This is a genomic window from Halomonas sp. SCS19 (genome assembly GCF_040147015.1).
Lineage (GTDB): Bacteria > Pseudomonadota > Gammaproteobacteria > Pseudomonadales > Halomonadaceae > Halomonas > Halomonas litopenaei.
Window position 1 is genome coordinate 460,168 of sequence record NZ_JAMSHN010000001.1, and the last position, 57,671, is coordinate 517,838.

Below are 57,671 nucleotides of genomic sequence, written 5' to 3' on the forward strand. Positions count from 1 at the left end.
TGCTGATGGCGCTGGGAGTACTGGCATTCCTGCTGGCTATGGCAGAGTTTCTGACCCTGACCTATCCCCAGGGAATCCTCGACCCGCTGTTGTTCTACTGACCCCCGCAGCGACCCGCAGCAGCCCTGCAAGTACGAAAGCCACCGCTGTACCACGAGGCCCCGCCAATTGAACTTCACCCCGAAAGTTGGGGGCCAGTTCATGGCAGGGGCCTACCTGATTGAGGTCTACTCCCGATACCTGCTCGCCGCCTCCGCACTCAGCGGATAACTTCACAATGTGGCGGACGCCGTCGATACACCAACTCTCCATTCCGATCGCTCATCTTGCCAGCCGACTGTCCCGCACCGCCGGTCAACACCCAAAAGCTAGAAAGACTGGCACGTAGCGCATTCACATGTAGACACAAGTCGTCTAGAAAAAGCGCGCTGACATAACCCTCGAAGCACCTAAGAACTCAAAAAAATCGGAAGCGGATTCTAACTACCACATTAGCAACCTGGTGCGATGTTGAAAAAATTCACAAAGTATTGAGCCAGGTTAGTATAACGTGCCTACGACACCACGGCGGCATGCATGTTTTTCAGCACAGTTTCTAGTAAAATTTCGGTTAGTCACCACGATTAAAGGTAGTCACGTAGCCATATAACGCATACCTTGTGCAGAATATTATGATGCGTATTGTTAAGATTTTCGAGCATGGGGTAACCGCGAGACATCTTAAGAATGCCAACAAGATTTAAAAGAACAGAAAAACTCATGCAGAGATAATTCTGCGCATAATAATTAGAATCTTCTAATTACGCAAGGAATATACAATGGAATGCCCACATTGCGAAATTAGCATTGGCTTTTTTTCAAAGGCGATAAATGGCTTCGAAAAAAAACGATGTCCTCATTGCAAAAAAAAGGTAAAAACCAGGATCAGCTTGAAAATGGTCGCCATACTGCTGCCTCTAGCATACCTATTCCATTTTTTCATATTGAAACCCATGGCAATTATTTCTGGATTTAGCGGTCCGGAAATACTATGGATATCGGGGACGTTAGCAATGGCGCTTTCATTAAGGCTTTACAGCGATGAATCGGCATAAACGTTACATAACAATCGAAGACTAGGCGATGTGTAACGCTCGCTTTATTGAAGCGTTAAGAGAATCAGGCCAACTGTAGTCTATTTGCAAAAGGAGTCATCTATGAAAAACGTGTTAACACGGGTCGGCATTTCGTTTATTGGTATTACTGTCCTTGCAGTCGCACCTGCATGGGCGCAAGAACTAACGAACCCACAAAAAAATGCTGTCCGGTCAGCGAATCAATACCTCAGCATGCAAGGTTTTTCTCGACAAGGACTTATAGACCAACTTTCATCGGATTTTGGGGATGGTTATGAGGTTTCCGATGCAACCGTAGCAGTTGATAGCCTAGAAGTTGATTGGAACAAGGAGGCGCTGGATTCAGCGAAGCTGTATCTCAGCATGCAGGGGTTTTCATGCAAAGGTCTAATTGATCAACTTTCATCGGAGAGCGGAGACAACTTTACCGAGAGCCAAGCCACCTATGGGGCACAACAGGCAGGCGCTTGTTAACTTGACACTACCTGCTTTTCTTACGCAGGTAGTGTCAACAGTAATTTATGTAATAGCGTCGGCGAACCCAACAAGGAAAAGCAGTACAGAAAAATTCTGCTTCGCACAAGCTTGCTTTTTCATCAGCGTTATACCTTACGGTAAGTCGGAAAGAAACCAATTGGAAGTGAGAAAACCATGAAGTTCATATACGCAGGGGCAGTCATTGTTGCGGCCACAATTCTTGGCGGATGTTCTCAGTCGGCACCCAAGTGCTCTGATAACGAGACCGTCGCCTTGGTTAAAGAAATCACCAGAGACGGACTGGTTTCTCAATTCGGACAAGAAGTCTCGGACAGTATCCAGTTGGAAGTTGACGCCATACGCACCACTGATTTCAACGATAAAACCGGTTCACAGCAGTGCGCGGCTCAGCTTACGATAAAAAGTCAGGGGGATACCGAGACGGCAGATATCACATACACGAGCGAGCTGGCAGATAATGGAGAGAAATTCTACGTCACCGTCTATGGGCTGTGATACTTAACAAAGGAATGGATAGGGAGGTTTTCTTCGCCATGCGCTCCACACCGCCTCCCCTAATGCACGGCGTCGTATGTCAATTTAAAACACACCCTGACACGCCATAAATCTGCGGTTACCAACATTGGCAAGATTGATACAAATCACGACATTGACATAAAAGTTCAATATCATAGTAAATCGTTACGTTAAGAAACTTAAAATGGAGATGATAAATGTTTTGTAGTGGTTGCGGAAATGAAATTCACGAAACAGCCAGAGCGTGCCCTAACTGTGGAGCTCAACAAAAAAGTATTCGAGGAGAGAAAAGTAGAGTCGCAACAGCGATTTTAGCTTTTTTTCTTGGTGGATTTGGCGCACACAAGTTCTATCTAGGAAAAATAGGACAAGGCATCATTTACTTGATTTTTTGTTGGACCCTAATTCCTGCGATCATCGCTTTTATTGAGTTCATCATTTATCTTTGTGAATCAGATGAAAGATTCGAAACAAGATATCAAAATCAATAAAATGCTTTGTCGACCGCACTCCATCATCAAACTATAGCCTACAACACATTTATTTTTACAATAACGCTAGATAGCAAGTTCTTTAGGTATGGTTCGCAACGCGTGAAACCTTTTCCATGCGTTGCGTTTCCCACTCCATGGGAGTGCGTTATGGTGGCAGCCGCTTATGCCACCCTCTGATCCTTAACTGGAGCGACCGCCATGACGTCGATTACATCATCGCATCGCCGCGAACAAGCGTCTTGATTTTACCCAGCAATCGTGGATACCGATCTAAGAGATCATTCGGGCATTGAAGGCCTCGGACTGGACATACCAACCGCACTGTGCCGGCTCTGCCGATCGTAATCCGGCTCAACGTACTCGAAGACCTGCGTTCATATCGCCCCCTAGGCGCTGTCCGAAAAGTCGACGAGCGAAGGTTAGACAAGGCAAAAATCGGTGAGAAAGCGCAGTTTACGGGGTGTAAATGAGCATTTTGATCCGATTTTTAACGCCGTATTACCGAGCGCAGGCACTTTTCAGACAAGCCCTAGTCTCGAAACACTCTCCGTGGATAGCCTCGATCTTGTGTTGCGGGTACGTTGTTTCTTCTTTGGAATCGCTAGCTCTGTCATGAGCCACCTCATTCAGATTAGTTCCTCAACCGGGTCTCCACTGCTACTGGGCAAGATCACATCTGACCACCCCGGTGCAGCTTTTGAGCTAGCCATCGAGTTAACTCGGACTGCCCACAGGAGTTGCACTGAGAGCCATGGGACTAAAACCACCTAATAACCTGGAGCACCGCCCCCCCTCAGTGGCTCCCCTCGAACATGCGATGACGGGCGTTGTCGATATGGGCGCGCATGGCGGCTTCGGCGCGCTCGCCATCCTTGTCGCTGATCGCCTCGACGATCGCCAGGTGCTCATCCTGGACCAGCTTCAAGCGCTCCTGAGAGGCCATCAATGACAGCCCCCGGGTCAGGTTCATGCCTTCCTTGATGCTCTCGTTGAGCGACTTCAGCACGGTGATGTAGTAGTGGTTGCTGGCCGCCTCGGTGATCGCCAGGTGGAAGCGATAGTCCTCGTCGGTGGCCAGATCGTGGCGGGCGTTGGCCTCATCGATGATGTCGTAGCAGCGACGGATCTGGTCGAGCTGGTCCTGGGTGCGTCGCAACGCCGCCAGGTGCGCCGCCCGCGCCTCGACATTGGTACGAAACTCGAAGCAGCGCTGGATATCGGCGATGCTCGAGATCGGCGCGAACTTGAGCACCGCACTGTCGGGCTGACGGATCACGAAACTGCCGGAGCCCCGCCGGGACACCACCAGTTCGTCTTCTTTGAGCCGGGCCAGGGCATCACGCAGCACCGGCCGGGACACTTCGTAGCGCTGGCACAGTTGCGCTTCGGTCGGCAGCTTCTTGTTGACCGGATACTGGCCCTCGATGATCGCTTCCAGAATCTTCTCGTAGACCGCCGAAGCCAGTGAAAATTTTTCGTCTTGTGCCATCTTGCCCTGCTCCGGTTCTCTGTTCCCTGGAAGCCGCCTGGCTTGCACCATCAGGCGCCACCTCCCTTTTACCACTGCAAAAGGCGCCCCGCATTGGGCCTTTAGGCCACACAGGGCGCCTCTCGCCTCTTCCTGCCCTATCCGGGCGGATCACCACCGCCCGCGGACCAGGACGCCTCGGTCGTGACTCCGCCGCCCTTGCCGGCCTTGCGGCCCTTCCACACCCCGTTGGCGATGATCAGGGTCCAGGTCAGGATCGCCAGCCCCGCCAGCACCATGGCGATGGGCCGGTCGACGAAGGCCATCAGGTCGCCGTCTGACTTGAGGATCGAGCGCATGAAATTGCTCTCGATGATCGGGCCGAGAATAAAGGCCAGAATCAGCGGGCCTAGCGGGAAATCGTTCTCCATCAGGAATACGCCGACCAGCCCCAGGCCGAGCATCACCCAGACATCGAACATGCTGTTGTTGGCGGAGAAGGCCCCCACGATACAAAACATCAGGATCAATGGGTAGAGAACGCCAGTGGGCACGGTCAGCAGCCTGCCGGCGCCCTTGATCGCCATCAGCCCCAGCGGCAGCAGCAACAGGTTGGCCAGCACGAACACCATGAAGATGGCGTTGACCAGAGCCCCCTGCTCGGTGAAGACGTCGGGGCCCGGGGTGATGCCCTTTGTGGTCAGCACACCGATGATGATGGCGGTGACGGTATCACCCGGGATGCCGAACACCAGGGCCGGGATATAGGCGCCGGACAGGGCCGCGTTGTTGGCGGCGCTGGCCGAGACCAGCCCTTCCGGATGGCCGGTGCCGTACTTCTGCGGCTCCCGCGACAGCTTGCGACTGATGGCGTAGCTGATCCAGGAGGCGATGTCGGCGCCGGCGCCCGGCAGTGCACCGATCATGGTGCCGAGCAGCCCGCCACGGGCGACGCCGCCCTTGTAGCGCCAGGTGGTACGGGCCACGCCGTCGAGCAGCTTGCCCTTGGGCGTTTCCACCCTTGAGGCGCGCTGCCCGGCGTTGGGCAGGCTGCGCAGCAGTTCGGTGATGGCGAAAAGGCCAATCAGCACCGGCAGCAACGAGATACCCGCGAGCAGGTCATAGCTGCCCATGGTGAAGCGCATCTGGCCGGACACACTGTCCATGCCGATCATCGCCAGCGACAGTCCGATCATCATCGAGATGGCGCCCTTGAGCGGATCACCGCCGGCGACCAGAATCGCGCAGGACAGCCCCAGCAGCGCCAGCCAGAAGTACTCGTCGCTGGTGAACTGCAACGCAAATTCGGCGATCCGCGGGGCAAACAGCGCCAGCACCGCGACCCCGATGATGCCACCGAGCATCGAGCAGGTGACGTTGATACCAAGCGCCAGGCCAAGCTTGCCCTTCTTGCCCATCAGGTAGGCTTCGTCGGCGTAGACCGCCGACGCGGGCGTCCCCGGCATGCGCAGCAAGGCACCGGGAATGTCACCGGCGACGATCGCCATGGCGGTGGCGGAGACGATGGCGGCGATGGCCGGCAGCGGCTCCATGAAAAAGGTCACCGGCACCAGCAAGGCGGTTGCCATGGTGGCGGTGAGACCAGGGATGGCCCCCATGAAGAGTCCGAACAACGAGGCGGCGACAATCACCAAAAGCACCTCGCCGTCGAGCACCATGGCAGCGGCTTGCATCAATTCATTCATCAGTAGAGCACCCGTTCAAGCAGTCCTGCCTCCAGCGGCACGTGCAGAAGCTGTGCGAACAGCATCCAGATCACGGTCGTGGCAATCACCGCGATCAACAGTGCACGCCCCCAACCACGACGGTGATAGGCGCGAAACAACAGCGTCAGAAGCGCCACCGCAACGATCGGAAATCCCAGCAGCGGCGTGAGCACCACGTAGGCGATGACACTGGCGACCACCGCCGCCAGCGCCAGTACAAACGCTCGGCCGGTTACCTTGGAGGTCCAGCGCGCCCAGGGCTGGCGTTGGCGCAGGCCCTTGAGCACCAATAGCCCTCCCATCAACAGCAGCAGGGCCCCCACCACCTTGGGGAAGGTGCCGGCGCCATAGACCTGGCGCGGCAGCGGACTCAAGTCCGCGGAAGCGACGATGAGGGCGGCCCCGAGGGCCGCCGCCATGGTTCCCGATACCGCGTCACTGGTACGCATGATGACGATCTCCCGGGCGTTACCGCACCTTTGTCAGTGCGCCGCCGATGCGGCGCTCAATCGGGTGTATTGCAGACTGTGCCAGCCGACCGCTCGGTGAGCTTTCTGTCACCGAGCGATCTGTCACTGGGCCCTCGGTTACTGGGCCTTCAGTTACTGGGCTCTCGGTTACTGGGCCTTCAGTTACTGGGCTAAGCCAAGCTTGTCGATGATGGAGGCGTTGTTGGCGTCCTGTTCGGCCATGAAGGCCTCGAAGCCTTCCGGTCCTTCCCACACGGCGCCGAAGCCGCGGCCTTCCATGAACGACTGGAAGTCCTCGGAGTTCCACACCGTCTCGGCTGCGCTCAACAGACGCTCGGAGACGTCTTCAGGCAGACCCTCGGGGCCGACCAGCCCACGCCAGGAACCGTGGGACCAGTCATCACCGGTCACCTCGCCGGCCGCCGGGATATCCGGGAAGGCTTCTTCGCGTTCACTGGACAGCACCGCCAGAGTGCGGACGCGGTCGGATTCACGCATGGACTCGGTCTCCGGCAGCGACGAGAAGACGATGTCGACACCGCCCGCCGCCAGCTCCTGCAGGCCCGGCGCGGCGCCTTCGCTGGGTACCAGATTGACGGTATTCGGATCGATGCCCTGCTGGTCGAGGAAGCCGGCGAACGACAGGTGGTAGGCAGCACCTGGCGCAGAACCCGATACGGTGTACTCGTTGGGTGACTCGGCCAGGTCGGACAGGGCGTCTTCCAGGTTCTGCCAGGGCGACTCGGCGTTGACAGTGAAGGCCGCATAATCGAGGTTGAGCAGCGCGATCGGGGTAAAGTCCTCGTAGGACAGGTCGGCGGTGCCGATATGGCGATAGGTCGCGATCTCGGCGGTGCCCAGGCCCAGGGTATAGCCATCGGGACGCGCCATCTTCATCGCCATGTGGCCGACCACACCCGAGCCACCGGTACGGTTGACCACGTTGACCGGCTGCCCCAGCTCTTCCTGCAGACCGGCGGCAAACTGACGACCGACGGCGTCGGTGCCGCCACCGGCGGACCAGGGCACGATCAGGGTGATCGGCTTGGAGGGATAGTCGTCACCGACGGCAACCGTGGAGGTGGCCACCAGCAGGGAGGCGCAAAGCAGGCGTGGGAGCGTTCGCATGAGTTATCTCTCTTGTCGTCGAGCGTCTGGGGATCCGGTCAAGGTCGTGGCGACCCGCCACCGGAAAGAACGCTTGCAAGAGTGCCGCCACGGCGCCAACTAGACAAGTTATTACAACTTATACTTTATGCTAACGGACCCCGTAGACGAGCCTTCCCCGCCACCTGCCGAGAGGAAAAATCGATCGCCGACACCCCACTAAAACCTTTTATTTACAATACTTTAACAAAACCATCAATCGTAAGCACTGCGCTTTCCAAAATTCTCTTTGACAGCAGCTCCCTGCCCACAAGACCAAAGTACCATGCCCACTTGTTAGTATTTGTTTGAAGTCCATCAGGCGCTAGGCTAAGGTTTATCCCACAATCCCAGGCTGGTCGCGCTGCGCCCTCCTTTCTCCTATCAACATCCATGATGCGGCCTGTTGCAGGCCCGATTCGTTCAGGAGCACTTCATGTTCGCCGATCTCAACGACAAGACCGTCCTTATCACTGGCTCCACCAAGGGCATCGGTCGTGCCGCCGCGGTGGCCTTCGCCCGCCAGGGTGCCATCGTCGGCATCAACAGCAGCCAGAAGGACAGCGCCGCCGAGGAGCTGATCGCCCAGCTGGAGTCCGAGGGTGCGCGCTTCGCCTACTATGAGCGCGACCTGACCAAGAGCGGCGAGTGCGAGACCCTGGTCAACGAATTTGTCGATCAGTTCGGCAGCCTTGACGTGCTGGTGAACAACGCCGGCGGCCTCGGCGTGCGCAAGGGCCTCGAGTCCCTCGAGGACGACGACTTCAACCTGGTGATGGACCTGAACCTGCGCTCGGTGATCATGACCACCCGCTTCGCCATGCCGCACCTGAAGGCCTCCGCCGAGAAGCGCGGCGAGACCGCCAGCGTCATCAGCACCGGTTCCATCGCCGGTCGCGAAGGCGGTGGCCTCGGCGCCTCTCTGTACGGCGGCTCCAAGGCCATGCTGCACAACCTGCATCGCAACTGGGTGAAGGAATTCACCAAGGACAACGTGCGCTTCAACATCGTCGCACCGGGCACCATCGACACCGCCTTCCACGCCGACAAGAGCGCTGAGGTGAAAGAGAAGATCGCCTCCACCATCGCCATGGGCCGCCTTGGCACCTCCGAGGAGGTTGCACCGTCCTTCCTGTTCCTGGCCTCCCACGCTGCCAGCGGCTACATCACCGGCCAGGTGATCGATGTCAACGGCGGCCAGATGTGCCCCTGAGGCATATCGCAGCATCCCGGGCCACCGGCGTGACGGCGCTGTCGACGCCAGCCCGCTAGAGCCCCGAGCGGCCGGACATGCTTCCGGCCGCTTCGCTATCCACTCCCCTACTCGGCGTTCGTGCGTACAGCGATCGCAGGTTTCGTGCGCGTCGACCCCGGTTTGGCAGCGGCCGCCCCTTGCCACCTTTCATCATCTTCACTGCGCAATAACAGGAGTCGCCATGACTATCGAAGGTCATCATCTGATCGGCTTTTCCTCGGTGGCCGGTGCCACCGACGGACGTACCATCTCGGCGGTCAACCCCGCCTCCGGCGAGACCCTTGCCCCGGCCTACCCCCTGGCGGGCCAGGCCGAGGTGGAGCGCGCCTGCCAGCTGGCCGAGGACGCCTTCCTGGCCTACCGCCGCCTGCCGCTTGCAGACCGCGCGGCCTTTCTCGAGGCGGCAGCCGACAATATCGATGCCCTCGGCGACACCCTGACCGAGCGCGCCATGGCCGAGACCGGCCTGCCCAGGGCACGCCTTGAAGGCGAGCGTGGCCGCACCTGCGGACAGCTCAGACTGTTCGCCGAGGTCCTGCGCAGCGGCGACTATCTCGACGTACGCATCGAGGACGCCCTGCCCGAGCGCGCGCCCATGCCGCGTCCCTCTCTCGCCCAGCAGCAGGTGCCGCTGGGTCCGGTGGCGGTGTTTGGTGCCAGCAACTTCCCGCTGGCGTTCTCGGTGGCCGGCGGCGATACCGCCGCCGCGCTGGCCGCAGGCTGCCCGGTGATCGTCAAGGCCCACTCCGCCCACCCGGGCACCTCGGAGCTGGTCGGACGCGCCCTGCAACAGGCCGCCAAGAGCAGCAACATGCCCGAAGGCGTGTTCTCGCTGCTCTACGGCAGCGGCAGCGAGCTCGGCCAGGCCCTGGTCAAGGACCCGCGCATCCAGGCGGTGGGCTTCACCGGCTCGCGCAACGGCGGCACCGCCCTGCTGCGCACCGCCCAGGCGCGCCCCCAGCCGATCCCGGTCTACGCCGAGATGAGCAGCATCAATCCGGTGCTGCTGCTGCCGCAGCAGCTGGAAGCCAACGCCGAGGCCCTGGGCGACGCCTTCGTCGCGTCGCTGACCATGGGCGCCGGCCAGTTCTGCACCAACCCGGGGCTGATTCTGGCACTGTCCGGCGCCGCGCTTGAGCGCTTCGTCGAGCAGGCCGGTGCCGCGGTACGCGAAGCCGCCCCACAGCTGATGCTGACCCCTGGCATCCACGCCGCCTACGAGCAGGGAGTCGCCCAACTCGTCGACCAACCGGGCGTCAGTCTGGTCGCCAAGGGCAAGGCCACCGGCCATCTTGCCTGCCCCTGCCAGCCGCACCTGCTGCGCACCAGCGCCAGTGACTTTATCGGCAACGCCGCTCTGCATGACGAGGTCTTCGGAGCCTGCGCGCTGATCGTCGAGTGCGACTCGGTGGCACAGATGCAGCAGGTGCTGACCGCGCTGGAAGGCCAGTTGACCGCCACGGTCCACCTCGAGGAAGCCGACTACGCGCTGGCCGACCAGTTGCTGCCGCTGCTTGAGCGTCGCGCCGGTCGCATCCTGTTCAACGGCTGGCCCACCGGCGTCGAGGTGTGCCACTCCATGGTCCATGGCGGCCCCTGGCCCTCGACCTCCGACTCGCGCACCACCTCGGTGGGCAGCGCCGCGATCCAGCGCTTCCTGCGCCCGGTGTGCTACCAGGCGATGCCCGAGGCCCTGGCCCCGGACAGCCTCAAGGCCGACAACCCTCTGGGGCTGACCCGCCAGGTGAACGGCAAGCGCTAGCCCAGCGTTCTTTCTTTTTCTCCTTCTCTCCTTCTCTCCTTCTCTACAACAGGCGACGCCAGCCCACCGACGTCCCTGGCGCACCATCAACGAGGCCCTCGCCACCGGCGAGGACCTTTTTTGATGATATCGATCTACGCTCCAGCGGGCCCCGGCTTGTCGCGTCTGCCCTGAACTGCCCCCAAGATGCCCCTGAGACACCCCGGAGATGCCCTTTAACGAGCGAGCTCGCCTAGGCTAGGCACATCCTTTACATAAAAGAGGCTCGCCACGATGAGTAAAGGCTACGTCTTTCCATCCAACCGTTCCCAGGCGGTACGCCTACCAGAGGCAGCCGCTCTTGCCGAGGACGTAAACAGGGCTGTTTTCGTCTCCACAGCTCAAAGAGGCGCTCTCACTCCTGCCGACAAGCCCTGGGACGAGTGGTTTGACGCGGAGGGAGCGAGCGAAGACTTCATGGAGGATCGTGGGCAACCAGGCCACTCGCCCGACCCTTCCGCTCGGCATCATGAACCAAAAAAAGCGCCTGCCCCGGGCGATATGCCGTCGGACAGGCGCTGAAGTTTCCTGCTCTGGAATCTGTACGGGCCTCAGGTCGTGTTCTGGCTACCCTTCAACTGCACCGGCTTACGGATCGCCAGGAAGTACACGAACACCCCGGTCAGCACGATGAAGAACAGACTGTCGGGCTGGGTCACGAAGACCGTCAGGTCACCGTTGGACAGGGTCAGGGAACGGCGCAGGTACTCCTCGAGGCCCGGGCCGAGGATAAAGCCGAGCAGCAGCGTTACCACCGGATAGCCGTGCTTTCTCAGGTAGAAGGCCAGCACCCCCATGACCAGCGTCATCATCATCTGGAAGGTCGAGTAGGTCGCCACGTAGCTGCCCACCACCGCCAGCATGGCGATCGAGCCAAACAGCACGTCACGGCGAATGCGCACGATGCGGATAAAGTAAGGCCCGAGCAGGTACATGGTCAGCGGAATCAGGATCAGCGCGCTGAAGATCAGTGCCGCCAGCATGGGCGCGATCAGCCCGGCCTGGGATTCCATCAACTGCGGCCCCGGCTGGATGCCGTTGATGACCAGCACGCCGAGCACGATGGCGGTGATCGGGTCGCCCGGGATACCGAAGGTCAACATGGGCACCAGGGCGCCGCCGCAGACCGCGTTGTTGGCGCTTTCCGCCGCCGCGATTCCCTGGGGATTGCCCTTGCCGAAGCTGTCCGGCTCGCGCGAGGTACGCACCGCTTCCACGTAGGCCAGAAAGCCACCCATGGAGCCCCCGGCCCCGGGCAACGTGCCTACCAGATAGCCGATGGTGGAAGACTTCAGATAGCAGGCCGCGCCGATACGACGGATCGCCGAGCGCGACGGGATAAAGTCGCGGCGACGAATCTTCGCCACTCCCTTGAGCTTATCGCGAATGGCCTGGGCCTTGTCGTTCTCGGCAAGCTGGGTCAACAGCTCACTGATGGCGAAGGTACCGATGATCACCGGCATCAGGTCGATTCCCGCCGCCAGGTCACCCATGCCGAAGCTGAACCGGGCCACCGGCACCATGGCGTCTAGCCCCACGGTGGCGAGCATCAGCCCCAGACAGGCGGCGATAGCCGCACGGCGGACATTGCCCCGCTGGGCGATGACGATGACGATCAGCGCAAACAGGATCAGCGCACACTTGCCGGTGGTCTGCACCAGCAGCGACAGGTCGGCGATCAAGGGCGCCAGCAGCACCAGCAGTACCGCCCCGAACACGCCGCCGATCATCGAGGCGAAGGAGGCATGGCCCAGCGCCAGAGGCCCTTCGCCGCGCTGCTGCATTGGGTAGCCTTCCAGCGCCGTCATCATCGACGAGGGAGCACCGGGAATATTGATGGTGGTGGCGGTGATGCTGCCACCGCACATGCCGGCCATATAGATGCTGGCACAGGCCATCAGCGCCGTGGTCACGTCCAGGCTGTAGGTCAGCGGCAGCAGCAGCGCCAGCGCCAGGGTCGCGGTCAGACCGGGAATCGCCGAGAACACGGTGCCGATCAGAAAACCGGCCACCACATAGAACAGCACCGTGGGATTGAGCAGCAAACCGAAGCTCGCCAGCACCTGGGTCAGGAAGTCCATGGGTCACCCCCGGCGTGTCGCCCGGCAGCGAGCGCCGAGCGGGTTGCATCAGTCATCATGGCTCACCCCCAGAGTGTCGGTAGACGGACGTTGAAGACCTGGTTGAACAGCACGAAGCCCACCGCGGTGATGGCCAGCGCGATCAGGGCCTTGCTCAACCACTTGTCGAGCCCCGAGAACAACAGCATCACTCCCAGTACATAGACCAGGGTGGACAGCACATAGCCGAGTGACTGAAACACCAGTACATAGACCAGAGTCGCCAGCATCAGGGTCAGCTCCGGCGAAAGACGACGGCCCCTCGGCCTATCGCCTTCATCGGCCGCGTTGTCCCGATCCAGGGCAGCGGCGCTGCGCACCGAGGACCACCACTGCAGCACGCACAGCACGGTGGCCAGCACACCGATCAGCAACGGAAAGAAGGATGGCGTCAGCTTGCCGGCCTCCAGCGGAGGCCCCATCGCAAGGCCACCGATCAGGTAGCCCAGGGCCAGCAGCGCCAGCACGCCGTGGAAACGGATCGCGCCAGCACTGGAGCCAGGGCCAAGGCCAAGCGCACGCGCCAGCAGAGATGAAGATGAACGAGACATGCGAAACCTCTCTCGGCCCCCAATGACGGGAGACCGACAACACAGTGTTCGTTGGAAGGGAAGTGAAGCGGGCCGGCAGAGGCAGGTGCTCTACCCGCCCGCTCCAGATGGAGGCAGGAAGCGGAAGGTCGCTGCGTGAAGCTCAGACATGTTTCACCGGACCTTCCTCCCCGGACCTTGCACCCCGGACTTACAGGTCCAGCTCATCCATGGCGGCGAAGGTCCGCTCCTGGTAGCTGCCGATCCAGTCGTTGACTTCCTCGCTGCCGAGCCAGCCCGGCGTGACACCGATACTGGTGACCCACTCTTGGAACTCGTCGCTCTGGTAAGCCTCGTGGTAGGTCGACTCCAGGGTCTCGATGGCGTCTTCCGGGGTATTGGCCGGCGCCGCCAGCACGATGAAGCTGCCGGTCTCGAGATCCACGTCGAATTCGGAGATCGGCGGCACCTCGGGATAGGCCGGGTTCTGCGAACCGGACAGCTCGACCACGCCAAGCGCATCACCCGAGGACAGGATTCCGGAGAAGTCCCCCAGGCTCGAGATGGCGGCGTCGATCTCGCCGGACAGCAGCGCCTCGGCCTCGGCGGTGGACGACCCCGGATAGGAGATCACGTTGAAGGTGACCCCGGTGGCCGCCTCCAGGCGACGTACCGCCAGGTAGGGACCAGAGCCCTGGGGCGCCACACCAATGCGCACCGTGCCGGGATTTTCCCTGGCCGCCTCGATCAGCTCCTCGTAGGAGGTGAAGCCCGACTGCTTGGATACCACGATGGCGTCGGCTTCCTGGGTCACACGGGCGAACGGCTCGAGCTTGTCCAGCGAGTAGCCGGGCACCATGTTGCCCCGCGGCAGGGTGACGACGCTGTCGTAGGTCAGCACACCGATGGTGTGGCCGTCGGGACGCGCCTTGGCCAACTGCATCAGGCCGGTGGCGGTCACCGCCCCGCCGATGTTCTCGACGTAGATCGAGGTCGGCAGCGACTGCTCGGCCAGGTTGCTGATCTTGCGCGAGATGGCATCCGCGCCGCCGCCGGCAGGCCAGGGTACGATCATGCGGATGTCACGCTGGGGGAAGTCGGCCTGGACCGTCGGCACGGCGACGACCGCGGCCAGCGCCACACCGGCCAGGGTAGCGCCGGTCGCGCCCTTGATCAGGCGCTTGCGCAGGGTCGTGCTGAGGGTGGCGTTGAGGGGAGTGAGAGCAAACATGGCGACTCCTGGAATTATTTTGTGATTGTGTGGGGATAGATGAAGCGGCGCTTGTCTGGCCGCGCGACTCCTGCTTCAGCCGCGAGACTTCTGCTCGCGCAGGTAGGCCTGGTACTCCTCCTGGGCCTGTTCGTTGGGCGGATAAAGACCGATGACCGCCGCGCCGTTGTTGACCTTGTCCAGCACGTAGGCTTCGAAGGCCTCCATGCCACTGGCTTCTTCGGCGATCTCGTCGGCCAGCTCGAGCGGCACCACCATGACGCCGTCGCCGTCGCCGACCAGCACGTCGCCGGGATAGACCGGCACGCCGCCACAGCCGATGGGCTGCTGGATATCCACCGCGTGGTGCTTGGTCAGGTTGGTCGGGGCGCTGGGCTTGGTGCAGAACACCGGCATCGACATGCTCTCGGCGTACTCCGAGTCACGCACACCGGCGTCTGACACAAAGCCCGCGCATTCGCGCACCTGCAGGCGGGTCAACAGGATGCTGCCGGCACTCGCGGCGCTGGCGTCCTGACGGCAGTCGGACACCAGTACGCGGCCAGGCGGCACACTTTCCACCGCCAGACGCTGGGGGTGCTCCGGATCACGGAAGGCGGCCACCACGTCCAGGTCTTCGCGGGCCGGGATATAGCGCAGGGTGTAGGCCTGCCCCACCATCTTGACCAGGCTCTTGTTCATGCGACCGACGTTCTGGATATAGGTGTTCTTCAGACCCCGCTTGTGCAGCAGGGTGTGCAGCGACGCCGTCGAAGCCCGCATCAGTCGCTCGCGGGTCAGGTTGGACAGCTCTGCGTGGGGGTAATCGTTGATGATGCTCATGGGCTCCGCCTATCGCTGGCAAACTGGGTTGTTCGTTGACGGAGTCACTATAGGAAGCGCCGGAAGGCTTTTCAAACAACTTTTTACAACTTGGCTTTCACCTTGACCTTAACACGGCACTCGAGACCACACCGAGAACCCGAAACATTCCATTTAAACGTTTTATTTCAATTATTTGAAAAACAACTTCCACTCAGGATCGATCAATATGCCTGCTCCTTAGACATAGGTCTAATAAGAAAGAATTTGTCTTTAAAAGGTACAAGATGTGGTCGAGACGGAGCACTGCCATCCGCACGATGCCCCTCCCCGGCCTTTCCCGCGCCCGGGATGCCCACTAGGCTGATACCCCCCGTTGCTATACATGCCTGTCCGATCACTCAGGAGATTTTCGATGGCTGTACTGACGACCTTTGCACTCGACGGCAAGACCGCCCTGGTGACAGGCGCGAGACGCGGCATCGGCGCGGCCATGGCGCTGGGCCTGGCCGAAGCCGGTGCCGACATCATCGCCGTCAGCACCAGCATGACCGCCGACGGCGGCGACCTGGGCGAGCGAGTTCGCGCCCTGGGGCGAGACTGCACAGGGATCGCCTGCGACCTGTCGGACCGCAGCGCGCTGATGGCGATGGTCGAGCAGCTTGCCGACCGGCGTATCGATATCCTGGTCAACAACGCCGGCACCATCGAACGCGCCCCCGCCACCGAGCACACCGATGCGCTGTGGGACAGGGTCATCGACGTCAATCTGAGCGCCCCCTTCGTGCTGACCCGGGAGATCGGCAGGCAGATGGTCGCGCGAGGCAGCGGCAAGGTGATCTTCACCGCCTCGCTGCTGTCGTTTCAGGGCGGCATCACCGTGCCCGGCTACGCCGCCAGCAAGGGCGGCATCGCCCAGTTGACCAAGGCCTTCGCCAACGAATGGGCCGCCCACGGGGTCAACGTCAACGCCGTCGCTCCTGGCTACATCGCCACCGACAACACCCAGGCACTGCGCGACGATCCCGAGCGTTCTCGCGATATCCTCGCGCGCATCCCCGCCGGTCGCTGGGGGGACGCCGCTGACTTCAAGGGACCGGTGGTGTTTCTGGCCTCCAGCGCCTCGGACTATATGCACGGCAGCGTGATGACCGTGGACGGCGGCTGGATGGGGCGATAGGCAGGAGGACGCACCATCGCGCCCCCCCTCAAGCAAACGCCCCCGACGAAGACGTCGGGGGCGTTGGTTGTCAGGGGCGCAACGTGTCCCCTTGCCTGCTCGATGCTAGGGCTTGTCTGAAAAGTGCCTGCGCTCGGTAATACGGCGTTAAAAATCGGATCAAAATGCTCATTTACACCCCGTAAACTGCGCTTTCTCACCGATTTTTGCCTTGTCTAACCTTCGCTCGTCGACTTTTCGGACAGCGCCTAGCGATAGATCAAGGTCGGCAGCCACAGCGAGATGGAGGGCACGAAGGTGACCAGCATCAACACGATCAACAGCGGGATCAGGAACGGCAGGGTCGCCGAGGCGCAGCGTTCGAAGGGCACCTTGGACACCTGCGAGAGCACGTAGAGCACCAGTCCCACCGGTGGCGTCAGCAGGCCAATCATCAGGTTCAGCACCATGACGATACCGAACTGCACCGGGTCGACGCCGAGGTTGACCGCGATCGGCAGCAGGATCGGCACCAGGATGGTGATCGCCGCGATGGTTTCCATGAAGCAGCCCACCACGAACAGGATCAACGTCATCAACAGCAGGATGATGGTGGGGTTGGAGGTGACCGCCAGCATCCAGTTGGCGAAGTTCTCGGCCACATGGTGACTGGTCAGCAGCCAGGAGAAGATCGACGAGGCGGCGATGATCATCATGATGATCCCGGTGGTCTCGATGGTCTCCATGGTGACCGCCAGCAGCCTCTTGAAGGTCAGGGTGCGATAGACCACCGCCCCCAGCAGCATGGCGTAGATCACCGCAGCGATGGCGGCCTCGGTCGCGGTGAAGATGCCAAGCACGATGCCGCCGACGATGATCACCGGGGTCAGCAGCGACAGAAAGGCACGACGGAAGGTCAAGGCGATCCAGCCCAGGGCGAAGCCGACGTCACGCGGATACTGATAACGCACCGCGTACCAGGCCACCATCAGCATCAGCGAAAGCGCCATCAACAGTCCCGGCACCAGGCCGGCGGCGAACAGCTGACCGATCGAGGCCGAGGCCATCACGCCGTAGATGACCAGCGGCAGGCTAGGCGGAATGATCGGCCCGATGGTGGACGAGGCAGCGGTGATACCCACCGAAAAGCCAGGGTCATAGCCCGCCCGGCGCATCGCCTTGATCTCGATCGCGCCGAGCCCACCGGCGTCGGCCACCGCGGCACCGGACATGCCGGCAAAGATGACCGAGGCGCCGACATTGACGTGGCCGAGCCCCCCGGGCATCCAGCCCACCAGGGCCCTGGCGAAGTCGAAGATGCGACTGGTGATGCCGGCCGAGTTCATCAGCGCACCGGCCAGGACAAAGAAGGGAATCGACAGCAGCGGAAAGCTGTCCATGCCACCGACCATACGGTGCAGCACGATAAAGTCGGGGACGCTGCCATCGACCAGGATCGCCGCCAGCGACGAGGCGCCAAGCGCCACCATCACCGGGAAGCCCATCACCAGCATCAGCAGCAGGCCGCCGAACAGGACCAGTAGCGTCATGATGCCTCCTCGCCGGTGGTCTCAGCTCGCTGCGCCGCCAGCCACTGCTTCGGGCCGCTCGCCCGCACCAGCTGCCAGGCCTGCCGCAGCGCCATGATGGCGATGCTCAACAGCACCACGCTGTAGAGTGTGTCCATGCCGACTGCCATCGAGGTCATCTTCTGGGCGCTCATCAGCGGCAGGATCTTCCAGGTGACCCACCCCAGCAGCACGAAATAGACGAGCTGGCCCAGGTCGACCAGCCAGATCATCGCCGCCGAGGCACGCAGGGGAAGGTAGCGATACAGCAGTTCGAGGCGGATGTGGCTGCGCTTGCGCACCCCCACGGTCGCCGCCAGAAAGCCGACGCAAATCAGTAGATAGCGGGCGACCTCCTCGGTCCAGCCCAGCGGCGAGCCAAGCACGTAGCGACTGAAGAACTGGGCGAACACCACCGCCGCCATGGTCCAGAAGACCACCAGGGTGAGCGCGTCCTCAAGCCCGATGTCGCGCCAGGCGAAGGTCGGGCCGTCGTCGTCAAAGTCGATATCCGGGCCTTGCGGCCCCTCACGGGCATCCTCCTCGGATGCCCGTGCGGAGCCCAGGGCCTCGCTGTCAGTGTGGTTCATAGCGTTATTCCCGAGGCGTTACAGCGCCTGCAAGCGATCGAATTGTTCCTGGGTCCAGGTCGCCTCGTCGCCGTTGAGCACCGGCAACGTCTTCTCGCGGAAGGCCTCACGCTCGACCTCCAGCACCTCCACGCCCTGCTCCTTGAACCAGTCGATGGAAGCCAGCTCCTGCTCGCGTACATCGTCGGAGACCTTCCTGGCCACCTCGCCGAGCACCTCGCGGAAGATCTGCTGATCCTCCTCGGACAGGCCGTTGAAGAAGGGACCGCCGGCAACGATCACATTGGAGCCGGTCACGTGGCCGGTCAGGTTGATGTAGTCCTGGACCTCGTAGAACTTCTTGGCGCGGATGGTCGGCAAGGGGTTCTCCTGGGCGTCCACCACCCCCTGCTGCAGGGCCAGATAGACCTCGGAGAAAGCCACCGGTGTCGGCTGGGCGCCGACCGCACGGGGGAACAGGCTGTAGATGGGCGCATTGGGCACCCGAATCTTGAGGCCATCCATGTCGGCGGGCTCGACGATCGGCGTATTGGAGGTCACGTGGCGCTGGCCGTAGTAGCAGTCACCCAGGATCACGTTACCGCCGGAGGCATCACGGTAGCCGTCGGCGAATTCCGCGAACAGCTCGCTGTCGGCGTAGACCTTCCAGTGTTCGTAGTCACGGAACACGAAGGGGGCGTCGGACAGCGCCAGCGGCCCGTAGGTCTGGGCGGCAAAGCTCTGGCCGGTGTAGATGATGTCGACGGTGCCGAGCACCAGCCCCTGGTTGATCTCGACCTCCTTGCCCAGGGTCGAGGCGGGAAAGACCTCCACTTCGTAGCGACCGTCGGTGCGCTCGGCGATCTGCTCGGCGCCCCACTCGGCCCAGTGATGGTAGGCCTCGGAGGGTTCGTACACATGGGCCCACTGGACGGTGTCGGCAGCCTGGGCAGCACTGGCTGCGGCGGCGAGACCTACGCTCAGGGTCAGCGGCAGAAGAGTAAGGCGTGTCATCGGATGCTCCTTTTTCATTGTTGCTATTGGTTGCTGTCGGTTGCTGTCGGTGCTTGAAAATCCGTTCAGTAAGTCAATGCATCGCCGCCCCGGTGGCCTTCGCCTCGGGCGCTGCAGCGTCGCGCCGGGCGTCCTGCCCCAGGCCCGCATCCTCGCCGATAAAGTCGGCGCAGCGGCTGCCCAGCATCATCGCCGGAGCGGTAGTGTTGCCGGCGGGTATATCGGGCACCGCGGACATGTCGCAAACCCTCAGCCCGCGCACCCCACGAACCCGCAGGCGCGCGTCGAGCACCGCCATGGGGTCGTCATCGGCACCCATGGCCGCAGTACCGGCCGGGTGGTAGTTGGTCTTGACGAAGCGCCGGCAGTGCTCGAGCAGTTCATCGTCGCTGGCGCCGCTTCCGGCGAAGGGCAAGGCCACACCGTGCAGGTTTTCCTTGAGCGGTGACTGTTCGAAGGCCCGCAGAAAGAACTTCTGTCCTTCCACCATCGCCTGCATGTCGTCGGGATGGCCGAGCAGGTTGGGCGACACCCGCGGCATGTCGCCGGGGTCGGCCGAGCGCAGGCAAACGCTGCCTCTGGCCTTGGGCTTGACCACCACGGTGGTCACCGTCAGGCCGTAGTCGTCCTTGAGCGCGTCCCGGGTATCCCGGTCCAGATAGACGATCGGTACGCAGAAGGCCTGGATGGTCGGTGCCGCCTGAGGATCGATGGGGTTGACGAAGGCGCCCGCCTCAACCCCGGCCGAGGTCACCGGGCCACTGCCGAACAGCTTGAACTGGAGCCCGTTGGCCAGCATCCGCCAGCCGACGCCCTGGCGATAGTAGCCACACGGGGTCCTGGCGTAGGCGGTGATCGGCACCTCGGGATGGTCGATCAGGTTCTGCCCCACGCCCGGCAGGTCCGCCTTCACCGCAATGTCGTGCTGCGCCAATTGCTCGGCCGGCCCGATACCCGAGAGCATCAGAAGCTTCGGGGTCACCAGCGCACCCGCCGCCAGGATCACCTCGCCCTGCGCGCGCACCCGGTGCACCTTGCCCTTGCGGTCGCGGTACTCGACGCCCACGGCGCGCCCGTCTTCGACTAGCACCTGCTGGACCTCGCAGTCGAGCGCGACCTCGAGCCCCGGGTGTGCGCGCAGCGGCACCACGTAGGCGTAGGCGGCAGAGCAGCGCTTGCCCGCCCGATTCATGAACTGATAGAAGCCGACCCCGGTCTGACGCTCGCCATTGAAGTCGCCGTTGTAGGGCAGCCCCGCCGCCTGGGCGGCCTGGATAAACCAGCGCGAGGCCACATCCACATGGCCGGGGTCGGAGACCTGGAGTGGCCCGCCGCGCCCGTGGCGATCATTGACCAGACGGTCGTTGTCCTCCATCCGGCGAAAGTGCTTAAGCACCCCTTGCCAGGACCAGTCGGCCCTCGCCGCGTTGCCGGCGAGTCGCCGATCCCAGTCGTCGTAGTCCTCGGGCCGCCCGCGCATGTAGACCTGGGCATTGACCGAGGTACCGCCGCCGAGCACGTGACCCTGGGGAATGTCATGGACCCGTCCCCCCAGATGAGCCTGCGGCTCGGTCTGGTGATAGCGCATGAACTTCGAGCCATTGATCATCTTGAAGATGCCCGGAGGCATGTCGAGCAGCGGGTGGTGGTGGGACGAGCCCGCCTCCAGCAGCAGCACCCTGGCACCCTGCTCGCGCACCAGGCGGGCGGCTACCACGCACCCGGCGGCCCCGCCCCCGACAACAATATGATCGACGTCGCTCACTCGTTCTCTCCTGCAAAGAAGGTGCTTCGCACAAACTCCCATGAGGCCTCGAGGTGATCGACCAGGGCGCGCTCCGCCGCGTCGGGATCACGCATCAGGATGGCCTCGTAGATCGCCTGGTGGGCCAGGAAGTTGTCGTGATTGCGCTGCTCGCTGCGTGGCATCCGGCTCCATTGGGGCGCCAGCCACTCGACAAAGCCGGCATGAATGGCCGGATAGGCCGGGTTGCCCGAGATGGTGTAGAGCACCCGGTGAAAGGCCACATCGGTGGCGTAGAAGCGCTCGGAATCGCAGATCGCCGCCTGGTTGTCGTCCAGTGCATCCTTCAGCCGCTTGAGGTCGTCCTTGCCCGCCCCGGTGGCGGCGTCCCGCACCAGCACCCGCTCGAACAACACCCGTACCTGGTAGAGGTCATGTACACCTCGAGAGTTATCGAGCAGGTGCTTGATCACCCCTCCCGCCGCCTGCATCGCCGAGCTCGCATCCGGGCGACAGACGATCGGGCGATAGCGCGGACGACTCTTCAAGAATCCCTTGGCGGTGAGCGCGGTGATCGCCTCGCGAATCACGGTGCGACTGGCGCCGTACTGCTCCATCAGCGCCCGCTCAGCGGGCAACGGACGTCCTTCCTCCAGCTCGCCGGCAACGATGGAGCGCTCAATATCCAGAGTGATCGAGTCCGCACTGCGTCCGCTCATACAACACCTCACTTATCGTCGTACCAAACTAATCATTAAATTCTCAACCAACAACTACAACCAATGGCTAATATCGCCAAAACAACCCATAAAATCTCTATATTTCATAATCTTGAAGCAAATATAGACAATGGTCGTAGCACCTTACGCTTGCCAGCCACCTCGACCATCAACAGTATATGGTCGTACCAAACGTCATTTCAGCGTTATCCAACAGACGTTCTGATCACCCCAACGTTGTTCTGGCGTTACCCAATAATCGTTCTGGCCTTACCCAACAGAGGACGCCCCATGGATTTCCAACAGTTCGGTGCCACCCCCCTGGAAGGCCGCATGTGGGTCGATGGTAGCTGGTTTGAGCATGCCGGCTCCCACGCCATCGAGGTGGACAACCCGGCCAGCGAGGCGCTGCTTGGCCAGGTCCCCGCCGGTGACGCCGCCGCCGTGGACGCCGCCGTCGCCGCGGCCACCAGAGCTCAGTCCGACTGGGCCAGGCGACCGGCCAACGAGCGTGGCAAGCTGCTGACCCGCTGGGCCGAGGAGATCGATCGCCATCTCGAACCCTTCGCCCGGCTGATTGCCCTGGAGCAGGGCAAACCCCTGTCCCAGGCTCGCGGCGAGGTCGGCGCCTGCAGCGAATTTCTGCGCTACAGCGCCCAGTGGGCCAGACGCATCGAAGGCGACATTCTGCCCTCGGACAATCGCCACGAGGAAATTCAGATTCGCTCGCTGCCGCTCGGGGTGGTCGCCGGACTGACCGCCTGGAACTATCCGGCGGCTCTGGCCACGCGCAAGGCTGGCCCCGCCCTGGTGGCGGGCAACACCTTTATCCTGCTGGGTCACGAGATCACCCCCTTCGCCGGACTTTACCTGGCGGCGCTGTCCGAGCGCGCCGGGTTTCCGCCCGGCGTCTTCAACGTGGTGACCGGCCAGGGACCGGTGGTGGGCCAGGCGCTGGTGGAGCACCCCGACACCGATCTGATCACCATGACCGGCAGTACCCGGGCGGGGCGCCAGATCTTTCGCAGCGCCGCCGAGGAACTCAAGATCGTGCGGCTGGAGCTCGGCGGCAAGGCGCCCTTCATCGTGATGGAAGACGCCGACGTCGACGCCGCGGTGAAGGCCGCCGTCACCGCGCGCTATACCAACTGCGGCCAGATCTGCACCTGCAGCGAGCGCATCTACCTGCATCGCCAGATCGCCGACGAGTTCATCGACAAGTTCATTGCCGCCTCGCGCGCACTGAGCATCGGCAATCCGCTGGATGACCCCGACATGGGCCCCAAGGTCAGCCGTGGCGAACGCGACAAGGTCGCCGCCATGGTCCAGCGCGGTATCGCCCAGGGCGACAGCGTGCTGCTCGAAGGCGGCCCGCTCGACTCAGGCGACTACGCCAAGGGCTACTGGATCGCCCCGACCATCGTCGAGACCCGGGACAATCGCTCGCCGCTGATCGACGACGAGGTGTTCGGACCGGTGGTGCCGATCCAGCGGGTCGACGACTTCGAGCAGGCCCTGGCCTTCGCCAACGACACCTCCTACGGCCTTTCGGCCTATGTCTTCACCCGCGACCTCAAGCGACTGATGCGGCTGCCCTCGGAGCTGCGCTTCGGCGAGATCTACTTCAATCGCGCCAACGGCGAGCAGGTCCACGCCTATCACTCGGGCTGGGGCCACTCCGGCGTCGGCGGCGAGGACGGCAAGTACGGTTTTTCCGCCTACTTCAAGAAGCAGACGATGTACGTCAACTGGGGCGATTGAACGCCCCCTCCCTGCAGCACGGAGCACTGCCGACGCGGTGCTCTTTTGACAACAAGCACAATAGCCCAGGAGAACACGATGCCTTCGACCCACCACTCCCCGACTGCCCGTCACCCCCGTGCCCGCCGCCTGGCGGGGCTTGCCACCGCCGCCCTGCTGGGACTTTCCGCCATGCCCGGCTGGGCCCAGCAGTTGCCGCCGCTGGAACAGAAGGACAGCTACCGGGTGGGCTTCGCCCAGATGGAAAGCAACAACCCCTGGCGCATCGCCGAGACCCAGTCGTTTCGGGATATTGCCCCCGAGTGCAACTGGCAGCTGACAGTGACCGACGCGGCCGGTTCCGCCGCCAAGCAGGTCGCCGACGTGGACAGCATGATCGCCCAGGGCGTCGATGCGATCTTCCTGCCCCCGCGCGAGGAAAAGGCGCTGATCCCGGCGGTGATGAAGGCCCGTGCGGCAGGCATCCCGGTGTTCCTGGTCGACCGTATCGTCGATGACGAGGTCGCCAAGGCCGGTGAGCACTATGTCAGCTTCCTCGGCTCCGACTTCATCGAGCAGGGGCGCATCGCCGCCCAGTGGCTGGTCGATAACTTCGAAGGCGATCAGGCCCACATCATCGAGCTCGAGGGCACCACCGGCGCCTCCTCGGCCAATGACCGCAAGGAAGGCTTCGATGCGGTCATCGCCGAACAGGACAACATGGAGATCATCGCCTCCCAGTCCGGCGACTTCGCCCGCGATACCGGTCGTCAGGTGATGGAGACGCTGCTCCAGGCCCATCCTGAGGTCAACGTGGTCTACGCCCACAACGACGAGATGATCATCGGTGCCATCCAGGCGCTGGAACTGGCCGGACGCACCCCAGGCGAGGACGTGCTGCTGGTCTCCATCGACGGCACTCGCGACGCCCTGCAGGCGATCCTCGACGGCAAGCTCGGGGTCAGCGTCGAGTCGTCGCCGCGCTTTGGTCCGATGGCCTGCGACGTGCTCAACCGCTACGCCGCCGGCGAGACCATCGAGCCCTGGGTGCGCGTCGAGGACCGTGTCTTCACCCAAGACAACGCCGCCGAGCATATCGACGACGCCTATTGAGCCACGCCGGTTGATCCCGACCTGACATTCCAACCAGGTACCACGTCATGACAGCGCTTATCGACATGCGCGACATCCACAAGCGGTTTGGAGGCACCGTCGCCCTCGACGGCGCCTCACTCACGATCGCGCAGGGTGAGGTGCACGCCCTGATCGGCCAGAACGGGGCGGGCAAGTCCACACTGATCAAGGTACTGACCGGGGTCTACACACCGACCAGCGGCCAGATCCTGCTCGACGGCAAGCCTGTGGCCTTCTCCGGCCCGCGCCGGGCGCAGCAGGCAGGCGTTGCCACCATCTACCAGGAGCTCAACCTGGTGCCGCTGCGCTCGGTCACCGAGAACATGATGATGGGCTTCGAGCCCCTTCACTGGTGGGGCGGGATCGACTGGCCCCAGGCCCATCGACGGGCCCGCACGGTGCTCGAGGAGCTGGGGCTGGACATCGACGTCCGCCGTCCGCTCAGCGAGTACTCCACCGCCATCCAGCAGCTGGTGGCCATCGGCCGAGCGGTGTCCCAGCAGGTCAGGCTGGTGATCATGGACGAGCCGACCAGTTCGCTGGACGAACGCGAGGTCCAGCGGCTGTTCGAGGTCATCCGACTGCTCAAGTCCCAGGGCACCTCGGTGCTGTTCGTCTCGCACTTCCTCGAGGAGCTCTACGCGGTGTGCGACTGCGCCACCATCATGCGCAACGGCGCCACGGTGGAGCAGCGTACCCTCAGCGAGACACCACGCCTGGAGCTGGTGGCCTCCATGCTTGGCCGCAAGGCCTCGGACATCCAGGCAAGCGGCACCACCAGCTTTCGTGAGATGGAACTCGACACCGACGAGACGCTGCTCGAGGTCGAATCCCTGGCCACCGACAAGGGCCTGCGAGGCGCCTCGCTGGAGGTGCATCAGGGCGAGATGGTGGGCCTCGGTGGTCTGCTCGGGGCCGGTCGCAGCGAGCTTGCCCGCGCCCTGTTCGGGCTCGATCGCAGCACCCGGGGCAGCATGCGACTTGCCGGCCAGCGCTACGCCCCCCGCCACAGCCGCGACGCCATCGCCGCGGGGGTGGCGCTGCTCAGCGAAGACCGCAAGGTCGAGGGCATCATCCCCGAGATGAGCGTGCGCGAGAACATGACCCTGCCCCTGCTCGGTACGCTGAGCCGTCGTGGCGTCATTCAAAGGCGGCGCGAGCGCGAACTCGCCGCACACTTTATCGAGGCGCTCAAGATCAAGACCGCCTCCATGGAACAACCCATCGGCCAGCTGTCCGGCGGCAACCAGCAGAAGGTACTGCTGGCGCGGTGGCTGGCGACCCAGCCGCGACTGCTGATCCTCGACGAGCCGACCCGTGGCGTCGATATCGGCGCCAAGCGCGAGATCCAGCGCATCGTCCAGGACTATCAGGCCCAGGGCGGCGCGGTGCTGATGATCAGCTCGGAATTCGAGGAACTCGCCGAGGGCGCCCAGCGGGTGGTGATCATGCACGAAGGCCACTCGACCCGGGTGCTCGACAACCCCGGGCTCAGCGAAGACGCCCTGGTCACCGCCATCGCCACCGCCCAGCACGACCGAGCCGACGGCGCGGCGCGTGACGACGAGAGATCCCCCGCTACCGCCACCGACCACCAGGAGACCGCACCATGACGTCGCTCCACTCCTCCCGTCAGGCGACGCCCCGGTCGGCCAGCCCGCGATGGCGCCAGGCCATGCCGGTGAATCCCCGCAGCCTGGCGCTGCTCGTCGCCCTGCTGGCACTGATCCTGTTCAATGTCGCGATCACCCCCAACTTTCTCGAGTGGCAGACGCTGTCGGTCAACGTCTCCCAGGTGTCGACCATCGCCATCGTCGCCATCGGCATGACCCTGGTCATCGCCACCGGTGGCATCGATCTGTCGGTGGGCGCGGTGATGGCCCTGGCCGGCGCCCTGGCGCCGCTGATCTTTCTGTCGGAGTTCGGCCAGCAGGCGCCGCTGGCGATGACCCTGGTGGCCATCGTCGTGGCCCTGGCGGTCGCCGTGGCCTGCGGGCTGTTCAACGGGGTGCTGGTCAGTCGCTTCGGCGTGCAGCCGATCATCGCCACCCTGGTGCTGTTCATTTCCGGTCGCGGTCTGGCCCAGATGCTGACCAACGGCAACCTGCAGACCTTCGACAATCCCGCCTTCGAGTTCCTCGGCGCCGGTCGGCTACTCGGCCTGCCCTTCCAGGGCTGGCTGGTGGTGGTCATCGCCCTGGTGGTGGCCTGGGTCATCGCCCGCACCCGCTACGGCCGCTACCTGCTGGCCACCGGCGGCAACCCCCAGGCAGCACGCATGGCCGGGGTCCCGGTGACCCGCGTCAAGCTCGCGGCCTACACCAGCTGTGCCCTGCTCGCTGGCCTCGCCGGGCTGATCACCGTGGCCATCAATTCCGCCTCGGACGCGGCCAAGAACGGCAACCTGATGGAACTCGATGCCATCGCCGCGGCGGTGGTCGGCGGCGCCCTGCTCAAGGGCGGCAAGGCCCCCATCGCCGGGGTCATCCTCGGCGCCGCGATCATTCAACTGGTGCGCTACACCCTGCTCGCCAACGGCGTCGCCGACGAGGTAGCGCTGGTGGTGAAGGCCGCCATCATCGTGCTGGCGGTGTATCTCCAGACGCCCAGAGGAGCCCACTGACATGACCACCGTCTCCTGGCGCCAGCGCCTTGCCGACAATGGCCAGGCCACCGGGGTCTGCGTGATCCTGCTGGCACTGATCTGCCTCGGCCTGATCCGCTACGACAATTTCGGCAGCGCCTACAATCTTTCATCCTTTCTCAACTACAACGCCATGTTCGTGCTGATCAGCCTGGGCATGTGCCTGGTGATCATCACCGGCGGCATCGACCTGTCGGTGGGCACGGTGGCGGCGCTGTCCTCGGTCACCGCCGCCTACGTCAGCCCCTACGGCCTGGTCCCGGCGCTCCTGGCCGGGCTCGCCACCGGACTGGCGGCGGGTCTGGTCAATGCGGTGATGATCACGCGCCTGCATATCCCTCCCTTTATCGCCACCCTGGCGAGCCTGCTGGCGGCCAAGGGCACCGCCCTGATCATCAGCGGCAACCAGACGGTGCCGGTGGACTGGGCCAGCGGCTTTACCCGACTGGGGATGGAGTCGATCGGCGGCCTGCTGCCCTGGAGCTTCGCCATCACCCTGGTGGTCGGCGCCGGTCTCTGGTGGCTGCTGGAACAACGCCCCATCGGCCGCACCATGCTCGCGGTGGGCGACAACGAGGAAGCCGCCCACCTGATGGGCCTGCCCGCACGCAAGGCCAAGACCCTGGCCTACCTGATCAGCGGTGGTTGTGCCGGGCTCGCCGGGGTCTTTCTGGCCTCGGGCTTTGGCGCCGGCCAGCCGCTGGAGGGACTAGGCTGGGAGTTGACCGCCATCGCCGCCGTCGTCGTCGGCGGCACCCTGCTGACCGGCGGCAAGGGGTCGCTGGTGGCGACGCTGATCGGCGCCTTGATGCTCGGTCTGATCTTCAACCTTTTGAACTTCGAAAACGGACTCGGCACCTTCAACCTCAGCGCCTACTGGCAGATGGTCATCCGCGGCGCCTTTCTCTTCGTCGTGATCGCGATCCAGGTGCAGATCACGCGCACACGCAACACAGGATAATCCTCCCATGTCGACGATCACCTCCATCGAGCTCGACCTCTACCGACTGCCGCTGAGCGAGCCCATGGGCGATGCCAAGCATGGCGTGCACACCGACTTCGAGGTCGTGACCGCCACCGTCACCACCGCGGATGGCCACAGCGGTACCGGCTACACCTACACCGGCGGGCGCGGCGGAAACGCCATTCTGGCACTGCTTGAGCACGACCTGGCGCCGATGCTGCTGGGGCGTGACGCCGGTGACATCGCCGGCTGCTACGACGACATGCTGTGGCACATCCACTACGTGGGCCGCGGCGGCATCGCCGCCTTCGCCATCTCGGCGCTGGATATCGCGCTGTGGGACCTCAAGGGCCGCCGCCTCGGCCAGCCGCTATGGCAGATGGCCGGCGGCCAGGGCCGCCAGTGCCAGGCCTACTTCGGCGGCATCGACCTCAACTTCTCCCTCGAGCGGCTGCTTGCCAACGTTCAGGGCTACCTCGACCAGGGCGCCGAGGCCATCAAGATCAAGGTCGGCCGCCCGACCCTTGCCGAGGATGTCGAGCGGGTGGCGCGGGTACGTGAGCTGATCGGCCCCGAGCGTCCCTTCATGGTGGACGCCAACTACGCGCTGAGCGTCGATGGCGCCATCGAGGCTGCCAGGGCCTTCGCGCCCTATGACATCACCTGGTTCGAGGAACCCACCCTTCCCGATGACTACCAGGGCTATGCCCAAATCGCCGAGGCGACCGGCATGCCCCTGGCCATGGGCGAGAACCTGCACACCTCTCACGAATTCGGCTACGCCTTCGAACAAGCGCGGCTATCCTTCATCCAGCCCGACGCCTCCAACTGCGGCGGTATCAGCGGCTGGCTCGATGTCGCCCGCCAGAGCCGCCACTACGGCCTGCCCATCTGCAGCCACGGCATGCAGGAGTTGCACGTAAGCCTGGTGTCGGCCCAGCCCAACGCCGGCTGGATGGAGATCCACTCCTTCCCCATCGATCACTACACCCGACGTCCGCTGGTCCTCGACCAGGGTCGCGCGGTGGCCCCGGACAGCCCCGGCATCGGGGTCGAGTTCGACCGCGACCGGATGGCCCCTCATCGCACCGGCGGTGCACGGCTCGGCAGCGACAGCGGCGCCGAGCGCCAGCAGCACAGCGCCTGAATTCTCCCTCTTCACAACGCCCCGACGACACGAGGAACCCCCATGGAAGCACTGGTCTATACCGGCCCCCGCCAGGTCGAGGTCACCGAGGTACCGGAGCCCGCCGAGCGGGCCGGCGCCGTCAAGGTTCGCATGCTCTACTGCGGTGTCTGCGGCACCGACATCGGTATCTACTCGGGCAAGCACCCGCGCGCCCAGGCGCCCCTGGTGCTGGGCCACGAATTCGTCGGACGCGTGGAGCAGACGCCGCCGGACTCGCGCTTCGCGGTGGGCGACCGAGTGGTGGCCTACCCGCTGATCTCCTGCGGCGACTGCCATCCCTGTCGCAACGGCACCCCGCATGTCTGCGCCAACCTGCGGCTGATCGGCATCGATCGTGACGGAGGCATGACCGACCATCAGTGGATCGACGAAAGCGTGCTGTTCAAGGTGCCGGACAGCCTGTCCGATGAGGTCGCGGCCCTGGTGGAGCCCCTGGCGGTGGTGGTCAGGACCCTGCACCAGGCGCGCTTTGCGCTGCTCGACAGCGCAGTGGTGATGGGCGCCGGCCCCATCGGCCTGTTGACCGCCATCGTGCTGCGCCACTCAGGTGCCTCCCGGGTGATCGTCTCCGACGTCGACGAAGGCCGCCTGGGGCTGTGTCACCAGCTCGGCTTCGATACCGTGGACGTGCGCAGCGAGAGCCTGGTCGAGCGGGTGGCCAGCGCCACCGGCGGCGACAGCGCCGACGCCGTGTTCGAGTGCTCCGGCGTCGAGAGCGCGGCGCTGGAGATGACCAAGGTAGTACGCGTCGGTGGCACCATCTGCCTGACCGCCACCCACAAGGCGGCCCACGCGGTCAATCTGATCGACGTGAACTTCAAGGAGCTGACCCTGATCGGTTCCCGGGTCTACACCCACAAGCAGTTCGGCGACGCCCTTGCTCTGGCCGACACCCTGGCCGATGAACTGCGCCAGACCATCACCCAGGTGGTGCCGCTGTCCGACGCGGCCGGTGTCTTCGAGATGATCGCCACGCCCTCCCTCAACACCGTCAAGGTTCTGGTGGACTGCCAATCATGAAGCTGTTCGATCTACACGGCCGCAAGGCCATCGTCACCGGCGGAACCCGGGGCCTCGGCCTCGGCATGGCCGAAGCCCTGCTCGAGGCAGGCGCCGAGGTCGTCATCCTGGGCTCGTCGGACAAGGTCCATGAGGTCGCCTCGGGCCTGTCCACGTCGACCAGCGCCTGTCATGGCGTGGTCGTCGATCTGGCTAGCCGCCAGCAGCGCAGCGAGGGCTTCGACGCTGCCCTTGCCAAGCTCGGCGGTCGCCTCGACATCCTGGTCAACGCCGCCGGCGTCCAGAGCCGCCACCCTTCCGAGCACTTCCCCGCCGATGACTGGGAGGCGGTGCTCGAGGTCAACCTGACGGCGGTGTTCGAGCTGTGTCAGCTCGCCGCCCGGCATATGCTCGAGCGCGACGTCGAAGGGCCCGACGGCCAGGGCAAGATCATCAATATCGCCTCGCTGCTGTCGTTCTTTGGTGGCATGACGGTGCCGGCCTACGCCGCCAGCAAGGGCGGCGTGATGCAGCTGACCAAGGCCCTGGCCAACGAATGGGCAGCCAAGGGCATCAACGTCAACGCCATCGCCCCGGGCTACATGGCCACCGACATGAATAGCGCTCTGCTGGCCGACGAGGGTCGCAACGCCGAGATCACCGCACGCATTCCCGCCGGGCGCTGGGGCAATGGCGACGACATGAAAGGACCGCTGCTGTTTCTGGCCTCCCCTGCCTCGGACTATGTCCACGGTGTCACCCTGCCCGTCGATGGCGGCTACCTCGGCCGCTGACAGGAGACTTGCATGAAGATCGTCTTTACCGACCTCGACCACGCCAACCACGACGTGGAAACCGAGATCTTCAAGCGCGTGGGCTTCGATGTCCCGCTGCTTGAATGCCAAAGCGAAGATGCGCTGATCGAACAGCTCCAGGGCGTCGATATCGCCCTGAACCAGTACGCCCCCTTCACCCGCCGGGTATTCGAGGCCCTGCCCGATCTCAAGCAGATCGTGCGCTACGGGGTCGGCGTCAACAACGTCGACCTCGAGGCCGCCAGCGCCGCCGGGGTCCAGGTCTGCAACGTCCCGGACTACGGCATGCACGAGGTATCCGATCACGCCCTGGCCCTGAGCCTGGCGCTGATTCGCAAGCTGGTGCCGATGAACGCCGGCTGCCAGGCCGGACGCTGGGAGTACGCCGATGCCATGCCGATCCGACGCCAGACCCGGATGACCGCCGGGGTGGTCGGCCTGGGTCGCATCGGCCGGCTCTACGCCCGCAAGATGGCGGCGCTGGGCTTCAATGTCATCGCCCACGACCGCTACCATCAGCCCAACGCCGAAGATGGCACCGACGAGATTCGCTGCCTGGAACTCGATGAGTTGTTCCAGGAGGCCGACGTGATCGGACTGTTCTGCCCCTTGACCGAGGAAACCCGCCATCTGGTGGACGCCGCGGCGCTGGAGCGGATGAAGGACTCGGCCTATCTGATCAACACTTCCCGTGGCGGCATCATCGACGAGACGGCCCTGGCCCAGGCCTTGAAGGAAGGCAGGCTTGCCGGCGCCGCCCTGGACACCACCGAGCAGGAACCGTTGCCCGCCGACAGCCCGCTCAGGGGCATCGACAACTGCCTGATCACGCCGCACATGGCCTGGTATTCAGAAGACGCCGCGCAAGAGCTCAAGCGCAAGGTGGCCGAGGAAGCGGTGCGCTTCGCCAGTGGCGAGAAGGTGCTGTGGCCAGTGAACCGACTGCCCACCTGAAGGCCTCGCCGGCCACCGAAAAGCCTGCCTGTAGAGAACGCGTGGAGAGAACACGTGGAGAGAACACGTGGAGTGAACGCCCGGACACCGCTCCGGGCGCCTTGGGCGTCGTCCGAAAAGTCGACGAGCGAAGGCCAGACAAGGCAACAATCGGTGAGAAAGCGCAGTTTACGGGGTATAAACGAGTATGTTTACCGGACTGACGCACCAGCCGATGTTTAACGCCGTGTTACCGAGCGCAGGCACTTTCTCAGACAAGCCCTAGTAGTCGACCCCGGTCATCACCCATACCACCCTCGTCTCGATATCGCCGGGGTTGCGGATAAGGTGGGGCTGATCGCCGGTGATGGAGAAGCTGTCGCCCGCCTCCAGCAGATGGCATTGATCACCGATGGTGAGTTCGAGCTGCCCGGCTTCGACGTAGCCGGCCTCTTCGCCCTTGCGCTGCCTGGGCACCTCACCGCCGCTGCCGCCTGGTTCCAGCCGCGTCATGATCAGAATCAACTGGCCGCTGAGACGCGGCGACAGCAGCTCTTCACGGACGCCGATGCCTGAAAATTCCATGGCCCGGCGGCCGGAGGCGCGCACGATCGCGTCCCGCTCGTGCTCGGGCACGTCATTGTCGGCCTCGAAGAACCAGCTCACCCGCACCCCCAGCGCCTCGCTGATCGCCTGCAGCACGCCGATGGGCAGCGACGACGCGCCCCGTTCGACCTGACTCAGATAGCCCACCGAGCGGTTGACCCGTTCGGCAAGCTCGGCCAACGTCATCTGACGCGCCTTGCGCAGATCGCGGATCTGCTGACCGAGCCGCAGGGCGTCCTGACCCTCGCGGGTATCCCGGGTGGCCTCCTTGCTGGCCTCCTTGCTGGCCTCCTTGCTGGCGTCCTTGCTGGCGTCCTTCGTCCTGGCCATCGCTTTTCCCATCATTATTGGCGTGGACCTAGACTACCAGAGGCTCGACCGGGGGCTAAGGCATCGCACGGGGGATAAGGCGTCAACTGGGGTCAAAGGCGGGACGCTGCTTGCGAAACGCCTGCTTGCGGGTGATCTTGCCATCTCGCACGCTGAACAGATCGACCCCGTCCGCCTCGACTCGCTTGCCGTCTGGCTGGGTGGCGACGAAGGTCGACTCGGAGACGATACGCTCGCCGCCAGCGCCTGGCCCATCGCTGCCACCGTCGGCGACGCCGCCCGTGACGAAATAGTGCCTGCCGTTGATCCACTGCACGTCAGGCATGGTCCCCCAGGTGTTCTCGAAGGCGGCCTTGACGGCCTCCCTGCCCACGATGCGGGTGCCATGGGCCTGGTCCCCGGCGACGGTATCGAAGACGATATCGTCGGCAAAGTAGCTCATCACCGCGTCGATATCGTGGGCGTTGAAGGCCGCGAAGAGGCGATTGAGTGTCTCGTTTGTCATTGTCGTCATGGGGTGTGTCTCCTGTCGGGACATGTTGGCCGCTGTGAGGCGCGGTCGTTGCGAGTCACGGTTGTGCGTAGCAGTTGTCGTGAATCGTGGTGGTGAGAAGAGGACGCCAGGCCTAGGCGGCGCCCTCCATTGCCATGGCTATCGCAGGCTGTCGAGCACCTGGAAGTACCGGTAAAGGGCACGCTGGCCCAGGCGACGTACCGGCCTCAGCGGGTGCCCGGGCAAGGGCGAATTGAAGATCGGCAGGTCGGCCTCCTTGAGCGATTCGCCGGCGATCAGCGCCGCCATCTTTTTTGAGGCATAGGCAGAAAATGCCACGCCATTGCCGCTGTATCCCTGGGCGTAGAAGATGCTGCTGCCGGGGTCCGGCTGCACGATCCTCGGCATCATGTCGTGGGAGATATCCATCCAGCCGTGGGAAAACCAGGGCGTCTCGATACCGGCGATGGCCGGGAACTTTCGCGCGATGGCATCGTGGACCACCTTGAGGTGGCGCGGGTTCTGGGCGTCGGCACCGCTGATCGCGCTACGGGTGCCGATCTGCAGGCGCCTTTCCGGCAGAAAGCGATAGTAGTAGCGCAGCTTGCGGGTATCGGTGGTCAGCACGGTGGAACGAAAGCCGCAGGCCTCGACCTCGTCGTCGGTCAAGGTCCGGGTCCACACCGAGTTGGCCATGATCGGCATATTGCGATAGGCCGTGACCCGGTGCAGCTGGGGGCTGGTATAACCCGCGGTGGCGATGCCCACGGCACGCGCCCGCACCACACCCCCCGGGGTCCTGAGGTGATGCACCCCACCCTCGGTGGTCCAGCCCTCGACGGGGCTTGCGGTGTGAATCCTGGCTCCGAGCCGCCGTGCCACCCGGGCGTAGCCGTAGGCCAGCTTGAGCGGCTGAACGGCGATTCCCACCGGCTCCAGCATGGCGCCCTGGGCCTCCTGGTCGCCGATGTAACCCTCGAGCACGTCATCACGACCGAGCACCCGAGTCGGGTAGCCCAGCAGCCGATTGCACAGCCGTGACTCCTCCTTGAGTCCATCGAGTGCCTTGGCGCTGTGAGCGATCAACAGGTTGCCGTGGTTCTGCGGCTCGCAGTCGATCTCGGGGTCCTCGGCCATCGACTGGAATACCTCGAAGCCCTCGAGGCTATTGGCGTGAAGACGCCGGGCGACGTCCTGGCCCCAGCGCTTCACCCACTGGCTGCGACTCAGGCGGCCCCAGGCGAGATGCCCCTGGCCGCCATTGCGGCTGGTGCAACCCCAGCCGATCTGGTTGGCCTCCAGCACGGTCGCCTTGATGCCGTACTCACGCGCCAGAAAGAGCGCAGTGGCAAGGCCTGTAAAACCAGCGCCGATCAGCACCACGTCGACGTCCATGTCGCGATCCACCGGGCCGTCGTCCTGCGGTGGAGGCCCGGCGTGATGGCGCCAGTAGCTCGGCGCGTAGTCCCGCCCGACACCGGGAGTGGCGTCTTTCAACGGGTCATAGCTGGGGTCGAACGGCGTGAGTACTGACATCAGACACTCCTCCTCGATGGTTGGCGGCAAAGGACGACGACACGGGGTTCAAGCTCGATCATCACTATGCCTCTCGCCATTGGCTCCCTGGCGGCCGATTTTGTAAGGCACCATGCCTCGGTAGAAGACGCCGATCCTGTCGTTGTGCACACCGCCTTTCTTGGCGGACTTGAGCATCCGGTAGACCGACACCATGTAGGCGATACCAACCACGAAGAAGGGAGCGCCGACCACGATGGCGAGGCTTCTGATCGCGTCGAAGCCACCGGTCAACTGGAACATGATGCCGGTAAACCCGATCACCACGCCCCACAGCAGGCGCATCGACACCTTAGGGTTTTCATCGCCGTTGGAGACCTGCATGGCGGCAAAGAAGGACGCCGAATCGGAGGTCGTCACCGCGAAGATGACGATATTGAAAAGCACCCCCAGACTCAGCCACCAGCCACCCGGCATGCTCTCGAGCAGGGCATAGATCCCCGACTCGGGCTTTTGCTGCACGCCTTCCCATAGAGGCGCGATACCGGTGACCTCGACGTAGCCGGCGGAGCCTCCCCAGATGCTGAACCAGCCGATTGCCAGCAGCATGGGCACCAGGATCACGCCGACGATGAACTCGCGCAGGGTCCGGCCGCGGGAAATCCGCGCGATGAAGCCGCCGCAGAAAGGGATGTAGGAGATGTACCAGAGCCAGTAGAACACGACCCACCAACCGAGCCATTCACGCTGCTCGAAGTTGCCGGCATCGCTCCAGAACTGCAGCGCAAAGACCTCGCCGAAGTAGTCGCCGACCTGCTGGGTGGCAAGGTTCAGCAGATACTGGGTCGGTGCATGGCCGAAGAACAGCAGCGCCAACAGAATCGCCCCAGCCATCACCATATTGGCCTGGCTCAGCACCTTGATGCCGCGCTCGACGCCGGTGGCTGCAGAAATCACGTAGGCCACGATCACCACGATCATCACCAGGGCCTGGCCGACGGGACCAAGGTCCCATCCGAACAAGGTCGCCAGACCGTAGTTGATGGAGGCCACCCCGAGCCCGATCATGGTGGCATTGCCGCCGATGGTGCCGATGATCCCCAGGGCATTGGCCAGGCGCCCCCAGACACTGGTGTTGCAGCGCTCTCCCAGGATGCCGTAGAGACCGGTGGCCACCGTCAGCGGCAGGCCCAGGCGGTAGGCCGGAAAGGCGATCGCCCAGGCGGCGATGGCAAACACCGCCCAGCCGTGCATGCCCCAGTCCAGCAAGGTCAGCTGGACGGCCTTGGCAACCCCGGCGGCTTCTCCCGTCGCCCCCATGTCGATGACGTGGGAGGACTGATAGAGGTGGGTCAACGGCTCGGCCACGCTGAAGAACACAAAGCCGATGCCAAAGCCGCAGCTGAACAGCATCGAGATCCAGGCACCGTAGGAGAACTCCGGCACCTCATCGTCGGCGCCAAGCTTCAGATCACCATAGGGGCTGATCACCAGGTAGAGACAGAACAGCAGCGCGCCCCTCATCCCCAGCAGAAAGCCCCAGCCGAAGTTGAAGATCAGAAAGTCGCGGGTCGAGGACAACACCTGACCGGTCAGGGTCGGAAAGAACAGCGCGCAAGCCATGATCAAGCCGTAGATCAGCAGCACAGGCCAGAACAGCGAGCGATCATACTGGCCGAAGATGCGGCTGACCGGTCCCGCTGGCGGATGGCTTTCGACATTCGTTATCGATTGTTGGGTCATCGAAAACTCCTTGGTGGGGGACACCCGAAGGCGGTGGCGCGCCGCCAGGCCGCAATCCCGGCCTCCGCGACAACGCCGCCGACTTCGAGCAATAGCTGGCGTAAAACGCTTTGACTTCACAGAAATGAAAAATAGCAGCTATTTTTTCACAACAAGAAACATAATGGATTTATTTTAAGAATCTCGACCAAAGTTCTAGCCTGGCGTCCATCACTCAGATGCCATCCAGCGCGCCAGGAAAGCGGCCCATATGCCGGAACATCAGCACCTTGGCGAGACAGGGGCGTCTGTCCCCGAGCGTTGTACGAAGCGCAGACGAAAACGCCCCCGACGAAGTCCGTCGGGGGCGTTGGTGTTGCAGGCCATCGGCGCCTGGCCGTTACACCGGCGCCGGTGGCTGGGCTGATCAGCCCTGGGCTTTAGCCAGCTGAGCCCTGCGCGCGTGCAGTTTCTTGTAGCTCTCGATCAGGCGCTGGTGCTTTTCCAGCCCTTCGAGCGCCATGCTGGTCGGGGTAAGGCCAGGGAAGCGCAGTTCGCCGCTGACCACACCGACCACGCTGTCCATGGTCTCGTCCCCGAACATGCGGCGCAGGTTGTAGAGGAAGTCGTCGAGCTCTAGCTCGTCGTCCAGGGTGATTTCCAGCACCGCCCGCACCGCCTGGTAGTAAAGGCCACGCTCGACGGTGTTGTCGTTGTACTGCAGGAACATCTCGACCCGATCCAGCGCCTCCTCGTGCTGACCGAGCGCCAGGTGGAGCATCAGCTTGAGCTCGAGGATGGTCAGCTGGCCCCACACGGTGTTCTCGTCGAACTCGATACCGATCAGGGTGATGATGTCCATGTGCTCGTCGATCTGGCTCTCTTCCAGCCGCTCGAGCAGATCCGCGAGCTGGTCGTCGTCGAGACGATGCAGATTGAGGATGTCCTCGCGGTAGTCCAGCGCCATGTTGGTGTTGTCCCACACCAGGTCCTCGACCGGATAGACCTCGGAATAGCCCGGCACCAGGATGCGGCAGACCGGCGCACCCAGGTCCTCGTGGACCATCATGTAGGCTTCCTTGCCCATCTCCTCGAGGATGCCGAACAGGGTCGCCGCCTCCTCGTCGTTGCTGCCGGAGAAGTCCCACTCGACAAACTCGACGTCGGGCCTGGCGCTGAAGAAGCGCCAGGACACCAGCCCGGAGGAGTCGATGAAGTGCTCGACAAAGTTGTTGGGCTCGGTCACCGCCAGCGAGTTGAAGGTGGGCGGCATGAAGTCATTGAGGCCCTCGAAGCTGCGCCCCTGCATCAGCTCGGTCAGGCTGCGCTCGATGGCGACCTCGAAGCTCGGGTGGGCACCGAAGGAGGCGAACACGCCGCCGGTCTTGGGGTTCATCAGGGTCACGCAGGCCACCGGGAACTGGCCGCCGAGGGAGGCATCCTTGACCAGCACCGGGAAGCCCTGGGCCTCCAGCGCCTTCACCCCTTCGACGATGTCCGGATACTTCGCCAGCACCTCCTCGGGCACGTCTGGCAGCGCCAGCTCCTGCTCGAGGATCTGGCGCTTCACGCCGCGCTCGAAGATCTCCGACAGGCACTGCACCTGGGCCTCGGCCAGGGTGTTGCCAGCGCTCATGCCGTTGGACAGGTAGAGGTTCTCGATCAGGTTGGAGGGGAAGTAGATCACCTCGCCATCGGACTGGCGCACGAAGGGCAGCGCGACGATGCCGCGCTCGACATTGCCGGAGTTGGTGTCGATCAGGTGGGAGCCCTGAAGCTCGCCGTCGGGATCGAAGATCTCCAGGCAGTAGTCGTCGAGGATGCCCTTGGGCAGCTCGTCGTTGGGCCCGGGCTTGAACCACTTCTCGCAGGGGTAGTGGACGAACTCGCTCGAGGCGATCTCCTCGCCGAAGAACTGATCGTTATAGAAGAAGTTGCAGCTCAGGCGCTCGATGAACTCGCCCAGCGCCGAGCACAGCGCGCTCTCCTTGGTCGAGCCCTTGCCGTTGGTGAAGCACATGGGCGAGGCGGCGTCGCGGATGTGCAGTGACCAGACGTGGGGCACGATGTTGCGCCAGGAGGCGATCTCGACCTTCATGCCGAGCTCGGCCAGCATCCCGGTCATGTTGGCGATGGTCTGCTCCAGCGGCAGGTCCTTGCCCTCGATCCAGGTGCTCTGGCCCTCTTCCGGCTCCGCCATCAGCAGCGCCTGGGCGTCCTCGTCGAGGTTCTCCACCGTCTCGATCTGGAATTCGGGGCCTGTCTGCACCACCTTCTTCACGGTGCAGCGCTCGATGGAGCGCAGGATGCCCTGGCGATCCTTGTCGGACAGGTCCTCGGGCAGCTCCACCTGGATCTTGAAGATCTGGTTGTAGCGGTTTTCCGGGTCGACGATGTTGTTCTGCGACAGCCGGATATTTTCGGTGGGGATATCCCGGGCGACGCAGTAGACCTTGACGAAGTAGGCGGCACACAGGGCAGACGACGCCAGGAAATAGTCGAAGGGGCTCGGCGCCGAGCCGTCACCCTTGTAGCGGATAGGCTGGTCGGTAACGACGGTGAAGTCGTCGAACTTGGCCTCGAGCCTCAGGTTGTCGAGAAAATTGACCTTGATTTCCATGGAGTCAGCACCGGAGTAATGGGTTTGGGTCGTCGGACACTCGCCACCGACAACGCCTTTGGGGCGCATTATCCAGTTTTCCCCCGGCGACGTCTTGGCCAGCCGGATGAAATTTGCTCGTGATGGCGTGGCGAGTCGACCTCCTGCCGCCCCCAGCCCCTCAACGTCTGAGGAGCCGCGAGATTATCAACTGACACACGGCCACGATCATAAAGAAGCCTGCGCCGAGCCAGGTATCGGCCAGCACCGCCAACAGCAGCGATACCAGCGCGACGTACCGCACCAGTCGCGGCGCCAGCTTGCGCGACGGCCCACCGCTGTCCGGCGTGGTGTCCGCGGCCACCGGACGCTCCAGCCGGGCAAACAACTCGTCGACCTCTGCCTGGCGGGCGGTGCTTCTGGGCGGCGCATGGACGAAACGCGCCAGGTAGACGAAACCCACCACGCTGACGACCTGCAGCATCAGCGAGACCGCCAGCTTGATATCGACCAGTTGGGAGGGATGGATCGACGGCAGGCCGAGCCATTGGCCCAGGGCTTCGACGTCGAGCCACAGATAGCTCGTGGTGGTCACCAGGATACCCACCAGTACCCCGCCCCATCCGGCCCAGTCAGGGGCGCCGGTCCTGGCGATGGACAGCATGGCCGGCAGCGCCAGCGGCATCTGGAAGATCACCCCGAACATCACCATGATGTCGAACAGGCTGAGGTGGTGGACCTGGCCCAGGGCGATGGCCAGCGTCACGATGATGCTGCCCTGAAGCACCCCGAAACTACGCCCGATGGCCACCAGGCGCTGGCCAAGCCGTTCGCTCGCCCCCAGCAGCGGCGTCAGCAGGCTGATGATCACCCCTGCGTCGCGGTTGAGCGAGGTGGTGATCGGCGCCACCGTGACCGCCAGCATCGCCGCCACCACCAGCCCCAGCACCCCCGGCGGCAGGAAGTCACGGATAAAGTGGACGTAGGCGGCGTTGGCGGCGTCCTCGCCAAGCGCCGGATAGAGCGCGGCCAGATCGATGCCCGCCTGCCCGATCATCCAGGGCGGAATAAACCAGCTAACCGGCCCCACCACGAACAGGATCGAGGCCAGGGAGGCGGCCTTGCGCGCATCGCGATCACCATTGGTGGTAAGGAAGCGATAGCTGGAGGTGGCGTTGTTGATGCTGATGCACTGCTTGACCAGCATCGCCGCCGACCACACGACCATGATGCCCAGGCTGTAGTCGTCGCCGCCGATCCAGAAGTCACGGCCGTCGCCGATCACGCTCATGTCGGTATCGGCGGCAAGCCACAGGCCGAAGCCACCGATGACGAAGGTCAGCACCGCCAGCTGGACCATCTGGATGAAGTTGTTGGCGGACACCACCCAGACCCCGCCGATCAGCGTCACGCAGATGATGACGGCGCCGATCACCAGGGTGACGAAGGCCACCCGAACATCGAAGACCGCGCCGAGAAACAGCGACACGCCATAGAGCGCAATGGACGCGGTCATCAGGGTGAGAAGGATCTGGCTCACCACATAGAAGAGCTGGGTGAACCTGCCGTAGCGCATCCGAATGATCTCGGAGTAGGTGGACACCCGCAGACGCCGAAATCGTGGTGCAAAATAGAGCGCCGCCAGCAGAAACCCAAGCGCGTTGCCCCAGAAGATCATCAGCACCGAAAAGCCGTCCTCGAAGGCCTTCTGGGCGGCGCCGGTAAAGGTCCAGGCGGAGAACTGGGTCATGAAGGCGGTACTGCCCGCCATCCACCAGGGCACCCGCCCTCCTCCACGGACGAAGCCGTCCGGCGTTTCGGCGCGGCGGCGATAGGCGATCACCGTGCCGACGATGACCATCAAGGCGAGCAACAGCGCGACCCTGTCGAGGGTAGGCATCGGGTGATTCTCCGCGAAAAAAGAGGCCGCCCGAGCCGAAACTTCCTCGAGAGGTCGGGTCCCGGAGGACAGGCTCCATTACAGGGTCGGCCCTGGACGGCAAGCGGCCTTGCGAGGTGAAGGCCGTCCTGTGGGTAGCAATAATCGAACGACCGAGCGAAGCGAGTGCTTACACGGCGACATTCTCGTGCACTATCTCACTTCGCCCGGCAGCGTTTCAGTAGTAGTACTTGAGGCCCACCCGAGTGCGTAGCTGACGCGTATCGGAATCGGAGCTGACGCCGACATCGGACAGATCGAAATACGGCATCCAGGAGCCGAAGCGCCGTCCAGCCCCGAAGATCGCATCGTAGGCTTCCCGGCCGTTGTCGAAGATGTCCCGGTCCTCGTTGTGGTTGTAGTTCAGCTCCAGCCAGTAGCGATAATCCCCGGGACTATAGCTCATCACAAAGGTGATCTTGTTCTGCACATAGTCTTCGCGATCGTCGTCACTGTAGCTGGTGTACTGACGGCGATAGCGCAGCGTGGTGGTCAGCGGCAGGCTGCTGGCACGATAGCCGATGCGAAACTGCGGCTTGAGGCTGTTGTTGCCGTCGCCGAAGGTGATCGGCATGCCGGGCTGGATGTACCAGTTTTCATCGAGGGGGTACTTGATGCCCCAGTCGATCTCGCTGTCGCCACGGCCGAGGTCGGAAAAGGCGCCCTGGGTGCCATCATCTTCGCTCTGCCCAGCGAACTTGGCCTCAAGTCCGTAGTAGAAGATGCCCATGGAATCGCTGACCTTGACCCGGTTGGCGTGCTGTTCGGTGTGATGCTTGTACTCGTGTCGGTAGTCGAGGGTGATCGCTTCAACGCTGGTAGAAATGACACTGGTGGACATGAACGCAGCGGAAGACAGAACACCGAGGATAAATTTCTTGCTCATTGGTTCACTCATTGTACTTGTTGCTTTGACGTCGGCTTTTTCGGTAGAGACGGCCCATCGGTCCTGAACGTATCTGGCGCCCTGCAGGGGCCGATGTTCAGACGATCGATACAAGGCCCGCTGGATAACGACCTACCCTCTTGAGGGAAGCGAAAGTGGCCATGGTCCAGCGTCTCGAGCAAGTGATGGGCGGGGTACCGAGCCTCGCAGAGGCTCGGGTCCAGGACCTCCGACAGCAGAAGTCCGGTCTTCCTGCTGTGGTCAATATTGAGTGGCATGATGGATCTCCTTGTTGCTTGTTGTGTCTTCAAGGGTGCTAGGCGTATTCCTCCTTCTTGCTGCTGTTGGTGGTCTTCTGAATGGAGCCGATCAGTACCAGACCAATCGCCAGGATGATGCCGCCGCACACCACAAAGGTGACGCGGCCCCACAACGGATTGGGCAGCAGGAACATCAGGGTCACGCCGAGGCCGGCGACGATGATCAGGTAGCCAAGGATGTTGCGCTGACGGTTGTCCACCTCGACCTGTTCGTCCTTTCCGGTGACCACCGGGGTGTCGCGGTTGGTAAAGAAGGTGTCGACCTCGACCTGACGCTCGGGGCTGTGGCCGCGGTAGAACAGGCAGGTCGAGACGAAGAAGCCACCGGTGATCACGACATGGGAGATGATGCCCACCGCGACCTTGAGATCGGCCCATTCACGTCCGGTCAGAGCGGTGTCGAGCTGGAAGGTGTTCTGGATGAATTCCGCCGTCATCACCACGCCGACCAGGTAGGACACGATGCCGCCGACGATCAGGGTGGCCCAGGCCGACCAGTCCGGGGTCTTGCGGATAAAGAAGCCGAGCAATGCAGGAATCGTCATCGGCAGGCCGATCAGGGCGCCGACGTACATCATGGCGTCGAACAGGCTGAGCCCCTTGAGCGAATTGATGAACAGGGCAAAACCGATGATGGCCAGACCGAACACCGTGGATGAGATCTTGGAGACCAGTACCAGCTCCTTCTCGCTGGCGTTGGGACGCAGGATGACTTCATAGAAGTTCTTGACGAAGATGCCGGAGTTGCGATTCAGACCGGAGTCCATGGAGGACATGGTGGCGGCGAACATCGCCGAGATCAGAAGCCCGAGCATACCCGCCGGCATGTACAGCTCGACGAAGCTCATGTAGGCGAAGTCGGCCGCCTTGGCGCCGGCTTCGGGATACAGCGCCCCCAGATCGACGCCTTCACTGGCCATGAACCAGCTCGGCATGAACCAGATGAAGGGCCCCATGGTCATCAGCACGCAGGCCAGCAGACCGGCCTTCCTGACGTTCTTCGAGTCCTTGGCGGCCAGGTAGCGATAGGAGTTCAGCATATTGTTGGTGATGCTGAACTGTTTGATAAAGATACAGAAACCCCAGATGGCGAAGATCGACAGATAGTTGATGTTGTCGCCGATAAAGAAGTCGACCGGGAAGTTTTCGACGATATTGGTGGCACCACCGGCTTGATAGACGGCGACGATGGCGCAGGTGATGGTCACCGACATGATGATCACCATCTGCATGTAGTCCGAGGCGATAACTGCCCAGGACCCACCCGTCACCGACATGAACAACACCACCAGACCGGTGATGATGATGGTGGTCTCCATGTCATAGCCGAACAGGCCCGACGCCACGATCGCCAGACCGTTGAGCCAGATGCCCGCCGAGATGACGCTGTTGGGCATGCCTGACCAGGTGAACACTTGCTCGTTGACCTTGCCGAACCTGAGACGAATGGCCTGGATCACGGTGATCACGCGCAGTTGACGGAAGCGCGGCGCGAAATACAGATAATTCATCAGATAGCCAAAGGCATTGGCCATGAAGATGATGGCGACCGCAAAGCCATCGTCATAGGCCTTGCCGGCGGCACCGGTAAAGGTCCAGGCGCTGAACTGGGTCATGAAGGAGGTGGCGCCGACCATCCACCACAGCATCTTGCCGCCGCCGCGAAAGTAATCACTGGTATTCGAGGTAAAGGTCCTGAACATCCAGCCAATCGCAATCAGAAAGAGGAAATAGACCCCTATGATGACCGTATCGATATCTAGACTCATGTTGGCGAACTCGTGTTGTCGTTGTACTTCCACTCGGAAAACTTGAGCCAATCACTTCCGGGACATGGCGTTGTCTGAATTTCGGGCATAAGGGGGCCATGCCCGGAGAGCCGAAATTTCAGCTTTCCGAACCACTAACGCTTTTATTTCGAGGTATTTCTGAACGGAACGAGGCGTTATTGCCTCAACATGGAACGATCATTTCATATATCCCCCTCCCTTCAGACTGACGTAGTCGGAGCCGGAGGCAGCGTTCGGGTCGATGACCAGCGTCTCGCGCCTCCAGGGGAAGGTAAGCCTTACCTCGATCCGCTCATCGGCCAGGCGGTCGAACTCCACCGACTTGAGGGTCGGCCTGGCATTCAGACAGGCTTCATGGGCTTCATCAAAGTGACCGTGCTGCTCGAAGACATTGACGAACACGGTCGCCTCGGCGTGGCTTCTCGCCATGACCTTCTTCTCGTGGCGCAGATTGCGCTCAGGATCGTTGGCGCCGACCAATAGCTGCATGGCATTCGTCGGGTGCTGCGAGCGCTGGTGCCAGGTGATGAAACGGTCGCCATCCAGCCAGGTCATCGCGTGGCTGCTGGGGCCATCCTGGGAGCCCCGCTGCTCGCCCACCACCCACAGGTGCTGATAGCCATCGGCCTCTCCCAGCACCTCGAGGGTGTCGCGGGCGGCGTAGCCCCCCCACCACTTGATGACCTGGCCGGTGAAGTTGAACACGTAGTCATAGCAGTGACGCTCATGGCCGCTGGCTTCGACGATATCGACCAGCAACGGATGCTCGCTCAGCTCGGTCGTCAGCAGCAGGCAGTGGCGACGCAGACTGACTCCCGGATAGGCGTCATCGGTCGAGCAGCACACCGCGGTGACACCATCCACGTCGCTGCGATCGACGAACTGCTCGATGCGCCCGGCGCTCTGATCCGCCAGGCGATGGTCGCCCCGGTGCTGACTGGTTTGGTCTACCACCACCAGGTTGTGGGCGACCGACTGCTTGGCGTAGCCCTCGTTCTCGGCCAGGTAGCGCCCGCCGAACTTGGGCTCCACGTTGACCCAGCGGCAATAGCCATACTCGTTGAGGCGCTCGCGCCCACCGCTGAACAAGGACAGGCCCAGCAGATCGAAGTGCCCATGCCCCATGCCGTGCTGGCCGGCCGCCACCACCAGATGGTGGCGCTGCGCCCCCTCCCCCTGCTTGAGGTGGGCCTGTCCCCCTGCGCCATCACTCAGAAGTGCGCTGGGTATCGTGGCCGAGGCCGACGACCGAGCGACGGCCTCGGCCAGATCCACGCCGAAACCATGGGCCCAGGTGCCGCGCTGCTGGGCCGCCATGGCGACGAGTTCCGGGTCGGCACCGTGGCGGCCAATGTGTACCGCCAGCGCGATCCGCACGCCTTCGTCGTCGATGTCCATGGTGCGCGAGGCGTCATTGAGGGCGGGAAAGGTCCCGTCCGGGTAGGCGGTCGCCAGCAGCGCCCGGATGGACTTGCCGATTCGTCCGTCCGACCGTTCCTGGATCGCCAGTTCGGGCCGATGCAGCGCCAGCGCCTCGGCGAACAGACACAGCGGGTGGATGGCAAAGCGGTGGTAGTAGGGCCCTTCCACGTAGTAGCCATCGGCCGAGAACAGAGTGTCGATCTGGGCCAGAAAGCCGCCGGTTTCTCCACTGCCATCATTGCCGAGGATCGCCTTGTTGACGACGTCCTGGCGGCCGATGACCAGCGCGCAGATACCCGCCGCGGCCACCGCCCACAGGCCGTGGTTGTGGATGCGATCGAAGTCGTGCTCGTAGGTAACGGTGAACATCTCGAGCATGGGCTCGAAAAGTCCCTGCTCGATGCGTGTGCGCTGGTCGTCGCTCAGGTCTTCGCGCAGCAATGAATAGCCGAGCGAGGCCCCCAGCAGCCACATCTGCTCGTTGAGAATCTGGTGGAACAGCTTGCCCGGCGGGTTGGTGTTCCTGGCCACCTGATAGGGCATGCCCCGATAGACCTCGGCGTAGGCCAGCAGCAGGTCCCGGGCAACGTCCAGACAGGCGGAATCTTCCCTCACCCGCCCCACCAGCGCGGCCTGCTCGATCAGCTTGCCGTTGTGCTTGTGGGTGTTGTGCTCGAAACTGCCCGCTTCGCCCTGCCCGGGCACCACGATCCCTGCGGCGATGGCGTCATCGACCCGCTCGCCAAGCTCGTCCAGGGTCACGCCGAGCCGGCTCGCGCTACCGATGTGCTCGGCCATCCGCGCCAGATCGTTCCGTGTCCACAGTAGTCCCATCATCGTCTTCGACATCTTCTGACTTCTCACTGATTGTTGCCGCGGCGATGCGTCTCGCCGGTCAGACTTCCTGACGCACATCAGGGGGCGTTCTCGACGGCGCTGAGGCTGACCCAGCCATCCCAGGCCAGGCTGTTCCCGTCGATGTTGACCTGGTGATGACCACCCTGCTGTCGCGCCCAGGCCAGGTGGTAGGCCTTACCCGAGTCCAGCGTCAGGGTCACGACCAGGTGAGTCTCGTCGGCGGCCGCGATGGCCACCCGCGCAAGGCTCGGCCGCGCTCCGCGCGAGATCTCGCGCGCCTCGTTGAAGTAGCCGTGGGTCTCGATGACCGTGGCGAAGATATGCCCACGCCCCAAGGAACGCGCCATCAGGTAGGGTTCGTTGCGCAGGTTATTGTCGGGGTCGGCCGCGCCGATCAGCCCGTATCCCACGCTGAAGCGGTTGCTGGACGCCAGGTGGGCGGTGGAGAAGGTGTCACCGTCAAGCCAGGTGACATGTGCACATTGGTCGGGCTCGATCGGCGCGCTCTCGGACAGCTTCCACAGGTGCTGGTAGCCGTTGGCGCTGCCCAGCGCCGCCGGCGCCGCGACCGGCTCGAGTGTCGGGCGTGTGGTCATCAGCTGGCCATTGATGTGCAGCGGGCTGTCGTAGCGATGCGTCTGGTCACTGTCGGCGCACTGGATGTCGACCAGCAGCGGTTCAGCGATCTCGGGCAGGCTCACCAGCGCCACGCTGCACTGCAGCTCGACGCCTTCGTAGTAGCCGCTCAAGCGCGCGCTGACGGCCTGAACCTCCGGCCGGGAGGTCTCGAAAAACACCAGCTTGCCGTGGTTGTCACAGGCTCGCGGGGTGCTGAAGCCGTGCTGGGACTGCTCATCGACGACCAGCGTATTGTGGGCCACCGTTTGCTTGGCATAGCTCTTGTTCTCGGCGGTATAGCGCCCGCCGAACTTGGGCTCGATATTGACCCAACGACAGAAGCCGTAGTCGGTGAGGGTCTCGCGGCGTCCGTTGTAGAAGCCCAGATGCAGGCCGTCGAAGTGGCCGTGATCGAGGGCGCTGTGCAAGTTGGGGTCGCTGCCGTGCTGACCGAAGGTCAGATAGGCCATGGCCTCGTGCCCCGCCTCGGTGGCGGCGCGCAGCACCCCGATGCCACCCAGGCCGCCGTCGCTGCCATCGGTGATGAACAGGCTGTCGCGCGGGGCATGCGCCTGGCCGCCGCTCTCCAGGTAGCTCGCAAGTTGCGGCAGCGTGGCGAGGTAAGAAAGCGGTGTCGACTGGTCGAGCAGGATCTCGCGCAGGGCCAGCGGCAGATCGCTCCGACGGTAGCGACCGACCAGGGTCATCGCTCCGAGGATGGCGCCCTCGTCGGCAAGCCCCATCGTCCTGGAGCTGTCGTTGATGGCGATGAATCGTCCGTCCTCGAAGGTCAGCTCATTGAGACAGGCGATCGCCTTGCCGATGATACCGTCGCGATAGCCGAAGATGCCGGTGTCGTTGCCGCTCTGATAGAGCGCCTCGGCCAGCAGGATCATCGGGCGCAGGGCAAAGCGGTGGTAGTAGGGCCCTTCCAGGTAGTAGCCGTCCGGCGAGAACAGCCGGTCGAGCTGGGCGTAGAACCCGCCCGACACTCCGTCACCGGCGTTACCGTACAAGGAGCGATTGACCAGCTCCTTGTCGCCCAGCACCAGACCGGCGAAGGCGCCTGCGGCCACCGACCAGATGCCATGATTGTGGATGACGTCGAAGTCGTCGGCGTTGTGATCGGCGATCAACTGGACCATGGGCACCAGCAGGCGCTGTTCGATATGCCGCCGTTCCTCTTCGCTCAGCGCGTCGCGCACGTTGCTGTAGGCATCACTGCCGTACAGCAGCCACATGCTCTCGTTCAGACACTGATGAAACAGCCGACCGGGCGGATTGCTGTCCTTCGACACATGGGACGGCAGCGACTCGTAGATGTCGGCATAGCCCAGCAGCATCGACCTGACAAAGGCCAGATAGTCGGGATGTTCGGTCAACAGCCACAACTGCGAGGCAAGATGCAGCTGCTGGTAGTTCTGCTTGTGCCGGGTGTGCTCGGCGCCCCCCGCCTCCCCCTGCCCGGGGATCTGGGGGGGCTCGCCAAGACATGGACGCAGTCTTACCTGATCCAGAATGATCTGCTCCTGATACAGCGCAGGCAGGCGCTTGCTTTCGAGCGCTTCGCGCAGTTCCTGAATCTCGCTTGTGGTAAACAGCAAGGCGTTATCCATGTTCTCGACTCACTTCATCTATTCGCAGGGTGACGGTGTAACGCGGGGGCAAAGGGTCACCGAGTCGCTACGCCGTCTGACGAAGGCGACTCAGCCTGGATGGCGGGTGCCATCAGGGGCACATCTGGCCGCCATTGACGTCGAGCACCTGACCGGTGACGTAGCCGCTCGCCGTGTGGGAGGCCAGGAAGACATAGGCCGGGGCCAGTTCAGCCGAGGAACCGAAGCGCCCCATGGCGATGGTGCCGCTGATCTTGTCCCGCGTGCCCTGGTCCTTGTCCTCGTGGAAGGCGGTGTCGATGGTCCCGGGCGCCACCGTGTTGAAGCGGATGTTGTCCTTGGTGAACTCCTTGACCCAGTTGCGATGCAGGTTGTGGACCATGGCCTTGCTGCCACCGTACAGCGATGCACCTGGACCGCCACCTTCACGCGCGGCGATGGAGCCGGTGCTGATCACGCTGCTGGTTTCCCCGCTCTGCTCGGCGGACTGGCGCAGGTAGGGAATGGCGTACTTGGTCACCATCACCACCGAGCGAATATTGAGATCCAGCACCTGATCGAAGAAGGCATCGTCGATGCTCTCGAGTCCGTTGCGTCCCCCAAGGCCACCGGCATTGTTGATCAGTACATCGATGCCACCGAGATGCTCCGCGGCGGACTCGACCAGCGACTTGCACGCATCGCTTGAGCGCACATCGGCCTGAAAATAGGCCACATCGGCGCCTGCCTCGAACTGCTCCAGCACCGCCTGGGCGGTATCGGCAGAGCGGCTGCCATGGATCGCCACCCTGGCGCCGGCGCTGGCCAGCGACTTGGCGGCTTCCAGTCCGATGCCAGCGGTCGAGCCGGTTACCAGAATCTTCTTGCCTTTCAGATCGTCAAACATGGACTTGCCTCATGGGTTGTCATGGGAGGAGCGTCGGCCGCCATTGCCAATATTTGTCATCAAGTGTCGTGAAAAAATCGCCAAACCCGCCCATAGCGTCTGTAAATAAGCATTTAGCGGCAGTCGCCAGAAACTCAATTTGTAAATATTTGGATAGCGTTTCAGCAACGCTAGCAACGATGCATATTTTTTAAAACGCTATTTCAGATACTATTTAACTATAAGCTTATTCTAAAAACGAATTTGTAGATTTTGCGCGGGTTCCCGTTGTAGGAGATTGCAGACATACGACAAAAGACGTATAACTCGAAACCAAGAGATAAAACCCTATTTCACAATTTCTGGAATCTTGGCCCTATGGCTACTGAAGCGAAGGTCGACAACGTCACAGCGGTACTCAAGGTCATGGCGATCCTGGAGGCTCTGGATGAGGGCGGAGAATCCAGCCTGGCGGTGCTGTCCCAACGCGCCGTGATGTCAAAGAGCACCGCCTATCGCTTTGTGCAGACGCTCAAGAACCTGGGCTACGTCGCCCAGAATCCGGAAAGCGAGAAATACCGGCTGACGATGAAGGTCTTTGCGCTTGGCAGTTCAGCGCTCGGCAAGGCCGACCTGATCAAGATGGCCGATCCCGACATGGCGGCACTGTCCGAGCTGACCCGCGAAGCCGTGCACCTGGGCACCCTGGACACCTCCACCGCCGAAGTGATCTACGTGCACAAATACAACTCTCACTTCAACCTGTGCATGCACACCCGCATCGGCGACCGTAGCCCGGCCTACACCAATTCCATCGGCAAGGCCCTGCTGGCCCACCTGCCCCCGGCACAGCTCGACGCCCTGCTCGCGAACGTCAAGTTCGAACCACGCACCCAGAACACCGTGACCACCGAAGCGGCACTGCGCGAAGAGCTGGCCGAAATCGCCGAGAGCGAGCTGTCCGAGGATCTCGAAGAGATGGATGAAGGCGTCTGCTGCTTCGCCACCCCGATCTTCGATCACACCGGGCGCGCCATCGCCGCCCTGAGCATGTCGATCCCGAGCATCCGCTACCACCAGGACAAGACCTCGGAGTACAAGCGCATTCTGGTCGAGGCCGGTCGCAACATTTCGGGCAACCTGGGCTACCTGGCGCGGCGCTGACGCGACCTCCCTGCCCTGCCGCCTGCCGTAATGAAAGAAGCCGCCCCAAGGGGCGGCTTCTTTGGTTACGGCCTGTCCCTCGCATCGAGGGCAGGTATCGCAACGGGTCAGTGCGAGTTGCGTCTCACACCAGGGTGCGGTGGCCGTTTTTCGCCTCACGACGATCGCGGGCAACGGCGCGGCAGATCAGCAGCAGCACGCCCAGGGTGAGCGCAGGCCAGATCAATACGTAAAAGCCAAAAAGCAGGGTCATGGGGAATCTCCGTCGGTGGGCGCCGCCAGCCTGCGGCGCCCGTCAAACAAGGGTTCAGCGCTGGGTCGCAAGTCCTGCCGGAGCGGACTTGGACGGGCGCTCGTCGGCTACCGTCACGTCCTCGGCGGCATCATAGTTGCCGACCCGCTCGGCGATGGTGTCGAAGTCGAACCGCTCGCGGCTGGCGAGGCTCATCACCACGCACACCAGGGTGCTGGTGCCGTAGGCGGTCAGCGACGCCAGCAGCACCGTGTACTCCCTGAGGAAACCGGTGGCGAACACCAGCATGGCGACAAAGGCAGCGAGCCCGGCGACGGCGCCGGCCACGCGGCCGAGGAAGCCGAACACCATCAGCGCGATGATGATGCCGCCACCGATGCTGGCCAGGAACTCGAAGCCAAGACCGGCCACACCGGTCATCGGCAGCCATTCAAACCGCGCCACGCAGAAGGTCACCATGGCCACCAGCACCGAGGTGGTGAAGGCCGCGTTGGTGACCCGGCTCCAGAAGCAACTGGCGATCACCGGGAAGACGATGGCTCCCCACAGTGCCCCGACGAAGACCAGCATCACCAGGATATCCAGCGAGAAGCTGGCGAAGACGATACCGATGGCGGTGGCCACGATCATGGTGATGCGCCCTACCAGCAGCATGCGGCGGGGGTCGGCCTTGCCTCGAGCGATGTTCTTGCCGTAGACGTCGGCCATCATGATCGCCGACAGCGCCGACAGGTCGGAATCGGCGGTCGAGGACAGGGAACCGATCACCAGAATAAAGAAGGCAGCGATGAACACCGGCGGCAGGTAGCTGGACACCATCTGCGGGATCAGGTTGTTCATGTCACCGTTGAGCGGCTCGACCCCCAGGGTCAGCGCCATCAGGCCAATCATGCCAAGGCCGATGACGATGGCCCCGTAGCCCACGGTGGCGGTGAGGAAGGTCGGCTTGATGTGATCCTCGTTCACCGCGAACAGACGCTGGGAGATGGTCTGGTTACCGATGGCATAGGCCAGCACCGCAACGAAGAAGGGTGCGCCCTGATTGAGGATGGCGTCCATCGAGAAGAAGTTGGCCTGCTCGGCGGTGAGGTTGTCGAGCCCGGCCACCAGTTCAGTGGGCCCGCCCATGGCGAAGAACACCGCCGGGATGATCACCACGGCGATCGCCATCAGCGCCACCAGTTGGGCGAAGTCCGTCAGCACCGAGGCGCGGAAGCCCGACCACAGCGTGTACAGCAGCACCCCGACACCGGCGATGATGACGCCGGCCTGGAACGACAGCGGCGAAAGTACCGATACCAGCGCCCCGGCGGCGGTGAAGTTGACCATCAGGCTGATGATGCTGCCCAGCAGGTTCGATAGCGCCAGGATCAGCTGGCTGGAGGAGCCGTGGCGCGCGTGGATCAGCTCGCCCAGGGTGTGGGCGTTGGGCGCCAGCCGCCGGAAGCGGCGGCCGAACGGATAGATGAACAGGATCATCAGCGCGCCCCAAAGCCCGTAGTGGATCGGGCCGGACACACCATAGGTATAGCCGGAGGTGGCAGCGGCGTAGAAAGAAGCGGCCCAGATCCAGGTGGCCGTCATGCTGGCGGCACCAATGCCGAAGCCGACCCGGTGGTTCGAGACCATGAAGGCGTCGGCGTCTTCCTTCTTCTTGCGGATGCTCAGGGTCAGCAGGTAGGTGCCGCCATAAAAAGCGATCATCAACAGGATGACCGTCAGGGTCGAAAACTGGTGGAGGGAGGCGCTATTCAAGGGCAATTCTCTTGTTGGTGGAACACAGGCGAGCGACGGTTCATGCGAACGCATGCCGGCACTTCACCGCGAAAAATTCACTAGACGAGCACGACAACGCCACAGGAAAACCGCCCACGAAAAGGACGAAACTTCCTCGGGATCATCGAAGTCTCAAGGGCCGAAATAAAACGGATTACTGCCGCTTTTTCGGTACAGAAAGGCGTCGGGACGCGCCGCAGCACATGGCCAGCCATTGCAGCAGGGGCAGGCGGGCCGACATTGCGACAACCGGCGGGGCGTATCGAAGACGCCAGCAGACCACTGGTGGGTCAGGGGGGCGGGCGGCGCGGCATGCAGCGGCCCTGGTCGGTGTAGTGGGGCGACATCTCGGTCCTCTCCAGCGACAACGCAGGAACAGCATTAGACAAGACAAACAGGTCCCCGCCGGGCCATTGGCCCCGGGGTAATCCAGTCGGGAAGGTGCCACATCCATCCAGCGATGGCACTTCTCCTGGCGGTATAACGCCAGCTTGGCATCGGATCGCGAGCCAGGATAAGGGCTCGGCGTCCAGAGCGACGTGAGGCCTGTAAAAGGCGGGATAAAACCATCGCTGCGGCGCACATACCCTACTGTGCTGTGCAGAAAATGTCCAACCTGACGGACGAAGGATAATTTACCCATTTTCGACCAGACGTCAAGATAGCGGAATTCTCTCGGATGGTGGCGTAAAACCTTCGGCAATCTCGCTTTTCCCTTCCACACGCATCGCCTCCGGTAGCCGATCGAAAATCCAGACAAAAAGAAGCAGGTACTGCCTGGCCATTTTCATCAGCGACACGCTTTGCGTTGGTCCCTATTACTGAAGGCTATCCTGCCCATCTACGCGTCAGTTGCCCCATGTGAGGTCAACGAGGAGAAGCGGCAAATGATAATCCTTACCAATTATTCACTCACCAACTTCCAATGTGCGAAGCAACAAAGTCTGCTTTGATCGGGAAAGGGGCGGGACAGGGCGCCGGGAAAAACCCAACGATCGGTGGTAGGCTTTTGTCGATATCAGACGCCAGTTTCGGAATATCGACGTGAGAATCCTGTTTATTGAAGATGACGATATCCTCGGAGATGGACTCTCCGAGGGGCTATCGCTGCTCGGCCATCAGGTCGACTGGTTGACCCGTGGCGACACCGCGGCCCACGCCCTTGCCGACAACGCCTTTGACGCGGTCATCCTCGACCTGTCCCTGCCGGGCTTTACCGGCATGGAGCTGCTTAGGCGCTGGCGGGACGAGGGGTTTCGTGAACCGATTCTGGTACTGACCGCCGACGAGGATACCCGTCGCTGCGTCGAGGCCCTCAACGAGGGGGCAGACGATTACATCACCAAGCCCATCGACCTGGACGAGCTGGACGCTCGCCTCAAGGCGCTGCTGCGCCGAGCCCGTGGACATGCGGACAATTTGCTGGAATGCGGCGACCTCCGTCTCGACCGAAGCGACAGGCTGGCATGGCTCGGTGGCGAACCGCTGGACCTCTCGGCCTACGAATACGTGGTACTCGAAAGCCTGCTGGAGCGACCTGGCCGCGTGGTCGCCCGCAGTCAGCTCGAAGCGCGTCTGTACGGCTGGGGCGATGGTCCCGACAGCAACAGCCTGAGCGTGCTGATCCACAAGCTGCGCAGCAAGCTCGGTGACAACAGGATCGAGACGTTGCGCGGGCTAGGGTATCGGGTGTCGCCATGAGCGCCTTCTATACCGGATTGCGCAAGCGCGTGGTGCTGCTATCGAGTCTGCTGATCGTGCTGACCTGGATCGCCAGCTCGCTGGCCACCCGCACCGGTATCGAGCAGGCCTCCGACGAACAGCTGGCCCAGCGGGCCCAGGCCGTGGCCTGGCTGATGTTGCGCGCCGCCAGCCAGACCGACGAGCCTGTCACCGGAGACGCCCTGATCCGCCAACTGGAACAGATCGGCGACAGCCTGGGCGAAACGATGGCCTACGAGTTTGGACGCGCCTCCGACGACCAGGCGATGCGCTCTTCCTCCTTTCCCGAGCTCTCGAACGAAGCCGCCAACGGCTTTTCGCGTCACTCGGACGACGGCGGTGACTGGCGTGTCTTCACGGCGATGAGCGAGGACCAGTCATCCTGGTCCCGGGTTGCCTTTACACCGACCGAGCCCAAGCCGCTGACCGAGATGTTGCTGCTGACGCTGCAGCAGCCGCTGGTATGGGCCATCACGCTTCTCGGTCTACTGGCGATCGCTATTCAGAATCGGTGCTTTACCCCGCTCAAGAAGGTCGAGGACGCACTCGCAAATCAAGACCTGCTCAACCCTCGCCCCCTGGCGTTGAATCCGGCGCGACTGCCCCGCGACGTGCGCCCACTGGTGACCCAGCTCGACCGGATTCTTGACCAGACCAAGAACCTGCTGGAAGAGCAACGCACCTTCGCCTACGGCGTCGGACATGAGCTGCGCACCCCCCTGGCCGGCTGTCTCAGCCAGGTCCAGGTGGCCCAGCGCATCGAAGACCCTTCCCGCCTCAAGCAGTCGCTTGCCAAGGCCGAGCGCGCCCTGTTGCAAATGACCCAGCTGGTGGATCAATTGCTGCTGCTGGCCCGCACCGACCCGTCTGCACCGCTGGAGAATCCTTCCCGCATCACCCTCAGCGCTCTGGTGCAAGAGAGCATCGAACGGCGTACCGTCACCGCCCAGCGCGAAGGAGTGGTGCTCAAGTGGCGTGTCGACGGCCCCCACGACTCCGAGATCGAGGCCAAGCCTGAGCTGGTGCGCACTCTGCTGACCAACCTGATCGACAACGCCATCCGCTACTCGCCTCGCGGCGGCGAGATCCTCACTCGGGTGGACTGCAGTGACGACAGGTGGCTGGTACTCAGCGTGTCCGACCAGGGCTCGGGCATCGATGCCAAAGAAAGTAACCAGATCTTTTCGCCCTTCTATCAGAGCGAGACCGGCAAGAGCAGCGGGCTGGGCCTGGCCATCGTGCGCGCCATCGTCAAGGCCCACGGCGGTGACGTCTCCGCCCACCGCAGGCCGATGCTGGGCACCGAGATCCGCGTGGTCCTGCCCCGGGCCTGAATCTGACCTTCGGCACCAGCCCTGGGCACGACACTGTGGATGTTCGCCGCGAAACGTGCGTCTTGCGACCTACACCTTGATGGCGGTACGCCTCGCTAGAGGCGCAACGTGGCGGGTGTTCAGCTTTCCAGGTTGGGAGTTTCCATCAATAGCTGATGCAGGGTCTCGATGGCCAGATCCCCCTCGCCTTCCAGCACGCCGTCGAGCCATAACAACGCCGCCTGCTGGTTGGCGGTTTCAAGCCCCCTGGACGCCAGGTAGGCCTTGGCCAGCGCCAGTCGCGCCGAGCCGTGCCCCTCGAGCGCCGCGTCGACCAGATACTCGGCACCACGCTCACGATCCTGCTCGAGCGCCTGGCCTCGCAGCAGCTCGCGCCCCAGGGTCGCCTTGGCCCCGGCATGGCCGGACTCGGCGGCGGTGGTCAGCCAGCGCCGGCCTCGCTCGGCGTCCACCGACAGCGGTCCCTCGCCACGTACCAGAGCGGTGCCCAGGATCTTCTGGGCCGAATCGCTACCCGACTCGGCAGCCTGGGTCAGCCAACGGTCGGCCCGCTCGCCATCGGCGCTCACGCCCTGGCCGTCAAGAAAGGCCCGGCCGATCAACTGGGCCGCGTAGGCGTTGCCGGCAGTGGCTGCATCGCGCAGCAGCGACAAGCCTCGCTGGCTATCGGCCGCCACGGATTCCCCTTCCAGATAGGCCTTGCCCAGCGCCAGCTGAGCCCCCAGGCGGCCGTGTTCGGCGGCGCGTTCGAGCCAGGCGACACCCTGTTGCGGATTGGCCGCGACGCCGTCTCCTTCGAGCAGGGCGCGCCCAAGGTCGACCATGGCGTGGCTGTCGCCCGCCTCGGCCGCCTGGCGCCAAAGGTCCATGGCCCTGCCGGCGTCCCTGGCTACCCCGATGCCCTCCATGTAGATGCGGCCCAGCGGCGCCGCGGCGCTGGTATCGCCACTACTCAGTCCACGGGCAAGCCAGGTACGCGCCTGTACAGGATTGCGAGCGATCCCATTGCCCGCCAGGTAGGCCTGGCCAAGCTGGGTCATGGCACCGGCGTGGCCGGCCTCGGCGGCACGCCGGAGCTGGCGGATATTGCCGGCGTCCCCCTGGGCCAGACGGGTCCTCATCAAGGCCTCGCCAGCGGAGGTGTGGCCGGCCTGCTCGGCACGTTTAAGCCATTCGGCCGAGCGCGCCAGGTCGACGCCGACGCCGGTACCCTTGCGATAGGCGCGCCCGAGCACCAGCATGGCGTAGGCGTCGCCTTGCTCGGCGGCCTGCTCAAGCAGCGAGACGCCCTGGCCTCGGCCACCGCCCCCCGGCAGCTGGCCGGTGAGTCGAGCCTGACCGAGCAGCGTCATGGCACGCACGTCGCCCTGCTCGACCGCCTGCGTCAACAATTCCTCGGCTCGCGCCGGGTCTGCGTCCAGCACCTCACCTTCGAGCAACGCCGCGCCCAGGGTGCGTCGCGCCGCCGCGTGGTCCTTGT

The 57,671-nt window shown here is 63.1% G+C and carries 47 protein-coding genes (2 of these 47 only partly in view); 20 read left to right on the top strand and 27 right to left on the bottom strand.

The window, feature by feature from the left end; genetic code table 11:
• The 4 genes from NFH97_RS01800 to NFH97_RS01815 all read left to right on the top strand — a co-directional run.
• A protein-coding gene (locus NFH97_RS01800) for a tripartite tricarboxylate transporter permease (RefSeq protein WP_213228310.1) crosses the window boundary here: on the top strand, positions 1–101 show its end. 1,858 nt of this gene lie to the left of the window's left edge; 101 of the gene's 1,959 nt are visible here — the last part of the coding sequence; its start codon lies off the left edge, out of view; its stop codon occupies positions 99–101.
• A gap of 1,095 nt (positions 102–1,196) precedes the next feature.
• Positions 1,197–1,589 carry an Ltp family lipoprotein gene (locus tag NFH97_RS01805; RefSeq protein WP_349624298.1) on the top strand — a complete coding sequence of 131 codons (393 nt, stop codon included), beginning with the start codon at positions 1,197–1,199 and terminating at the stop codon, positions 1,587–1,589.
• Positions 1,590–1,766: 177 nt separating this feature from the next.
• Positions 1,767–2,108 (top strand): hypothetical protein, encoded by a 342-nt coding sequence (locus NFH97_RS01810; protein ID WP_349624299.1) that lies wholly within the window; start codon positions 1,767–1,769, stop codon positions 2,106–2,108.
• Positions 2,109–2,326: 218 nt separating this feature from the next.
• Positions 2,327–2,620: a TM2 domain-containing protein gene (locus NFH97_RS01815; RefSeq protein ID WP_349624300.1), complete on the top strand. Its 294-nt coding sequence runs from the start codon at positions 2,327–2,329 to the stop codon at positions 2,618–2,620.
• A 796-nt stretch (positions 2,621–3,416) separates the two neighbouring features.
• Here the strand turns inward: NFH97_RS01815 and NFH97_RS01820 are convergent.
• The 4 genes from NFH97_RS01820 to NFH97_RS01835 all read right to left on the bottom strand — a co-directional run bounded on the left by NFH97_RS01820 (position 3,417) and on the right by NFH97_RS01835 (position 7,416).
• Positions 3,417–4,112, bottom strand: coding sequence for a FadR/GntR family transcriptional regulator (locus NFH97_RS01820; RefSeq protein ID WP_045994121.1), 696 nt, complete (start codon positions 4,110–4,112; stop codon positions 3,417–3,419).
• A 137-nt stretch (positions 4,113–4,249) separates the two neighbouring features.
• The gene (locus tag NFH97_RS01825; RefSeq protein WP_349624302.1) at positions 4,250–5,797 is read right to left on the bottom strand and encodes a tripartite tricarboxylate transporter permease; all 1,548 of its coding nucleotides are present in this window, start codon (positions 5,795–5,797) and stop codon (positions 4,250–4,252) included.
• A complete protein-coding gene (locus tag NFH97_RS01830; protein ID WP_052704466.1) occupies positions 5,797–6,267 on the bottom strand; it encodes a tripartite tricarboxylate transporter TctB family protein in 471 nt (156 codons plus the stop codon). The genes NFH97_RS01825 and NFH97_RS01830 overlap by 1 nt, the downstream gene beginning before the upstream one ends.
• Positions 6,268–6,450: 183 nt before the next feature.
• A complete protein-coding gene (locus NFH97_RS01835) occupies positions 6,451–7,416 on the bottom strand; it encodes a Bug family tripartite tricarboxylate transporter substrate binding protein (RefSeq protein ID WP_108449897.1) in 966 nt (321 codons plus the stop codon).
• 454 nt (positions 7,417–7,870) lie between these two features.
• On the opposite strand from NFH97_RS01835, the gene NFH97_RS01840 reads away from it, so the two are divergent.
• The 3 genes from NFH97_RS01840 (at position 7,871) to vapB (ending at position 11,012) form a co-directional block, all read left to right on the top strand.
• Positions 7,871–8,647 (top strand): SDR family NAD(P)-dependent oxidoreductase, encoded by a 777-nt coding sequence (locus NFH97_RS01840; RefSeq protein WP_045994118.1) that lies wholly within the window; start codon positions 7,871–7,873, stop codon positions 8,645–8,647.
• 223 nt (positions 8,648–8,870) lie between these two features.
• On the top strand, positions 8,871–10,451 hold the full coding sequence (locus NFH97_RS01845) for an aldehyde dehydrogenase (NADP(+)) (RefSeq protein WP_349624303.1): 1,581 nt from the start codon (positions 8,871–8,873) through the stop codon (positions 10,449–10,451).
• A 273-nt stretch (positions 10,452–10,724) separates the two neighbouring features.
• Entirely contained in the window at positions 10,725–11,012 is a 288-nt protein-coding gene (vapB, locus tag NFH97_RS01850) for a type II toxin-antitoxin system VapB family antitoxin (protein WP_349624304.1), read from the top strand.
• Positions 11,013–11,041: 29 nt separating this feature from the next.
• Here the strand turns inward: vapB and NFH97_RS01855 are convergent, their stop codons facing one another.
• The 4 genes from NFH97_RS01855 to NFH97_RS01870 all read right to left on the bottom strand — a co-directional run bounded on the left by NFH97_RS01855 (position 11,042) and on the right by NFH97_RS01870 (position 15,193).
• Complete coding sequence (locus NFH97_RS01855) at positions 11,042–12,571, bottom strand: tripartite tricarboxylate transporter permease (RefSeq protein WP_108449895.1); 1,530 nt, start codon at positions 12,569–12,571, stop codon at positions 11,042–11,044.
• Between the two features lie 62 nt (positions 12,572–12,633).
• Positions 12,634–13,161: a tripartite tricarboxylate transporter TctB family protein gene (locus tag NFH97_RS01860; protein WP_108449894.1), complete on the bottom strand. Its 528-nt coding sequence runs from the start codon at positions 13,159–13,161 to the stop codon at positions 12,634–12,636.
• A 190-nt stretch (positions 13,162–13,351) separates the two neighbouring features.
• Positions 13,352–14,371, bottom strand: coding sequence for a Bug family tripartite tricarboxylate transporter substrate binding protein (locus tag NFH97_RS01865; RefSeq protein WP_349624305.1), 1,020 nt, complete (start codon positions 14,369–14,371; stop codon positions 13,352–13,354).
• A gap of 75 nt (positions 14,372–14,446) precedes the next feature.
• A complete protein-coding gene (locus tag NFH97_RS01870) occupies positions 14,447–15,193 on the bottom strand; it encodes a ribonuclease activity regulator RraA (protein ID WP_349624306.1) in 747 nt (248 codons plus the stop codon).
• A gap of 394 nt (positions 15,194–15,587) precedes the next feature.
• On the opposite strand from NFH97_RS01870, the gene NFH97_RS01875 reads away from it, so the two are divergent.
• A complete protein-coding gene (locus tag NFH97_RS01875; protein ID WP_045994113.1) occupies positions 15,588–16,352 on the top strand; it encodes an SDR family NAD(P)-dependent oxidoreductase in 765 nt (254 codons plus the stop codon).
• Between the two features lie 248 nt (positions 16,353–16,600).
• Here NFH97_RS01875 and NFH97_RS01880 read toward each other — a convergent pair whose 3' ends face one another.
• The 5 genes from NFH97_RS01880 to NFH97_RS01900 all read right to left on the bottom strand — a co-directional run bounded on the left by NFH97_RS01880 (position 16,601) and on the right by NFH97_RS01900 (position 21,945).
• Positions 16,601–17,881: a TRAP transporter large permease gene (locus tag NFH97_RS01880; RefSeq protein ID WP_108131714.1), complete on the bottom strand. Its 1,281-nt coding sequence runs from the start codon at positions 17,879–17,881 to the stop codon at positions 16,601–16,603.
• Positions 17,878–18,489: a TRAP transporter small permease gene (locus NFH97_RS01885; protein WP_349624307.1), complete on the bottom strand. Its 612-nt coding sequence runs from the start codon at positions 18,487–18,489 to the stop codon at positions 17,878–17,880. The genes NFH97_RS01880 and NFH97_RS01885 overlap by 4 nt, the downstream gene beginning before the upstream one ends.
• Positions 18,490–18,507: 18 nt before the next feature.
• The gene (locus NFH97_RS01890; protein WP_349624308.1) at positions 18,508–19,482 is read right to left on the bottom strand and encodes a sialic acid TRAP transporter substrate-binding protein SiaP; all 975 of its coding nucleotides are present in this window, start codon (positions 19,480–19,482) and stop codon (positions 18,508–18,510) included.
• Positions 19,483–19,555: 73 nt separating this feature from the next.
• Complete coding sequence (locus NFH97_RS01895) at positions 19,556–21,247, bottom strand: GMC family oxidoreductase (RefSeq protein WP_349624309.1); 1,692 nt, start codon at positions 21,245–21,247, stop codon at positions 19,556–19,558.
• Positions 21,244–21,945, bottom strand: a complete 702-nt coding sequence (locus tag NFH97_RS01900; protein WP_108131711.1) for an FCD domain-containing protein — start codon at positions 21,943–21,945, stop codon at positions 21,244–21,246. The genes NFH97_RS01895 and NFH97_RS01900 overlap by 4 nt, the downstream gene beginning before the upstream one ends.
• A gap of 291 nt (positions 21,946–22,236) precedes the next feature.
• On the opposite strand from NFH97_RS01900, the gene NFH97_RS01905 reads away from it, so the two are divergent.
• The 9 genes from NFH97_RS01905 (at position 22,237) to NFH97_RS01945 (ending at position 32,384) form a co-directional block, all read left to right on the top strand.
• The gene (locus NFH97_RS01905; RefSeq protein WP_253028734.1) at positions 22,237–23,706 is read left to right on the top strand and encodes an aldehyde dehydrogenase family protein; all 1,470 of its coding nucleotides are present in this window, start codon (positions 22,237–22,239) and stop codon (positions 23,704–23,706) included.
• A 78-nt stretch (positions 23,707–23,784) separates the two neighbouring features.
• The gene (locus tag NFH97_RS01910) at positions 23,785–24,798 is read left to right on the top strand and encodes an ABC transporter substrate-binding protein (protein ID WP_124802272.1); all 1,014 of its coding nucleotides are present in this window, start codon (positions 23,785–23,787) and stop codon (positions 24,796–24,798) included.
• Positions 24,799–24,845: 47 nt separating this feature from the next.
• Positions 24,846–26,432: a sugar ABC transporter ATP-binding protein gene (locus NFH97_RS01915; protein ID WP_349624310.1), complete on the top strand. Its 1,587-nt coding sequence runs from the start codon at positions 24,846–24,848 to the stop codon at positions 26,430–26,432.
• Positions 26,429–27,442 carry an ABC transporter permease gene (locus NFH97_RS01920; protein ID WP_349624311.1) on the top strand — a complete coding sequence of 338 codons (1,014 nt, stop codon included), beginning with the start codon at positions 26,429–26,431 and terminating at the stop codon, positions 27,440–27,442. Before NFH97_RS01915 ends, NFH97_RS01920 begins: the two co-directional genes overlap by 4 nt.
• Position 27,443: 1 nt before the next feature.
• The gene (locus tag NFH97_RS01925) at positions 27,444–28,424 is read left to right on the top strand and encodes an ABC transporter permease (protein WP_222569129.1); all 981 of its coding nucleotides are present in this window, start codon (positions 27,444–27,446) and stop codon (positions 28,422–28,424) included.
• Positions 28,425–28,431: 7 nt separating this feature from the next.
• Positions 28,432–29,574, top strand: a complete 1,143-nt coding sequence (locus tag NFH97_RS01930) for a mandelate racemase/muconate lactonizing enzyme family protein (protein ID WP_349624312.1) — start codon at positions 28,432–28,434, stop codon at positions 29,572–29,574.
• A 42-nt stretch (positions 29,575–29,616) separates the two neighbouring features.
• Positions 29,617–30,636: a zinc-dependent alcohol dehydrogenase gene (locus tag NFH97_RS01935; protein WP_349624313.1), complete on the top strand. Its 1,020-nt coding sequence runs from the start codon at positions 29,617–29,619 to the stop codon at positions 30,634–30,636.
• Positions 30,633–31,409, top strand: a complete 777-nt coding sequence (locus NFH97_RS01940; protein ID WP_349624314.1) for an SDR family NAD(P)-dependent oxidoreductase — start codon at positions 30,633–30,635, stop codon at positions 31,407–31,409. Before NFH97_RS01935 ends, NFH97_RS01940 begins: the two co-directional genes overlap by 4 nt.
• A gap of 12 nt (positions 31,410–31,421) precedes the next feature.
• Positions 31,422–32,384 (top strand): C-terminal binding protein, encoded by a 963-nt coding sequence (locus tag NFH97_RS01945; protein WP_349624315.1) that lies wholly within the window; start codon positions 31,422–31,424, stop codon positions 32,382–32,384.
• A gap of 261 nt (positions 32,385–32,645) precedes the next feature.
• Here NFH97_RS01945 and NFH97_RS01950 read toward each other — a convergent pair whose 3' ends face one another.
• From NFH97_RS01950 to NFH97_RS02000, 11 genes are all read right to left on the bottom strand, one after another.
• A complete protein-coding gene (locus NFH97_RS01950; RefSeq protein ID WP_349624316.1) occupies positions 32,646–33,299 on the bottom strand; it encodes a helix-turn-helix domain-containing protein in 654 nt (217 codons plus the stop codon).
• Positions 33,300–33,381: 82 nt separating this feature from the next.
• Complete coding sequence (locus tag NFH97_RS01955; RefSeq protein ID WP_124802286.1) at positions 33,382–33,813, bottom strand: nuclear transport factor 2 family protein; 432 nt, start codon at positions 33,811–33,813, stop codon at positions 33,382–33,384.
• Between the two features lie 138 nt (positions 33,814–33,951).
• On the bottom strand, positions 33,952–35,328 hold the full coding sequence (locus NFH97_RS01960; RefSeq protein ID WP_349624317.1) for an NAD(P)/FAD-dependent oxidoreductase: 1,377 nt from the start codon (positions 35,326–35,328) through the stop codon (positions 33,952–33,954).
• A 48-nt stretch (positions 35,329–35,376) separates the two neighbouring features.
• A complete protein-coding gene (locus NFH97_RS01965; RefSeq protein WP_349624318.1) occupies positions 35,377–37,050 on the bottom strand; it encodes a BCCT family transporter in 1,674 nt (557 codons plus the stop codon).
• Positions 37,051–37,456: 406 nt separating this feature from the next.
• A complete protein-coding gene (locus NFH97_RS01970; RefSeq protein ID WP_349624319.1) occupies positions 37,457–39,649 on the bottom strand; it encodes an OsmC domain/YcaO domain-containing protein in 2,193 nt (730 codons plus the stop codon).
• Between the two features lie 160 nt (positions 39,650–39,809).
• Positions 39,810–41,528: a sodium:solute symporter family transporter gene (locus NFH97_RS01975; protein WP_349624320.1), complete on the bottom strand. Its 1,719-nt coding sequence runs from the start codon at positions 41,526–41,528 to the stop codon at positions 39,810–39,812.
• A gap of 217 nt (positions 41,529–41,745) precedes the next feature.
• Positions 41,746–42,453, bottom strand: a complete 708-nt coding sequence (locus NFH97_RS01980; RefSeq protein ID WP_162816532.1) for an oligogalacturonate-specific porin KdgM family protein — start codon at positions 42,451–42,453, stop codon at positions 41,746–41,748.
• Between the two features lie 316 nt (positions 42,454–42,769).
• Complete coding sequence (locus NFH97_RS01985) at positions 42,770–44,542, bottom strand: sodium:solute symporter family transporter (RefSeq protein ID WP_349624321.1); 1,773 nt, start codon at positions 44,540–44,542, stop codon at positions 42,770–42,772.
• Between the two features lie 198 nt (positions 44,543–44,740).
• Entirely contained in the window at positions 44,741–46,834 is a 2,094-nt protein-coding gene (locus NFH97_RS01990) for a heparinase II/III domain-containing protein (protein ID WP_349624322.1), read from the bottom strand.
• A gap of 65 nt (positions 46,835–46,899) precedes the next feature.
• Positions 46,900–49,077: a heparinase II/III domain-containing protein gene (locus tag NFH97_RS01995; protein WP_349624323.1), complete on the bottom strand. Its 2,178-nt coding sequence runs from the start codon at positions 49,075–49,077 to the stop codon at positions 46,900–46,902.
• Positions 49,078–49,189: 112 nt separating this feature from the next.
• Complete coding sequence (locus NFH97_RS02000) at positions 49,190–49,963, bottom strand: SDR family NAD(P)-dependent oxidoreductase (RefSeq protein ID WP_349624324.1); 774 nt, start codon at positions 49,961–49,963, stop codon at positions 49,190–49,192.
• Positions 49,964–50,320: 357 nt separating this feature from the next.
• On the opposite strand from NFH97_RS02000, the gene kdgR reads away from it, so the two are divergent.
• Positions 50,321–51,106 (top strand): DNA-binding transcriptional regulator KdgR, encoded by a 786-nt coding sequence (gene kdgR / locus NFH97_RS02005; RefSeq protein WP_108449877.1) that lies wholly within the window; start codon positions 50,321–50,323, stop codon positions 51,104–51,106.
• A 124-nt stretch (positions 51,107–51,230) separates the two neighbouring features.
• Here kdgR and NFH97_RS02010 read toward each other — a convergent pair whose 3' ends face one another.
• Together NFH97_RS02010 and NFH97_RS02015 are read right to left on the bottom strand one after the other, a co-directional pair.
• Positions 51,231–51,359: a putative transporter small subunit gene (locus NFH97_RS02010; RefSeq protein ID WP_349624325.1), complete on the bottom strand. Its 129-nt coding sequence runs from the start codon at positions 51,357–51,359 to the stop codon at positions 51,231–51,233.
• 54 nt (positions 51,360–51,413) lie between these two features.
• Positions 51,414–53,063, bottom strand: coding sequence for a sodium:solute symporter family protein (locus NFH97_RS02015; RefSeq protein ID WP_502878707.1), 1,650 nt, complete (start codon positions 53,061–53,063; stop codon positions 51,414–51,416).
• Between the two features lie 1,116 nt (positions 53,064–54,179).
• On the opposite strand from NFH97_RS02015, the gene NFH97_RS02020 reads away from it, so the two are divergent.
• Both NFH97_RS02020 and NFH97_RS02025 read left to right on the top strand, forming a co-directional pair.
• Entirely contained in the window at positions 54,180–54,836 is a 657-nt protein-coding gene (locus NFH97_RS02020; RefSeq protein WP_349624327.1) for a response regulator, read from the top strand.
• Positions 54,833–56,191: a sensor histidine kinase gene (locus NFH97_RS02025; protein WP_349624328.1), complete on the top strand. Its 1,359-nt coding sequence runs from the start codon at positions 54,833–54,835 to the stop codon at positions 56,189–56,191. The genes NFH97_RS02020 and NFH97_RS02025 overlap by 4 nt, the downstream gene beginning before the upstream one ends.
• 119 nt (positions 56,192–56,310) lie before the next feature.
• Here NFH97_RS02025 and NFH97_RS02030 read toward each other — a convergent pair whose 3' ends face one another.
• Positions 56,311–57,671, bottom strand: partial view of a tetratricopeptide repeat protein gene (locus NFH97_RS02030; RefSeq protein ID WP_349624329.1) — the 3' portion only. Its footprint extends 1,267 nt past the window's final position; 1,361 of the gene's 2,628 nt are visible here — the last part of the coding sequence; its start codon lies off the right edge, out of view; its stop codon occupies positions 56,311–56,313.

What these genes read in the sequence shown, in the direction of transcription:
- NFH97_RS01975 (WP_349624320.1), bottom strand. Translation starts at nt 41,528, where the DNA reads ATGCCTACCCTCGACAGGGTCGCGCTGTTGCTCGCCTTGATGGTCATC.
- NFH97_RS02010 (WP_349624325.1), bottom strand. Translation starts at nt 51,359, where the DNA reads ATGACCCTGCTTTTTGGCTTTTACGTATTGATCTGGCCTGCGCTCACC.
- NFH97_RS01815 (WP_349624300.1), top strand. Translation starts at nt 2,327, where the DNA reads ATGTTTTGTAGTGGTTGCGGAAATGAAATTCACGAAACAGCCAGAGCG.
- NFH97_RS01920 (WP_349624311.1), top strand. Translation starts at nt 26,429, where the DNA reads ATGACGTCGCTCCACTCCTCCCGTCAGGCGACGCCCCGGTCGGCCAGC.
- NFH97_RS01865 (WP_349624305.1), bottom strand. Translation starts at nt 14,371, where the DNA reads ATGTTTGCTCTCACTCCCCTCAACGCCACCCTCAGCACGACCCTGCGC.
- NFH97_RS01900 (WP_108131711.1), bottom strand. Translation starts at nt 21,945, where the DNA reads ATGAGCGGACGCAGTGCGGACTCGATCACTCTGGATATTGAGCGCTCC.
- NFH97_RS01915 (WP_349624310.1), top strand. Translation starts at nt 24,846, where the DNA reads ATGACAGCGCTTATCGACATGCGCGACATCCACAAGCGGTTTGGAGGC.
- NFH97_RS01940 (WP_349624314.1), top strand. Translation starts at nt 30,633, where the DNA reads ATGAAGCTGTTCGATCTACACGGCCGCAAGGCCATCGTCACCGGCGGA.
- NFH97_RS01820 (WP_045994121.1), bottom strand. Translation starts at nt 4,112, where the DNA reads ATGGCACAAGACGAAAAATTTTCACTGGCTTCGGCGGTCTACGAGAAG.
- NFH97_RS01845 (WP_349624303.1), top strand. Translation starts at nt 8,871, where the DNA reads ATGACTATCGAAGGTCATCATCTGATCGGCTTTTCCTCGGTGGCCGGT.
- NFH97_RS01890 (WP_349624308.1), bottom strand. Translation starts at nt 19,482, where the DNA reads ATGACACGCCTTACTCTTCTGCCGCTGACCCTGAGCGTAGGTCTCGCC.
- NFH97_RS02025 (WP_349624328.1), top strand. Translation starts at nt 54,833, where the DNA reads ATGAGCGCCTTCTATACCGGATTGCGCAAGCGCGTGGTGCTGCTATCG.
- NFH97_RS01855 (WP_108449895.1), bottom strand. Translation starts at nt 12,571, where the DNA reads ATGGACTTCCTGACCCAGGTGCTGGCGAGCTTCGGTTTGCTGCTCAAT.
- NFH97_RS02015 (WP_502878707.1), bottom strand. Translation starts at nt 53,063, where the DNA reads ATGATCGCTTTTTATGGCGGCACCTACCTGCTGACCCTGAGCATCCGC.
- NFH97_RS01990 (WP_349624322.1), bottom strand. Translation starts at nt 46,834, where the DNA reads ATGTCGAAGACGATGATGGGACTACTGTGGACACGGAACGATCTGGCG.
- NFH97_RS01905 (WP_253028734.1), top strand. Translation starts at nt 22,237, where the DNA reads ATGGATTTCCAACAGTTCGGTGCCACCCCCCTGGAAGGCCGCATGTGG.
- NFH97_RS02000 (WP_349624324.1), bottom strand. Translation starts at nt 49,963, where the DNA reads ATGTTTGACGATCTGAAAGGCAAGAAGATTCTGGTAACCGGCTCGACC.
- NFH97_RS01950 (WP_349624316.1), bottom strand. Translation starts at nt 33,299, where the DNA reads ATGGCCAGGACGAAGGACGCCAGCAAGGACGCCAGCAAGGAGGCCAGC.
- NFH97_RS01825 (WP_349624302.1), bottom strand. Translation starts at nt 5,797, where the DNA reads ATGAATGAATTGATGCAAGCCGCTGCCATGGTGCTCGACGGCGAGGTG.
- NFH97_RS01925 (WP_222569129.1), top strand. Translation starts at nt 27,444, where the DNA reads ATGACCACCGTCTCCTGGCGCCAGCGCCTTGCCGACAATGGCCAGGCC.
- NFH97_RS01910 (WP_124802272.1), top strand. Translation starts at nt 23,785, where the DNA reads ATGCCTTCGACCCACCACTCCCCGACTGCCCGTCACCCCCGTGCCCGC.
- NFH97_RS01980 (WP_162816532.1), bottom strand. Translation starts at nt 42,453, where the DNA reads ATGAGCAAGAAATTTATCCTCGGTGTTCTGTCTTCCGCTGCGTTCATG.
- NFH97_RS01870 (WP_349624306.1), bottom strand. Translation starts at nt 15,193, where the DNA reads ATGAGCATCATCAACGATTACCCCCACGCAGAGCTGTCCAACCTGACC.
- NFH97_RS01885 (WP_349624307.1), bottom strand. Translation starts at nt 18,489, where the DNA reads ATGAACCACACTGACAGCGAGGCCCTGGGCTCCGCACGGGCATCCGAG.
- NFH97_RS01985 (WP_349624321.1), bottom strand. Translation starts at nt 44,542, where the DNA reads ATGAGTCTAGATATCGATACGGTCATCATAGGGGTCTATTTCCTCTTT.
- NFH97_RS01860 (WP_108449894.1), bottom strand. Translation starts at nt 13,161, where the DNA reads ATGTCTCGTTCATCTTCATCTCTGCTGGCGCGTGCGCTTGGCCTTGGC.
- NFH97_RS01960 (WP_349624317.1), bottom strand. Translation starts at nt 35,328, where the DNA reads ATGTCAGTACTCACGCCGTTCGACCCCAGCTATGACCCGTTGAAAGAC.
- NFH97_RS01875 (WP_045994113.1), top strand. Translation starts at nt 15,588, where the DNA reads ATGGCTGTACTGACGACCTTTGCACTCGACGGCAAGACCGCCCTGGTG.
- vapB (WP_349624304.1), top strand. Translation starts at nt 10,725, where the DNA reads ATGAGTAAAGGCTACGTCTTTCCATCCAACCGTTCCCAGGCGGTACGC.
- NFH97_RS01810 (WP_349624299.1), top strand. Translation starts at nt 1,767, where the DNA reads ATGAAGTTCATATACGCAGGGGCAGTCATTGTTGCGGCCACAATTCTT.
- NFH97_RS01835 (WP_108449897.1), bottom strand. Translation starts at nt 7,416, where the DNA reads ATGCGAACGCTCCCACGCCTGCTTTGCGCCTCCCTGCTGGTGGCCACC.
- kdgR (WP_108449877.1), top strand. Translation starts at nt 50,321, where the DNA reads ATGGCTACTGAAGCGAAGGTCGACAACGTCACAGCGGTACTCAAGGTC.
- NFH97_RS01945 (WP_349624315.1), top strand. Translation starts at nt 31,422, where the DNA reads ATGAAGATCGTCTTTACCGACCTCGACCACGCCAACCACGACGTGGAA.
- NFH97_RS01805 (WP_349624298.1), top strand. Translation starts at nt 1,197, where the DNA reads ATGAAAAACGTGTTAACACGGGTCGGCATTTCGTTTATTGGTATTACT.
- NFH97_RS01840 (WP_045994118.1), top strand. Translation starts at nt 7,871, where the DNA reads ATGTTCGCCGATCTCAACGACAAGACCGTCCTTATCACTGGCTCCACC.
- NFH97_RS01965 (WP_349624318.1), bottom strand. Translation starts at nt 37,050, where the DNA reads ATGACCCAACAATCGATAACGAATGTCGAAAGCCATCCGCCAGCGGGA.
- NFH97_RS01830 (WP_052704466.1), bottom strand. Translation starts at nt 6,267, where the DNA reads ATGCGTACCAGTGACGCGGTATCGGGAACCATGGCGGCGGCCCTCGGG.
- NFH97_RS01935 (WP_349624313.1), top strand. Translation starts at nt 29,617, where the DNA reads ATGGAAGCACTGGTCTATACCGGCCCCCGCCAGGTCGAGGTCACCGAG.
- NFH97_RS01930 (WP_349624312.1), top strand. Translation starts at nt 28,432, where the DNA reads ATGTCGACGATCACCTCCATCGAGCTCGACCTCTACCGACTGCCGCTG.
- NFH97_RS01955 (WP_124802286.1), bottom strand. Translation starts at nt 33,813, where the DNA reads ATGACGACAATGACAAACGAGACACTCAATCGCCTCTTCGCGGCCTTC.
- NFH97_RS01995 (WP_349624323.1), bottom strand. Translation starts at nt 49,077, where the DNA reads ATGGATAACGCCTTGCTGTTTACCACAAGCGAGATTCAGGAACTGCGC.
- NFH97_RS01880 (WP_108131714.1), bottom strand. Translation starts at nt 17,881, where the DNA reads ATGACGCTACTGGTCCTGTTCGGCGGCCTGCTGCTGATGCTGGTGATG.
- NFH97_RS01970 (WP_349624319.1), bottom strand. Translation starts at nt 39,649, where the DNA reads ATGGAAATCAAGGTCAATTTTCTCGACAACCTGAGGCTCGAGGCCAAG.